This is a genomic window from Tateyamaria omphalii (genome assembly GCF_019802125.1).
Classification (GTDB): domain Bacteria; phylum Pseudomonadota; class Alphaproteobacteria; order Rhodobacterales; family Rhodobacteraceae; genus Tateyamaria; species Tateyamaria omphalii_B.
The window spans coordinates 1-57,671 of sequence record NZ_JAHVHT010000008.1 but is presented as its reverse complement, the minus strand read 5'-3'; the positions used below and the strand labels follow the sequence as shown (position 1 = coordinate 57,671).

Annotated in this window: 43 protein-coding genes (1 of these 43 running past the window's edge); 28 read left to right on the top strand and 15 right to left on the bottom strand. The window is 64.0% G+C overall.

From position 1 onward, the window contains the following. The 3 genes in view from KUV51_RS21310 to KUV51_RS21300 are tightly spaced (at most 5 nt apart) and all read left to right on the top strand, a layout consistent with a single transcriptional unit that may run on beyond the window. A protein-coding gene (locus KUV51_RS21310) for a glycosyltransferase (protein WP_261385992.1) crosses the window boundary here: on the top strand, nt 1–754 show its final stretch. The gene continues 1,721 nt to the left of window position 1, outside the view; only the last 754 of its 2,475 coding nucleotides appear in the window; the start codon falls outside the window, past its left edge; its stop codon occupies nt 752–754. After that, nucleotides 751–1,482, top strand: coding sequence for a CatB-related O-acetyltransferase (locus KUV51_RS22315; RefSeq protein ID WP_222523478.1), 732 nt, complete (start codon nt 751–753; stop codon nt 1,480–1,482). Before KUV51_RS21310 ends, KUV51_RS22315 begins: the two co-directional genes overlap by 4 nt. Nucleotides 1,483–1,487: 5 nt before the next feature. Further along, nucleotides 1,488–2,243 (top strand): sulfotransferase family 2 domain-containing protein, encoded by a 756-nt coding sequence (locus KUV51_RS21300; RefSeq protein WP_222523477.1) that lies wholly within the window; start codon nt 1,488–1,490, stop codon nt 2,241–2,243. On the opposite strand, the gene KUV51_RS21295 is transcribed toward KUV51_RS21300, so the two are convergent. Beyond that, on the bottom strand, nt 2,240–3,142 hold the full coding sequence (locus KUV51_RS21295; protein ID WP_222523476.1) for a glycosyltransferase: 903 nt from the start codon (nt 3,140–3,142) through the stop codon (nt 2,240–2,242). The genes KUV51_RS21300 and KUV51_RS21295 overlap by 4 nt on opposite strands. Nucleotides 3,143–3,282: 140 nt before the next feature. Here KUV51_RS21295 and KUV51_RS21290 point away from each other — a divergent pair, with 140 nt between their 5' ends. From KUV51_RS21290 to KUV51_RS21255, 8 genes are all read left to right on the top strand, one after another. After that, entirely contained in the window at nt 3,283–4,722 is a 1,440-nt protein-coding gene (locus tag KUV51_RS21290) for a capsule biosynthesis protein (RefSeq protein ID WP_315898859.1), read from the top strand. Between the two features lie 10 nt (nt 4,723–4,732). Continuing rightward, nucleotides 4,733–5,392: an ABC transporter ATP-binding protein gene (locus KUV51_RS21285; RefSeq protein WP_222523475.1), complete on the top strand. Its 660-nt coding sequence runs from the start codon at nt 4,733–4,735 to the stop codon at nt 5,390–5,392. 38 nt (nt 5,393–5,430) lie between these two features. Continuing rightward, on the top strand, nt 5,431–6,336 hold the full coding sequence (locus KUV51_RS21280) for a sulfotransferase (RefSeq protein ID WP_222523474.1): 906 nt from the start codon (nt 5,431–5,433) through the stop codon (nt 6,334–6,336). Between the two features lie 293 nt (nt 6,337–6,629). After that, nucleotides 6,630–9,206 carry a hypothetical protein gene (locus KUV51_RS21275; RefSeq protein ID WP_222523473.1) on the top strand — a complete coding sequence of 859 codons (2,577 nt, stop codon included), beginning with the start codon at nt 6,630–6,632 and terminating at the stop codon, nt 9,204–9,206. Beyond that, nucleotides 9,203–12,637, top strand: coding sequence for a glycosyltransferase (locus KUV51_RS21270; RefSeq protein WP_222523472.1), 3,435 nt, complete (start codon nt 9,203–9,205; stop codon nt 12,635–12,637). The genes KUV51_RS21275 and KUV51_RS21270 overlap by 4 nt, the downstream gene beginning before the upstream one ends. A 65-nt stretch (nt 12,638–12,702) precedes the next feature. Further along, the gene (locus KUV51_RS21265; protein WP_222523471.1) at nt 12,703–13,698 is read left to right on the top strand and encodes a hypothetical protein; all 996 of its coding nucleotides are present in this window, start codon (nt 12,703–12,705) and stop codon (nt 13,696–13,698) included. Nucleotides 13,699–13,941: 243 nt separating this feature from the next. Next, a complete protein-coding gene (locus tag KUV51_RS21260) occupies nt 13,942–14,244 on the top strand; it encodes an HU family DNA-binding protein (protein WP_222523470.1) in 303 nt (100 codons plus the stop codon). Nucleotides 14,245–14,265: 21 nt separating this feature from the next. Continuing rightward, the gene (locus KUV51_RS21255) at nt 14,266–15,156 is read left to right on the top strand and encodes a hypothetical protein (protein WP_222523469.1); all 891 of its coding nucleotides are present in this window, start codon (nt 14,266–14,268) and stop codon (nt 15,154–15,156) included. Nucleotides 15,157–15,230: 74 nt separating this feature from the next. Here KUV51_RS21255 and KUV51_RS21250 read toward each other — a convergent pair whose 3' ends face one another. Genes KUV51_RS21250 through KUV51_RS21240 form a run of 3 tightly spaced genes read right to left on the bottom strand, consistent with a single transcriptional unit; the run spans nt 15,231 to nt 18,454 of the window. Next, complete coding sequence (locus KUV51_RS21250; protein ID WP_222523468.1) at nt 15,231–16,073, bottom strand: sulfotransferase; 843 nt, start codon at nt 16,071–16,073, stop codon at nt 15,231–15,233. Between the two features lie 2 nt (nt 16,074–16,075). Further along, nucleotides 16,076–17,089: an NAD-dependent epimerase/dehydratase family protein gene (locus tag KUV51_RS21245; RefSeq protein WP_222523467.1), complete on the bottom strand. Its 1,014-nt coding sequence runs from the start codon at nt 17,087–17,089 to the stop codon at nt 16,076–16,078. Nucleotides 17,090–17,128: 39 nt separating this feature from the next. After that, nucleotides 17,129–18,454, bottom strand: coding sequence for a UDP-glucose dehydrogenase family protein (locus tag KUV51_RS21240; RefSeq protein WP_222523466.1), 1,326 nt, complete (start codon nt 18,452–18,454; stop codon nt 17,129–17,131). 265 nt (nt 18,455–18,719) lie between these two features. On the opposite strand from KUV51_RS21240, the gene KUV51_RS21235 reads away from it, so the two are divergent. The 8 genes from KUV51_RS21235 to KUV51_RS21200 all read left to right on the top strand — a co-directional run bounded on the left by KUV51_RS21235 (nt 18,720) and on the right by KUV51_RS21200 (nt 30,416). Then, a complete protein-coding gene (locus tag KUV51_RS21235; RefSeq protein ID WP_222523465.1) occupies nt 18,720–20,405 on the top strand; it encodes a calcium-binding protein in 1,686 nt (561 codons plus the stop codon). 123 nt (nt 20,406–20,528) lie between these two features. Further along, nucleotides 20,529–22,490, top strand: coding sequence for a calcium-binding protein (locus KUV51_RS21230; protein WP_222523464.1), 1,962 nt, complete (start codon nt 20,529–20,531; stop codon nt 22,488–22,490). 45 nt (nt 22,491–22,535) lie between these two features. Continuing rightward, nucleotides 22,536–24,308 (top strand): calcium-binding protein, encoded by a 1,773-nt coding sequence (locus KUV51_RS21225; RefSeq protein WP_222523463.1) that lies wholly within the window; start codon nt 22,536–22,538, stop codon nt 24,306–24,308. Nucleotides 24,309–24,583: 275 nt separating this feature from the next. After that, nucleotides 24,584–26,374 (top strand): calcium-binding protein, encoded by a 1,791-nt coding sequence (locus KUV51_RS21220; protein WP_222523462.1) that lies wholly within the window; start codon nt 24,584–24,586, stop codon nt 26,372–26,374. Nucleotides 26,375–26,443: 69 nt separating this feature from the next. Further along, a complete protein-coding gene (locus KUV51_RS21215; RefSeq protein ID WP_222523461.1) occupies nt 26,444–27,277 on the top strand; it encodes an ABC transporter permease in 834 nt (277 codons plus the stop codon). 77 nt (nt 27,278–27,354) lie between these two features. Beyond that, nucleotides 27,355–28,320, top strand: coding sequence for a hypothetical protein (locus tag KUV51_RS21210; RefSeq protein ID WP_222523460.1), 966 nt, complete (start codon nt 27,355–27,357; stop codon nt 28,318–28,320). Then, entirely contained in the window at nt 28,317–29,366 is a 1,050-nt protein-coding gene (locus tag KUV51_RS21205; protein ID WP_222523459.1) for a hypothetical protein, read from the top strand. Before KUV51_RS21210 ends, KUV51_RS21205 begins: the two co-directional genes overlap by 4 nt. A 12-nt stretch (nt 29,367–29,378) precedes the next feature. Next, nucleotides 29,379–30,416 carry a hypothetical protein gene (locus KUV51_RS21200; RefSeq protein ID WP_222523458.1) on the top strand — a complete coding sequence of 346 codons (1,038 nt, stop codon included), beginning with the start codon at nt 29,379–29,381 and terminating at the stop codon, nt 30,414–30,416. On the opposite strand, the gene KUV51_RS21195 is transcribed toward KUV51_RS21200, so the two are convergent. Beyond that, on the bottom strand, nt 30,411–33,026 hold the full coding sequence (locus KUV51_RS21195; RefSeq protein WP_261385991.1) for a calcium-binding protein: 2,616 nt from the start codon (nt 33,024–33,026) through the stop codon (nt 30,411–30,413). The genes KUV51_RS21200 and KUV51_RS21195 overlap by 6 nt on opposite strands. A gap of 242 nt (nt 33,027–33,268) precedes the next feature. On the opposite strand from KUV51_RS21195, the gene KUV51_RS21190 reads away from it, so the two are divergent. From KUV51_RS21190 to KUV51_RS21180, 3 genes are read left to right on the top strand one after another with little or no spacing between them, the layout of a single operon-like run. Further along, nucleotides 33,269–33,661 carry a hypothetical protein gene (locus KUV51_RS21190; RefSeq protein WP_222523457.1) on the top strand — a complete coding sequence of 131 codons (393 nt, stop codon included), beginning with the start codon at nt 33,269–33,271 and terminating at the stop codon, nt 33,659–33,661. A gap of 33 nt (nt 33,662–33,694) precedes the next feature. Next, nucleotides 33,695–36,253, top strand: a complete 2,559-nt coding sequence (locus KUV51_RS21185) for a M10 family metallopeptidase (RefSeq protein WP_222523456.1) — start codon at nt 33,695–33,697, stop codon at nt 36,251–36,253. A gap of 5 nt (nt 36,254–36,258) precedes the next feature. Beyond that, on the top strand, nt 36,259–37,593 hold the full coding sequence (locus tag KUV51_RS21180; RefSeq protein WP_222523455.1) for a calcium-binding protein: 1,335 nt from the start codon (nt 36,259–36,261) through the stop codon (nt 37,591–37,593). Nucleotides 37,594–37,599: 6 nt separating this feature from the next. Here the strand turns inward: KUV51_RS21180 and KUV51_RS21175 are convergent, their stop codons facing one another. The 3 genes from KUV51_RS21175 to KUV51_RS21165 all read right to left on the bottom strand — a co-directional run bounded on the left by KUV51_RS21175 (nt 37,600) and on the right by KUV51_RS21165 (nt 41,746). Continuing rightward, the gene (locus KUV51_RS21175; protein WP_222523454.1) at nt 37,600–39,006 is read right to left on the bottom strand and encodes a DUF2793 domain-containing protein; all 1,407 of its coding nucleotides are present in this window, start codon (nt 39,004–39,006) and stop codon (nt 37,600–37,602) included. A 390-nt stretch (nt 39,007–39,396) separates the two neighbouring features. Beyond that, nucleotides 39,397–40,356: a ParB/RepB/Spo0J family partition protein gene (locus KUV51_RS21170; protein ID WP_222523453.1), complete on the bottom strand. Its 960-nt coding sequence runs from the start codon at nt 40,354–40,356 to the stop codon at nt 39,397–39,399. Nucleotides 40,357–40,360: 4 nt separating this feature from the next. Further along, complete coding sequence (locus KUV51_RS21165) at nt 40,361–41,746, bottom strand: AAA family ATPase (RefSeq protein ID WP_222523452.1); 1,386 nt, start codon at nt 41,744–41,746, stop codon at nt 40,361–40,363. A gap of 439 nt (nt 41,747–42,185) precedes the next feature. On the opposite strand from KUV51_RS21165, the gene KUV51_RS21160 reads away from it, so the two are divergent. The 6 genes from KUV51_RS21160 to KUV51_RS21135 all read left to right on the top strand — a co-directional run bounded on the left by KUV51_RS21160 (nt 42,186) and on the right by KUV51_RS21135 (nt 47,547). Further along, complete coding sequence (locus KUV51_RS21160; RefSeq protein WP_222523451.1) at nt 42,186–43,190, top strand: replication initiator protein A; 1,005 nt, start codon at nt 42,186–42,188, stop codon at nt 43,188–43,190. Between the two features lie 138 nt (nt 43,191–43,328). Then, on the top strand, nt 43,329–43,889 hold the full coding sequence (gene rfbC / locus KUV51_RS21155; RefSeq protein WP_222523450.1) for a dTDP-4-dehydrorhamnose 3,5-epimerase: 561 nt from the start codon (nt 43,329–43,331) through the stop codon (nt 43,887–43,889). A 3-nt stretch (nt 43,890–43,892) separates the two neighbouring features. After that, nucleotides 43,893–44,936 (top strand): dTDP-glucose 4,6-dehydratase, encoded by a 1,044-nt coding sequence (gene rfbB / locus KUV51_RS21150; protein WP_222523449.1) that lies wholly within the window; start codon nt 43,893–43,895, stop codon nt 44,934–44,936. Between the two features lie 54 nt (nt 44,937–44,990). Continuing rightward, the gene (rfbD, locus tag KUV51_RS21145) at nt 44,991–45,848 is read left to right on the top strand and encodes a dTDP-4-dehydrorhamnose reductase (protein WP_222523495.1); all 858 of its coding nucleotides are present in this window, start codon (nt 44,991–44,993) and stop codon (nt 45,846–45,848) included. Beyond that, on the top strand, nt 45,845–46,717 hold the full coding sequence (gene rfbA, locus KUV51_RS21140; protein WP_222523448.1) for a glucose-1-phosphate thymidylyltransferase RfbA: 873 nt from the start codon (nt 45,845–45,847) through the stop codon (nt 46,715–46,717). The genes rfbD and rfbA overlap by 4 nt, the downstream gene beginning before the upstream one ends. Then, complete coding sequence (locus KUV51_RS21135) at nt 46,717–47,547, top strand: sulfotransferase family protein (RefSeq protein WP_222523447.1); 831 nt, start codon at nt 46,717–46,719, stop codon at nt 47,545–47,547. Before rfbA ends, KUV51_RS21135 begins: the two co-directional genes overlap by 1 nt. Before the next feature lie 51 nt (nt 47,548–47,598). Here KUV51_RS21135 and KUV51_RS21130 read toward each other — a convergent pair whose 3' ends face one another. From KUV51_RS21130 to KUV51_RS21100, 7 genes are all read right to left on the bottom strand, one after another. After that, entirely contained in the window at nt 47,599–50,175 is a 2,577-nt protein-coding gene (locus KUV51_RS21130; RefSeq protein WP_222523446.1) for a choice-of-anchor L domain-containing protein, read from the bottom strand. An 82-nt stretch (nt 50,176–50,257) separates the two neighbouring features. Further along, nucleotides 50,258–50,686, bottom strand: a complete 429-nt coding sequence (locus tag KUV51_RS21125) for a hypothetical protein (protein WP_222523445.1) — start codon at nt 50,684–50,686, stop codon at nt 50,258–50,260. 101 nt (nt 50,687–50,787) lie between these two features. After that, entirely contained in the window at nt 50,788–52,209 is a 1,422-nt protein-coding gene (locus KUV51_RS21120; RefSeq protein WP_222523444.1) for a mannose-1-phosphate guanylyltransferase/mannose-6-phosphate isomerase, read from the bottom strand. Nucleotides 52,210–52,360: 151 nt separating this feature from the next. After that, the gene (locus tag KUV51_RS21115; protein WP_222523443.1) at nt 52,361–53,590 is read right to left on the bottom strand and encodes a type II secretion system F family protein; all 1,230 of its coding nucleotides are present in this window, start codon (nt 53,588–53,590) and stop codon (nt 52,361–52,363) included. Next, nucleotides 53,587–55,107 (bottom strand): GspE/PulE family protein, encoded by a 1,521-nt coding sequence (locus tag KUV51_RS21110; RefSeq protein ID WP_222523442.1) that lies wholly within the window; start codon nt 55,105–55,107, stop codon nt 53,587–53,589. Before KUV51_RS21110 ends, KUV51_RS21115 begins: the two co-directional genes overlap by 4 nt. Continuing rightward, nucleotides 55,046–57,007 (bottom strand): type II secretion system secretin GspD, encoded by a 1,962-nt coding sequence (gspD, locus tag KUV51_RS21105; RefSeq protein WP_222523441.1) that lies wholly within the window; start codon nt 57,005–57,007, stop codon nt 55,046–55,048. Before gspD ends, KUV51_RS21110 begins: the two co-directional genes overlap by 62 nt. A 127-nt stretch (nt 57,008–57,134) precedes the next feature. Then, the coding region (locus KUV51_RS21100; protein WP_410001090.1) for a hypothetical protein at nt 57,135–57,671 on the bottom strand (537 nt) is incomplete at its 5' end.

Below are 57,671 nucleotides of genomic sequence, written 5' to 3'. Positions count from 1 at the left end.
GATCTCGCCGTCCTACACCCTGCTGGGACAGGATGGGCTGTATCATGGCACCCCGGTGCCCGGAGGCGCTGCGGCCGATCCGGCGCACAGCCAGCGCATGGCCGATGGCAAGATCTGCACTCTCGGGGAATGGCAGGCCCGCTGGGGTGCAGTGGTGGATGTGGCGGAGCGGCTCGTGGTCTTTTCCAATGACAGCGCCGACCATGTGCGCACCGCCTATCCGCAGGCGGAAGATCGCATCGCGGTAATCCCGCACCGCCTTCTGGCAGAGGTGCCGGACCTGTCGGACCGGGCGGCAGCGGGTGCAGACACACGGCATGTCGTGGCCGTGCTGGGCAATATCGGCTATCAGAAAGGGGCGGCCCTGCTCGAGGATCTGGCCCGCGCGCTGCACCGGCACGACACCGGGCTGGTGGTGCTGGGCAATGTCGATCCGGCCCATATGCCGCCCTCCGATCTGGTGACCGTGCACGGAGATTACGCACTGGCGGATCTGGCCACACTTGTCGACCGCTACGGGATCACGGATTGGCTGATCCCGTCGATCTGGCCGGAAACCTTTTCCTATACCACCCATGAAGCGCTGGCGACGGGCCTACCCGTTCATGCCTTCGAAATCGGCGCACAAGGCGGCGCAGTCGGAAAAGCGCCGAACGGTCACGTGGTGCCCTTTGCACCGGATCAAAATCTGGTAGAGGGTCTGTCGCAGCATTTCAGAACGCATTTTGACAGATCGGACATGCCAACCACATGAAACCACATTCCGTTTCTCTGCGCGCGCTCAAGTCGCGCGGCATCGAGGTCCTGAACCGGGGAGGGACGTCCGTCACCCTGCCCCACCATACCGTGCTTGAAGCCCCCGGCAGCCTCAAATGGACGCAATACGAGCATTCCATCGAACTGGGCGCCTTTTCCTACCAGGTGTCGGGCTACTGCTTTGCCGCGCGCATCGGGCGCTATTGCTCGATGGGCGAGAACATCCAGATCGGGCGCCAGAACCATCCCACCACCTGGGTGTCGACCAGCCCGGCCTTCTATATCGGGGACGCGCTGTTCAATCTCGACAAGGGATTTGCCGGCGGGGCCGAGTATCACGACTACAAGTTCAAATATGAGGGCCCGGCCACCAGGGCCAAGATCACCACGATCGGCAATGATGTATGGATCGGCCACGGGGCCTATATCGGCGCGGGTGTGACCATCGGCGACGGTGCCATCGTGGCGGCCCATGCGGTTGTGACACGTGACGTGCCCCCTTATGCCGTCGTGGCGGGCAATCCGGCCGTCATCAAGAAGATGCGCGTGCCTGCCAAGCTGATCTCGCCCCTGCTGCGCTGCCGCTGGTGGCGCTACGCGCCGTGGCAAATGGCTCATCTGGACCCGTCGAACACGACCAAGTTCGTGCATGGGGTCAACGAGATGGTCAAGCAGGGTGTCGAGGAATTCGCCTTTGACAAGATCGATCTGCGCGAGGGGATGTGACGCCCATGTCGGCGCGGACAATCGTTTTCCTGCACATCCCGAAGACCGCAGGGCAGACTGTGCACACCGAGCTAACCCGCGTGATCGGCGAGGACCGGACCAGCCCCGTGCGCGTGCACACGCAGGCCGGGCCCGAAGACCAGTTCCCACCGGGATACAGGCTCTATTCGGGGCATCTGGACTGGACGACACTCGAAACACTGCCCGAGGACCGCTTCACCTTTTCGGTGCTGCGCGATCCGCGTGAACGCATCGCCTCCTTCTATTTCTACCTGCTGAAGAAGGCGGAAGGGACGGATGCAGAGGCCCTGCAGCGCCCCGAACACACCGGTATGCGCACCATCCTCGAGCGCTCGGCGGATGACTACTTCTTCGGCGGTGACGCCCGCTGGCGCACGTTCATCCGCGATCACTACGACAACTTCTATTGCACATATTTCGCCACCCGGAAGATGCGGGGCTGGTCCAGGATCTCGAAGTTGACGAAATCCGAACTGATGGCCCGGGCCCGGGCCGGAGCGGAGGCGGTCGATGCCTTCTATGGCATGGATGGGCTTGCGGCGCTCGAGGCGGATCTGCACAGCGTGCTGGGCGCCCCGGTGCATCTGGTCAATACCCGGGTGAACGAGGGGCCGAAGGACATGGGTGCACAGCGATGGCCCGCACTGGCGGCACGGCTCGAACGGGATGACAGCTTGCGGCGGCTGGAGCGGATGGCGGCCCTTGACGCCAAGCTGATGCGCCACCTTTCCGTGGCTTAAAGCCGGCCGAGAGCCGCCAGGCCGCGCAACGCCATATCGCCCCCGCGGCTTTGCCGGTAAAGGCCCAGGGCCTGCGGGCTGCCCTGCCCCTCTGCACGCCAGCGCCGCACTGCGTCACACAGCACCGCGGCTTCGGGTGTGAGCCGCTCGACCTGCGCCAGGGCGGCCAGATTGCGGTCGATCCATCCTGCATAGGTGCCATCCCACAGCATTGCCGCCCGCGCCAGCCGCCGCCGCCCGCCGGCGCCCAGCAGATTGCCCCCGTGCTGGCGGTAAAGCAGGCCCGGTTCGTCATCATGCAGGATCGGCATCCCCGTGCCCGTGGCCACCAGGTAGACCCACCAGTCATGAAAGGGGACATCCGCGCGCCGGGCCGCGTCGAGCGTGGCGCGCAACCGGTCCGTGGCCCCGGGCGTCAGCACCAGCGTATTGCCCCCCAACACGTTCTGTACCAGCGCATTGCCGAAACCCAGGGGACGGGGATGGCGCGGTGACGGGCCCAGCACGGTGCCCGCGGCGTCCGTATGCATCGAACGGCTGGCATAAAGCGCATCGGGCGGCGCGGGGCGCAACCATTCTGCCGCGCGCGCCAGCTTGTGCGGCAACCACACATCGTCCTGATCGGCAAAGGCGACCCACTGTCCCGCCATCTCGGGCCGGGCCAGCTGCCAAAGGAAATGCGCCGCCGCCCCCTGCCCCGGTCCGGCCACAGGCGGGGCCACCCGGTCAGGATGCGCGGCGGCAAAATCCGCCAGCAGGGCGCGGGTATCGTCCGTCGACCCGTCATCGCTGGCCCACAACCGCCAATCGACATGGGTCTGGTTCACGAAAGACTGAAGCTGCCTGCCCAGATAGGCGGCACCATTCCGCGTACACAACAGGATATTGAGCGTGGGCACGCGCGAGGTCCAATCTGGATACTGGCAGTTTGCGCAACCGTTATGTAGAACTGAGCCGAGTTTATCAATTTATCACATAAGGTTCGCCCCCCGTGACCCGCTCCGGCCCTTCCTCCCCCCGATCCCGGCCCCGGTCCTTCGTGGCCAAGACAGATACCCAGCCCGATGCCGAGACCGCAGCGGACCCCGCGGTCTCGGCATCCAAAGAGACCGTGAAGCCGACTGCACCCGAGACCGACACGCCTGCCGCAAAGGACGCGGCCGCCCCCGTCAGCATGGAGGAACGCAAGGCGCAGAAGATCCGCGAACGCCAGGAGGCCATCGCCGAGGTCGAAGCCGCGCGCGCTGCCAAGTTGGCCACACTGGTCAAAGACGTGGAAAAACTGGACGAGGACGACCCGATCGACCCGCAGGAGGCAGACGCTGCCAAGCCCGCCGTCGCCCCCCCGGCAGAGCCAGAACAGGTGCGGGGCCGTCACGTGGCCGTGGTCGTCAGCTTCCTGATCTTCGTGGTGGGCACCATTGCACTGTCGGCCTGGTACCTGTGGGAACGCGCCGCCGACCGCTATGTGTCGGAGGCCGGCTTTTCGGTGCGCACCGAGGAAATCGGATCGGCGATCGAACTTCTGGGCGGGGTGGCCGAATTGTCGGGCTCATCCTCATCCGACACCGACATCCTGTACAAGTTCATCCAGAGCCAGGAGTTGGTGCGCACCGTCGACGCCGCACTGGATCTGCGCATGCTGTGGGCCAAGGGCGACCCGGACGTCGACCCGATCTTCACCTACCATGCCCCCGGATCGATCGAGGATCTGACAGATTACTGGCGGCGCATGGTCAAGGTCTACAATGACAGCGGCACCGGGCTGATCGATCTCGAGGTGCAGGCCTTTACCCCCGAGGACGCCCAGGCCATCGCGCAGATGATCTATGACGAGAGTTCGCTCATGATCAACCGGCTGTCGGCCATCGCACGCGAGGACGCCACCCGCTATGCCCGCGAGGAACTGGAAACCGCGGTGGAGCGGCTCAAGACCGCGCGCGAGGCAGTGACCCGGTTCCGCAACGTGAACCAGATCGTGTCACCGGATTCGACCCTTCAGATCCAGACGGGCCTGCTGTCGTCCCTGGAACAGCAACTGGCCCAGGCCCTGATCGATGCCGACATCCTGCGCCAGACCACCACCAATGACAGCGATCCGCGCCTGCAGCAGGCAGAGCGTCGCCGCAATGTGATCGAAGAGCGCATCCGGGAAGAGCGCAACAAGCTGGGGCTGGGCGCCGACGAGAACGGCGACAACCACACGGCCTTTGTCAACCTGGTGGGCGAGTTCGAGCGCCTGTCGGTGGACCGGGAATTTGCCGAGCAATCCTATACTGCCGCCTTGGCCGCTTTTGACGCGGCCGTTGCGGAATCGCGCCGCCAGAGCCGTTATATCGCGGCACATGTGCAACCGACCCTGGCCGAAACGGCCGTGCGCCCGGACCGGATGGGCACGCTGGGACTGGTGACCCTGTTCAGCTTCCTGATCTGGTCCATCGTGGTGCTGATCGGCTATTCGCTGCGGGACCGCCGCTGAGGATCTGCCGATGATCGTGCTGCGCAACCTGACCAAGGTCTACCGCCTGCATGGCCGCCGCAAGGTGGTGATGGACCGCGTGAACGCGGTCTTTCCCACCAATGTGTCCGTGGGACTGCTGGGCCGCAACGGCGCGGGCAAATCGACCCTGCTCAAGATGATCGCGGGCACCTCCGACGTCACGTCGGGCGAGATCCTGAGCGATGGCAACATCTCGTTTCCGGTGGGGTTTTCCGGGTCGTTTCACCCCGACATGACGGGTGCGCAGAACACCCGCTTCGTTGCCCGTATCTACGGGGTGAATACGCAATCCCTGAGCGACTACGTGCAGGACTTTGCCGAGCTGGGAACGCATTTCCACCTGCCGATCCGGTCCTATTCCTCGGGTATGCGGTCGCGACTGGCCTTTGGCGTATCCATGGGTTTGAGCTTTGACACCTACCTGATCGACGAGATCACTGCCGTGGGCGACGCCACCTTCAAACGCAAGAGCCGGGCGGTGTTTCTCGACCGGATGGAGCGGTCGGGCTCGGTCTTCGTCAGCCACTCGATCGGGATGCTGCGCGAGATGTGCCAGGCCGGGGCCGTTCTGGAGGACGGCGTGCTGCACTATTACGACGACATCGAAGACGCCATCAAACACCACGCCTACAACATGCGTGTGCAATGATGCGACTGCACCCCTCTTTCTTCCGGACCAAAACCGCCATGCCCAAACGCGCTGCCCGCTTTCCCGACACAGCCACGATGGTCTTTTGCATCGGCGCGCAGAAGGCCGGGACGACCTGGCTTTATGAAGCGTTGCGCGCCAGCCCGCAGGTGCATTTCTGCCGCAACAAGGAATTGCATTACTTTGACGTGATGGCGGGCCGCGCCGACCTGGCCATTGCCAACCGGGTCAAGATGGCCGCCGCCCTTGCAAACAAGCTGACCGCGAAAACGGGGCCGGGCAACGCCAAGGTGCTCAAGCAATTGCGCGAGGTCACGGATCTTCTGACGATCTATACCGGAGAGCCAGGCGATCACGACCCTTATCTGCGCTACCTTCTGCGCGGCTATCGCGCCCAGCCGGTGGTCTGCGATATCACCCCGGCCTATGCCATCCTGGATGCGCCGCATTTTGCCGACATGGCCAGCATCGGCACTGCGAAATTCCTGTTCCTGCTGCGCGATCCGGTGGATCGGATGTGGTCGCAGATCCGCATGGCGGAGGCGGTGGAACATCCCGACGTGCCCAAGGGCGACGCCTTTGATGCGGCCTGTGCGGCGCGGGCAAAGATGCTGATCGAGGCCGGGCGCCTGCCCCGGATTGAACGTGCGGATTATGAGCGCACGATCAGAGCGCTGGAAAAAGTCATCCCCCGCGACCGCATCAAATACGTCTTCTACGAAGACTTGTTCGCACCCGAGACCCTGGACGACATATGCGGCTTTCTGGACATCGACGCCATTCAAGCCGATGGCGCAAGGCGCAGCAATCCCGGGCGGGATGCCGCGATCCCCGATGACATCCGTCACGGCTTTGAACGCGCCTTTGCCAGGCAATACAAATTCGTACGGAAGCGCTTCGGCGATCGGGTGCCCACAGCGTGGCACAGCGCCCAGCGTGCATAACTTTTAACCCCCTCGTGAGCGGATTGCCGCGCTGCAGCATCGCAACGTGCCGCAGAAGGCCGATTTCTGCCCAAAAAAGGGGCGTGCCTACATGGATGTCGCCTGATTGGCAGCACGAAAGATGCAGAAAATCTGCATCAACCTTCTGATTTTGAAAGATTTTTATGCATATACCTGCCTGCGGCCACCAGATGGCTCGTATTTTGGGCGCACCTTGCACTTTGGCGCGCGCTTGACTAGTGGTCCCCGCATAGTTTGAGCGATTATACCGGTCTCCTTTAGAATACGAGGACATGATGGCATCTGGCCCAAAGACCTCTCATGCCGCCCCGTCCCGGACTGCGTCCCGGACCGCGTTGATCGTTCTGGGCATGCACCGATCCGGGACCAGCCTGCTGACCCGTGTGCTGAGTCTGATGGGCGCGGACCTGCCCGAAACCCTGATCGGACCCAGCCCGAACAATCCAACCGGATACTGGGAATCGCGGGCCCTGCGGGATTTCAATGATCGGCTTCTGGCGCTGACCGGGTCACGATGGGACGACTGGCGCGCCCTGCCCGACGGCTGGGAACGCTCGCCCAAAGTGGCAGAATTCGCGGAAGAAGCCGCAAGCCTGCTCGACACGGAATTCGGCACGTCACGGTTTCTCGTGCTCAAGGACCCCCGGGTGTCACGCCTGATGCCCTTCTGGGAGATGGTGCTTGAGACCGCCGGATTGACGCCCCGCCCGCTTCTGGCCCTGCGCAACCCGATCGAGGTCGCCGCCTCGCTGAAAGCGCGCAATGACTTTGCACCCGAACTGTCCCACCTTCTGTGGTTGCGCTATATGCTCGAGGCCGAGCGCGCGACACGCGGACAGGCCCGTGTGGTCATCAGTTACGACGGCATGATGCAGAACTGGGCCGGCGCGATGGACCGGGTGACCAAGGGGCTCGACCTGGTCTGGCCCCGTGGGCAGGCACAGGTCAGCACGGAAGTGGGCAGGCTGATCTCGCCCGACCACCGCCACCATGTCAGCGACGAGTCCCAGCTTGACAGCCCGCTGGTGTCGGACTGGTTGCGCGACGCCTACGGCATCTTCGAACACTGGGCCACCAAGCAGGAGCGCAAGGCCGATCACGCGCGCCTGGATGCGATCCGTGCCGATCTCGATGCGTCGGTCGCGGTCTTTGCCCCCTTGGTCGATGGGATGCGCGACACCCAGACCGAGCTGACCAAGCGCATCGGCGTCATTCAGGACAACCAGGCCCGCATCAAGGAGCTGGCCAAGGAACGCCGCGAGGCAGAAGCAGCCTTGATCAAGGCGCAGCACGACGCGGAAGCGGCCGTGGCCGAGGCCCGGCGCATGGCGCAGGCGCAGCTCGCCGACAGTCAAAGCAGCGCCGCAACCGCCCTGACCGAAGCGCAGCGGGCGGCAGCCAAGGCGCGCTCCGAAGCAGACGCCGCCCGGATGGAAAGCGCGAAGGAACGCAGGCTCAAGGAACAGGCCACGGCACAGCTCGACGCGCATATGGAGGCCCAGACCCAGGCCCAGGCCGAGGCAGCCACCCTGCAGACCCGCGTCATGCAGAAGCTGCAACAAGAGATCGAGATCGAAGCCGCCCGCGCCGATGCCGCCGAGGAGGACTTCAAGGCCCGCCTGCAGGCCCGTACCAAGGCCCAGACCAAGACCCTGCGCGCCAGGCTCGACGCCCAGAACACCGAGCTCGAAACCGCACGCGCCGCCCTGACCGAGCAGGAGGATGCGCTGATCGCCCTGCAGGCCGACAGCGCGGAAAAGGCCGCCCATCTGTCCGCGCTGCAGAACAGCGCCATGGACCGCGACATGGTCATCGCCGAGCAGGAGGCCGCGCTGGACACCGCCCGGGCCAGCCTCGCCGAACGGGATGTGACCCTGGCCGAGCAAGACGCCCATATGGCTGAACAGGCGACACAGCTCACCGAGCAGACCGCGCGCCTGGCAGAACAGGAAACCCATGTCACCACTCTTCAGGAGGCCCTCTCAGCCGCCGAGAGTGCATACCGCACCCAGGCAGACAGCCTGGCAGAAACCCAAAGCGCGCTGGCCCAGAAGGACGCGGAACTGACCGACACACGGCGCGCCCTGAACCAAGCGGAATCCACGCAGCAGGAGGCCGACCAGCACGCCCAGACCCTGAGCCGCATCAACAAGAGCCTCAAACGCGAAGCCGATCTGGAACATGCCCATGTCCAGAGCCTGACACGCGAAAATGTGGCGTTGCAGAAATCCGCAAACGAAGCCCAGGCGACCATCGCCCGCCTGCGCGCCTCGCATGAGGCCGAGATGGGCGCGCTCAAGGCGCAGCTGGCCCAGGCCACCGCCCATACCGAAACGCGCCATTCCGAACTGGCGCAGCTGACCAACCTGCTGATGCAGACAGAAACGCAGACCCGACAGGCCCAGGCCGAGCGCGACGCCGCTCAAAAGACCCTGACTGCCATGCAGGAAGTGGCGGAAGAGACCGAGAAACGCCTCACCGAGGCGGCAGATGCCGCGGCCAAGGCGACGATGGACGTGGCAACGCTGCGCGCCGGGCAAGCTGACCTGGCCGCCGTCTTCGCCCTGCTTCAACCCTATCGCCATGTCCGGTTCTGGCGCCGCAACAGCGGCCAGTTGCGCCGCCAGATGGATGCCGTCCGCCGTTCGGGGCTGTTCGATGCCGACTGGTATCTGCACTCCAATCCCGACGTCGCCGAAACCGGGATGGATCCGTTGACCCATTTCATCCTCTACGGTCTGGCCGAAGGCCGGGCACCGCGGGAACCAAAGGCACCCCAGCCCCCCGTGGCCAAGGCCGAAGGCACAGAACCAGCCCCCTCCACCGACAGCACGGGAGCGCCGCAATGACCCTCCGCACCAAACCCGTGCCGCTGACCCCGGCCACCACGCCCGAAGACATTGACGTGATCCGTGGATCGGACCTGTTCGATCCGGTCTGGTACCTGACGGAATACCCGGATGTCGCCCTGCTCAAGATCGACCCGGTCCAGCACTACCTCTGGCTGGGCGCACGGCTGGGCCGTAATCCCTCGCCCTCCTTTGACGGGATGAGCTACCTGGCTGCGAACACGGACGTGGCGGAAGCAGGCGTGAACCCGCTCTTGCACTACCTGCGCTCGGGCAAGGCCGAAGGCCGCTGGGTCATCCCAACCGCCCAGCAACTGAACGCCGCCCTGATGCCCAACGGTGTGGCCCCCGGCCCGAAAGCCAAGCCTACGATGAACTGGGTGATGAACCCCGACAATGTCGGCTGGGCCTATGGCAACAATGCCAAGATGCTGGCCAAGCAACTGCCCGAGTTCGAACACATCATCGACGGCCACGACGTCGAGACGGACGTGGCGCTCTATTTCGACATCAAGATCTTCAAGATGCGCGGCCGGTCGGCCCGGCGCAACATCCTGCGGGTCGGCGGACCACGCCCCGTGGCGCTGACCTATGGCGACGATCACGACAAGCTGCGCAAGGACGTGGCCGTATTCGACGGCATCATTGTGCTGAACCAGCACCTTTACGACATCTTTGCGCCCCTGCACCCCAATGTGCACCTGATCCCCAATGCGCTGGATCTGGGTGAGTGGCATCCCGATCCCGTACCGGCGGCCGAACGCCCCTTCACCGTGGGCTTTGCCGGCAACCTGTCGACCACGAAAGAGGCCCATATCAAGGGTTTCCGCTTCGTGAACGAGGCCTGCGAGAAGATGGGCCTGCCCCTGGTCAAGCTGAGCAAGGGCAAGGAGCAGATCGCGCGCGAGGACATGAAGGAAAAGTTCTACGGCGCCATCGACTGCCTGATCCACCCGGTTGCACCGGGCAAGGAAGGCTGTTCGAACGTGGTGATGGAGGCCCTGTCGATGGGCGTGCCGGTCCTGACCACCAAGGCCGCCGGTTTCCACGCCGAAAAGATCAAGGATGGCGACGGTATCCTCTATATCGAGCGCGACACCAAGAAGCTGATCACACGCATCAAGAAGCTGCGTGACGACCCGGCGCTGCAGACCCGCATGCGGCGCGAGGCGGTGGGGTTTGCCCAAGCCCATCACGACGTGACCCGCACCGCGCGCGACTATTACAAGGTGCTGGCCCTGCCGGAGATGGAGCGTGACAGCTGCCCGCGCGTGGCCTTTGTCCCGTTCTGGGAACCGGCAGCCAACTTCGCCTCCTCCCGCCTGCGCTGCGCGCAACCGGCCGAGCTTCTGGCCGACAGCAACGCCATGCAGGCCACGTTGCAGGGGCTTGGCCCCGACACCGAGATTGCGGTGGTCTCGCAGCTGGCCTCGGACGCCACCATGCAGATCCTGCGCGACAACCCGCAGATCGCGCTGATCTACGATGTCTGCGACCGCTATTTCGAGGATGACCGCAAGGTCGGCGGGGTCCACGCCAAGACCCGCTTTTTCGAACTGGCCGAGCGCGCCGACATCATCGTCGCGTCGACCATCGCGCTGAAAAAGGCGATCGTGAAGCTGGGGCTGCAAAAGGCCGTCACCTACCTGCCCGACGGCATCGACTACCGTGACGACCGCGACGCATCGCTGACCAAGCCCAAGAAATCCGTGCTGTGGTACGGCAATCCCGGGCGCAGCAATTTCGACAGCGCCCGCTGGATGATCGACCACGTGATGAAGAAGACCAAGCGCGGCATGAAGCTGATCTCGCGCAAGCGGTCCTTCAACCATATCGCCAAGACCGAGGATCCGTCCTTTGCCCCTTATGTCGATATCTGTACCGACTGGGCCTATGACACATTCGTCGCGGAAATGCGGAAATGTTCGGTCTGTGTGCTGAGCCACGGGGCCGAGGAACAATCGAAAAGCCCCAACCGCCTGATCACCGCCATCGCCAATGGCGTGCCCGCGATCGTGGCCACTGCACCCGCCTGCGCGGTTCTGCTGCAGGCCGGGGGCATGGGCTGGGCCGTGGTACAGGACGAGGCGGGCCTGGACGCGGCACTGAAACGTCTGGACGACCCCGAAACCCGGGCCGAATACATGCGCGCCATGCAGCGCGTGATCGAGGACCGCTTCGGCGATGTGGCGATCCGCAACAAGTACGAGGCCCTGGTGCGCACCTGTGTGCCAAAGCGCCGCGCACCTGTCGGTGCCCCGCCCCGCAGGGTCATGTTCGTGTCGCACAACCTGAATGTGGGCGAAGGCGCTCCCACCAGCCTGATGCAGACCGTGCTGGGGCTGAAGAAGGCCTATAACATCACCCCCACCATCTTTGCCGTGATCGACGGGGCGCTGCGCAAGACCTATGAAGACGCCGGAATCGAGGTCATCGTGCCCGAACTGGGCGTCACCAGCCGACTGGCGACCAAGATCATTTCGCGCACCTACGAAGACATGGCCGAGGCTTTCCGCACCGCACTCAAGGAATATGACATCGACCTGACCGTGGCCAACACCGCCACGAGCCTGTGGTTCGCCAGCATCTCGGAAAGCGCGGGCGTGCCGGCCGTGTCGATGATCCGCGAAAGCTCGGACGAGCATGTGGCCTTCGACTTCGGCCCCGAGCCGGTGATGGAGACCTGCCGCGCGGGCCTGGCCCAGGGGCGCAGCACCATCTTCGTGTCCGACCACACCCGCAAGCTGTGGCAGGGCAGCCATGACATCCCCGATGCACGGCTGATCCCCAACGGGATCGACCTGTCGCATTTCGATACCGTGCGCCAGATGGACAAGGCCCCGCTGCGCAAGAAACTGGGCATTCCCGCCGGTGGCGTGATGATGGTCTGTGTCGGCTCGGTCAACGCGCGCAAATCGCAGCGCGACATCGTCGAAGCCGTCGCGGGCCTGCCGAAGAAGGTTCAGGCCAAGATGCGGCTGGTGCTGGTGGGGGCCAAGCCCTCGGCCTATCTGGACGATCTCAAGGCCCGCATCGCCGAACTGGGCGAGGATCTCGCGAACCGCATCCACATCATCGGCGAGACCGATAACGTGGCCCTGTGGTATCGTGCCGCAGACATGTTCGTCTTTGCCTCGCACAATGAAAGCTATCCACGTGTCATCGTCGAAGCGATGTCCTTCGGCCTGCCCGTGGTATCGTCGGCCGTCTTTGGCACGCAAGAACAAGTGGTTGATGGGGAAAGCGGGCTGCTCTTTCCCATTGGCGACATAGACAGCATGCGGTCATGCCTGCGCTGGATGCTGGAAAACCCGCAGGACCGCGCGCGGTTCGGAGAGCAGGCAGAAACCCGATTCTGGGAACTTCTCACTTATTGGGAGATGGTTCATAATTACGCCGTGATCATTGCAAATACGGCACGGCAAAGTTAACGGTACAACCCGGCGTAGACACACTCGTTTACGCCGCGCCAAAAAGAGAAGATGACCTGAACGTTATGAAGACGCTGTACCTGCATATCGGGCTGCAAAAGACAGGCACGTCCACCGTCCAGATGCATTTCATGCATCCCAAGGGGCCATTTCAGGCCGCGGGTATCGATTGCCTGCCGCAGGCCATTGCCCCCAATCAGGCTCACCACAATGCCGCCTGGGACGTGGGCAAGCACAAACGCTTCCGTCCGGATCTGCCCGGCTTTTCGGATCTGGTCGACGCGGCCCGCGCCTCGACCTCTGACCGGATTTTCGTAAGTTCCGAAGACTTCAGCCTGATCTCGGCCGCGCAGGTGCGCGAGGTGGCCGCCGGGCTCAGTGACTTCGACGTGCGCCCGATCCTGTGCCTGCGCAACCAGCTGACCTGGTCGGAATCGATCTTTGCCCAGGCCTGCAAACGCGGTTACGTCAAACCTTTCGGCACCTTCGTCAAAACGCTCAGCAAGAACGGGCGTACCAATTTCGAAGGGATCTATTCCGCATGGGCCGATGTCTTCGGCCACGACAAGATGCATGTGCTGATCTACGAAGATCACGCCGACATCAGCGACGCCTTTGCCGCACTGATGGGGGTCGAGGTCGAAGCCCGCCCAGCCCGCAAGAACCAGTCCCTGAACGAACGTTTCGTCAAGGCCAGCCAGACCGTGACACAGCGCTGCATGGATGGCGAACTGACCTATAACGGGCAGACCCTGCCCCCCGAGGCCCTGAACGACGTGTCCAAGGTGATGTTGGCCGTGGGCACGCATCATCCGCAATTCACCGGCAGCCCCGTCTTCCTCAAGCGCGACAAGGCACAGACCTATCTGGACCGCTTTGGCGACATGAATGCAAAGATCGCAAAGCACGTCGCCCTGCCGGACAGCTACTTCACGGTGCCCGAAAGCCGCCGCAATCCCCGCAAGTATTACGAGCTGGATGTCGACTTTCTGGTGGAGTGCATTTTTGAATCCGAAGCCACCGAAAAACTGCGCACTGACATCCGGGCGGGATACGCCTGACCAGAAATGCGCGGCATCTATTCCGATGCAGCAAGGGCGGTGAAGGAGCAGCCAAGACCGAAGTGCGGGACCCTGCTGATACAATCAGCGACCCTTGGCGAAGCGCAGCCAGCGCGCGCCTCAAACATGGATTAAATTTGCGAAAGACCCCCCTTATTGGTACAATTTATTTGGCACTGAACCCCATGTTCAGAGCGCTATCCGCGCGCCCAAGGGCGCGTTCCGCAACATAGGAGAAGCGGTATGAAACTCAATGAATTAGCAGATGTCGTTGCCGAAGATACCAAGATGTCAAAGCGTGACGCACGTCGGTTTGCAAATAGTCTTTTTGTCAAAATCCGCGAGACGGCCCTGTCCGGTGAAAAGGTCGCGATCAGCGGCTTGGGCAGCTTCGTGCTGACCGAACGCGAAGCCACGCAACGCCAGGCCGCAGATGGCTCGACCAAGGATATCGCGCCAGCACGATATGTCAGCTTCCGCCCGAGCCGCAGCGCAACGGGCCGCAAAAGAAAAGCGGATACCGCTGAAGCCAGCACGACCGCCTAAACCAAACCAGGAGTGATCCACGTGTCATCTCGATCCGCGGCGACACCGCCGCTGCATCACACGCTTATTCTCGGCGCGGCCAAGAGCGGAACAACAGCACTGTTCTATGCCATCCAGAAGTCCATGGAGCAGGCATCCGGCAGCCCCGTTAAGGGGCTGTTCGAACCGCGCGACATGGATGCGTTCAAATCCTATTTCGAAACAACGCAAGACCCTGCGCGCCTGTGCAAAGCCCTGCTCGGACCCGTAACCCGGAGAATGACGGACGCCCTGGATGAGTTTGACCGCAAGATCATCATCTTCCGGGATCCGCGCGACAATGTCGTCAGCCGGTTGCTGTTCAACCCACCCCGCCTGCTGGACAAGTCCGGTCCGGAAAAGAACCAGGCTTTCCTGGATCTGATCAAGCAAAAGGAAGAGGCACCGGACAGTATCTCCGTGCTCGGCATTCTGCGCGAGGTGGGCAAGCTTACGGATCGCAGCGATCTTCCCGATATCTACCGCAAGAACGCCATCATCCCGGCGGTCGTCAAACGCAAGTGGGACGATGCGTTCTTCATGTTCTCTTACGAAGATCTGCTGACCCAGTCCTTTGGCGCGCTTGGCGACTATCTGGGTCTGGACATGACGTCGGAATTCGAAGTCGCGGACAAGCACGAATACGTGTCCCGTTCCAAAGGGTCGGGCGAATGGAAGGCGTGGTTCCACGAAGAGGACGTCGCCTATTTCGCCAATGAGGTGGCCGACGATTACCGGCTGCTCGGTTTCGATCCGGCGGAAACACCCGATGCAGCGCCCTCCATCGACCCTGCCACGGCAAGCGAATATGTCGTCAAGCAGATCAAGCGTCACGAGGAAAAGCGTGCAATGAAGCGCCGCAAGCGCATGGAACAGCAAGAAGCGGCATCCTGACACGCAAGACGCCGGACCCGCCACGGGCGGTCCGGCGTCTTGTCATGCAACATCACGACCTGTTGGGCGCCGGGTCAGGTTATCCCGTATTGCGCGCCCCAGTGCAGGGCGGGTCCACCAAAAAGCTGCGCGCAGTCGCGCAGCTCCGCACCGAACAGCGCGCGCAACTCCGCCTTGATCCCGTCTGACTGTTCCAGGCGCAGGCGCCCCGCCTTCACGTTCTCATCCGCATGAGCATCCATCGGCAGGCCCGGACGCCCGCCCAGATGGGTGACGATCTCGTCTCGCAACGCAACGGGGCGTGTCAGGACATCATCGAAGAAGAACACCTTGACGTCGAAGTGCTGCGACCAGCGCCGGTAGCTGGCCGCCGGAAAGGAGGCCCCGGCCCATGCAGGCCGCGCCAGTTGCGCGCGCAGTGCATCCGGTGTGCGCAAAGCCGCGTCCGCAACCTTGCCCTTGTTGGCCCCATCATTCAGCGCCGACCAGACCCGCGCCACCGGGTCGCGCACCAACATCAGCACCGGAATATCGCCCAGGTCCGCACGGATCTGCGCGATCTGATCGTCGGACAGGCTGGCATAGAACGGGGTGATGTCACCGCTGAGCCGGCCATCGGTAAAGGAGAACAGGTCACGATAGACCGACACCGGATGATCCCGGCGGCGCTCCAGCGCCATGAACATATCGGTAAAGGACTGATCGGCGGCGGAAAACGTCCCCGCGGCCAGCCATTCGGCGCGTTTGGCCATCAGCCCGGCCTTCTTGCCCGCCGATGGAAAGGGACGCCCGAAAAACTGCAGTTCCTTGCGCGGCAGCATGCAGAAGTCCGGATGCCCCCGCAGCCGGTGATAAAGCCAGTGGGTGCCCGATTTCTGCATCCCGATGCAGAGGAAATCAGGCCCCGGCTCAGACATACTCAGACGCCGTAATAGTCGCGATACCAGGCCACGAAATTGGCCACGCCGTCGTGGACAGAGGTCTGCGGCCCGTACCCCGTCAGGGTATTGAGCAGCGTGCCGTCGGCCCAGGTGGCCGGCACGTCACCGGGCTGCATTTCCATGAAGTTCTTTTTGGCTTCCTGCCCCAGGGCGGCCTCGATCGCCTCGATAAAGGCCATGAGCTGCACCGGTTCGGAATTGCCGATATTGACCACGCGGTAAGGTGCCACGGGCGACAGACTGTCCCCTTCCGGCACCGTCTCGCCTGGCCCGGGGCGCACGGGTGCTGCGTCGATCAGCATCGCGATGCCCGACACCAGGTCGTCGATATAGGTGAAGTCCCGGCGCATGTCGCCGTGATTGTAGACGTCGATGGCATCGCCGTTCAGGATCGCCTTGGTGAACTTGAAGAGCGCCATGTCGGGCCGTCCCCAGGGACCGTAAACGGTAAAGAAGCGGAACATGGTGATCGGCAGATCATAAAGATGGGCATAGGAATGGCCCATCGCCTCGTTCGCCTTCTTCGTGGCCGCATAGAACGACATCTGGCTGTCGGCCTTGTGCGTCTCGGCATAGGGCATCTCGGTATTGGCCCCATAGACGGACGAGGTCGACGCCATCAGCAGATGGCTGCAGGGGTTGGCCCGCACGGCCTCCAGCAGGTTGAAAGTGCCGATCAGGTTGGCTTCGACATACGAGCGCGGATTGTCGATGGAATACCGCACGCCCGCTTGCGCGGCGAGGTGCACGATCACATCCGGCTTCTCGGCGGTGATCAGGTCCATCAGCACGCCATCGGCCTCAAGCCGTTCATTGACCGCGCGAAAGGCGCTGTTCTGCAGCAGCATCTGCTGGCGGCGTTCCTTGAGTGCCACCTCGTAATAATCGGTCATGGCGTCAAAGCCGATGACCTCGTAGCCATCGGCCAGAAGGCGTTTGGACAGATGATAACCGATGAAGCCAGCGGCTCCGGTGATAAGGGCCTTGGGCATGGGGCAGCTCCGTCTATGTCAGGGGGATGAGGGGGGCGATCAGGCCGCCACCCCCTCGCGCCCGCGCCCGATCGAGGCATAGGCGGTAAAGCCTGCCTTGGCCGCGTCCGTCTCGGAATAGATGTTGCGCAGATCGGCCATGGCCGGTGTGGTCATGGCACCCGCGATGCGGCCCAGATCCAGCGCACGGAACTCGTTCCACTCGGTCAGAAGCACCACGAGATCAGCACCCGCCGTCGCGGCATAGGCATCCTCGGTCCATTCCACGCCGGGCAGCAGGGCCTCGCCCTCGCGGCGGCCTTCAGGGTCGGTCACGCGCACGGTGGCGCCACCGCCCACGAGGGCAGGCACGATGGTCAGGCTGGGCGCATCGCGCATGTCATCGGTGTTGGGCTTGAAGGTCACGCCAAGCACGGCAACGGTCTTGCCGTTGAAGGATCCACCACACAGATCGAGCAGCTTGTCGACCATGCGGCGCTTGACCTCCTCGTTGATCTTGATGACGGCCTCGGTGATCTGCATGGGCACGGCATGTTCCTGGCCGATACGGGCCAACGCCTTGGTATCCTTGGGGAAACACGATCCGCCATAGCCGGGACCGGCATGCAGGAACTTGTTGCCGATCCGGCCATCCAGACCGATACCGCGCGACACTTCCTTGACGTTGGCGCCGGTCTTTTCACACAGCGCCGCGATCTCGTTGATGAAGGTGATCTTGGCGGCCAGAAACGCGTTGGCCGCGTATTTGATCATCTCCGCACTTTCCAGATCTGTGGTCACGATGGGGAAGTCACGCAGATAGAGCGGACGGTAGATGTCGGACATCACCTTGGCCGCGCGTTCGCTTTCCACGCCCACGACCACACGGTCGGGCTTCATGAAGTCATCAATGGCCGCCCCTTCACGCAGGAACTCGGGGTTCGAGGCGACGTCGAACTCAAGGTTCGGGTTCGCTTCGGCCACGACCTCGGCCACCTTGGCGTTGGTGCCCACGGGCACGGTCGATTTGGTGACGACGACGATATAATCCTTGGCCGTGGTCGCGATCTCGGCCGCGGCGGCCATCACGTAGGTCAGGTCGGCATGGCCGTCACCCCGGCGCGTCGGCGTGCCCACGGCGATGAACACCGCCTCGGCCCCGTCCAGCGCCTTGTCCAGATCGAGGGTGAAGGACAGACGCCCCGCTTCCACGTTGCGCGCCATCAGCACATCGAGACCCGGCTCAAAGATCGGCACTTCGCCCCGCTCAAGCTTTTCGATCTTGGAGGCGTCCTTGTCGACGCACACCACATCATGGCCGAAATCGGAGAAACACACTCCAGACACCAGGCCCACATAGCCCGTGCCGATCACTGCAATCTTCATGCTTAAAAAGCTCCTTGGCTTAAAACTGCCGCCGTTTTGTGCAGAAATCTCCGGACACGCAAGGCCGTTAAACGTGTCATGTCAGGATGCCGCGCGTAAACCCGCCAACCTGTGCGTGTATCGGCCCAAGTTTTGGGCAGGAATTCCGGACCAGCGCGCCAAAACGCTTGTGTGGTAAAGAGGTGGCACACAATACTCACGGCAGACCGGCGCTTATTTTGTCGGCACATTTTTTCATCAATGAATTCCAAGGGAGGGATTTCCAATGACATCCACAACCGTAAGCGGCCTGCGCACAAGCACCGTCACCCTGATCGGCAATGAAGAAGCGAACGTGACCCAGAACGGCGCGATCTCGCAGCTTGCGGGTCCGGGGATCGACGTCACGGCCACCGGGTTAACTGGTGTTGCCATCAACAACAGCGGATCAATCTTCGGCAATAACGATGCCATCCGGGCCTCGGGCCACGGCACTGAAGTGGTCAACACTGGCACCATCACCGCGCGCCAGACCGTCATCATCTTCAGTGACCAAACCGCAGGCGGGACCGGCAACACCGTCATCAACAGCGGTACGATCTCGGGGCTCGGCGCAGGTGCAGATGGTATCCTGTCGCAATCTTCAGGAATGGAAATCATCAATTCGGGCCAGATCCTGACCTCAGGCGACAACGCCATCCAGATCTTCAACAATGTCGCTGGCGCAGGCAGCAACCTTATCGTGAACTCCGGCACCATTGCGACGACTGGCAGCGGCACCGGATCCTCTGCTCTGGTCATCAACACCGATTCCGAAGTGGACATCATCACCAACACCGGCACCATCATCGGAGGGATCGGAACCCGGGGAGCAGACGACGACCTAATCAACAGCGGCGACATCACCGGCAATATCGACATGGGCTCAGGCGAGGACGTGCTGGTCAATTCCGGCTTCATCGAAGGGTCGGTCCTGCTGGGCAATGACAATGACACGTTCGACGGGCGCGGCGGCACCGTGACCGGGTCGGTGATCGGCGGAGGCGGCGACGACCTGTACCAGATCAGCGATGGCAGCGTCATCCTGTTCGAAACCATGGGCGCGGGCACCGACACGGTGCAGTCCGAGGCGAGCTATACCCTGGCCCAGAACATCGAGATGCTGACCCTGCTGGGCGCCGAAGACATCAATGGCGCGGGCAACGGCCTCGACAACACCATCACCGGCAATGACGGCGCCAACCTGCTGCAGGGCCGCGTCGGCGATGACACCATCCTGGGCGGCGGCGGCGACGACACCATCGGGGGTGGCGCCAACCGCGACAGCCTCGAGGGCGGAGAGGGCGACGACTACATCAATGGCGGCGCCCAGAACGACACCATCCGCGGCGACGAGGGCAACGACACCCTGCGTGGCGGTCTGAACAACGACGTCGCCTCGGGCGGTGACGGTGATGACAACATCGCAGGGGGCGCGGGCAACGACACGCTGGCGGGCAATGACGGCGACGACGCCCTGTTCGGCCAGGGTGGCAACGACGTGTTCAACGGCGGCGATGGCGAGGATTACATCCATGGCGGTGCCGGTCTGGATGTTCTGAGCGGGGGCAATGGCGATGACACGCTGGTGGGCGGTGCAGGCTCAGACACGCTCACCGGCGGCAATGGCGAGGATGTGTTCGAGTTCCAGAACTTTGCCCAAAGCCGGACCACAGGCGGCCAGTTCGACACGATCACCGACTTCCAGATCGGCAGCGACCTGATCGACCTGACGGCCCTGGTGGAAGGCACGATCAACTTCCAGGGCCTGGGCGCGGTGTCGGCCAATGGCGAAGCCGAGCTGGTGATCCGCGAACCGGGCGGTGGGCCGGACTCGGTCGTCTTTGTCGACGTGAACGGCGACGGGACCCAGGATTTCCGGATCAACGTCACCGGCGTGACGGGCCTCAGCGAAACCGACTTCCTGCTTTGACAACTGCTCCGTCCATCCCCCCTGTTCGGGGGGATGGATTATGACCTTACTATTTGAAAGCATTCAATAATGTTTGAAAGGCGGTCTGCCGCCCAAATCTTGTAGACCAAAGGCATAAATCCCATGACCACGACACTCATCTCATCCGACATCCTGAACGGCACCACCAACATCACCGGCTTTGACGAGGTCGTGGTCGCCCCGGGCGTCCTGGTCTTCGAGGACGGCGCACACGCGTTCGACATGTCCGGCAGCGACCGCACCACGCTGACCAATTACGGCACGATCATCAGCGGGGCCGCCTCCTCGACCATCGATGTCAATTCCGACGCGGCGATCATCCTCAACCACGGCACGATCAGCAACGTGTCCACGACCAGCGTCGTGACGGCACTCTTCGATCTGTCGGGCGGCAATTCCCAATTTGCCAGCGCAGAGGAGCTGATCTTCATCAACCACGGCACGATGGAGGCGCTGAACGACTTTTTCCATGACGACGACCCAAACGGCGCCTTCGACCTGATCATCGAAAACACCGGCCTGATGCAGGCCGATCGTGACAGGACCTTTACCTCGAACTCTCCCGATCTCGACGATGTGCGGGTCAACAATTCCGGCACGATGATCGGCGGGTTCTTTGGCGTAAACGGGAACCGCACGGCCTTTGTCGAGAATTCCGGCACCATCGAGATGCGGGATATCTTCCTGGGTGCCGACAACGGGGGCATCCTGCTCAATTCCGGCACGATCACCCTCAGAAGCGCGTTCGACAACTCGGTCGGAGACATTAACGGAGACGACGCAGCCGATGAGATCACCAATTCCGGGGCGATCTACGGAAACCTGCGTCTTGGTCTTGGGGATGACGAAGTCACCAATCTCAGCTTGATTGATGGGTTTATGGTCCTCAGCGATGGTAACGACACGGTCACCAACAGCGGTGACATCACCAGCGGCGTCAATCTGGGTGACGATGCGGACATGCTGATCAACAGCGGCACGATCATGGACGGTGTGTTCAACCCCAACAGCATTGACGGCAACGACACCATCTACAACACCGGCCACATCGGGGGCGATGTCACCCTCGGGGCAGGCAACGACCTGATCGACACGCGCGGCGGCACCATCGCTGGCGAAGTGAGCGGCGGGTTCGGCAATGACTCGTTCTATATCGACGACAGCTCCATCGACCTTGATGAAACCTTCACCGGCGGCACCGACCATGTGTTCAGCGAGGCTGACACCTATTCGCTGCAGGTGCATTTCGAAAACCTGACCCTGCTGGGGGGTGAGGATATCAACGGCTTCGGCAACAACGGGGCCAATTTCATGGCCGGCAACACCGGCGACAACCTGATCCAGGGGTTTTTCGGCGAGGACACGATCAGCGGCAATTTCGGCGACGACACGCTTGGCGGCGGGTTCAGCGATGACAGCCTGGATGGCGGTGGCGGCAACGACTTTGTCCAGGGCGGACAGGGCAACGACACCGTGGGCGGCAACCTGGGCGACGACACCCTGCGTGGCGCGGCGGGCAATGATCTGCTCCTTGGTGGCGACGGCGATGACAACATGGCCGGGGGCCTGAACAACGACACCTTGCTGGGCAACGATGGCGATGATGCCATGTTCGGCCAGGGCGGCAACGATGCCTTCAACGGCGGCGAGGGTGAAGATTACCTCCACGGCGGCGCGGGCCGCGACACGCTGACCGGTGCCAATGGCGATGACACGCTGGTGGGTGGCGCCGGGTCCGACGAGCTGACGGGCGGCAATGGCGAGGATGTCTTCGAGTTCCAGAGCTTTGCCCAGAGCCGTCCCACGGGGGGCAATTTCGACACGATCACCGACTTCCAGATCGGCAGCGACCTCATTGACCTGCGCGCCCTGGTGCCGGGTCAGATCAACTTCCAGGGCCTTGGGGCAGTATCCGCCAACGGCGCGGCCGAACTGGTGATCCGCGAGCCGGGCGGTGGCCCGAACTCGGTCGTGTTCGTCGATGTGAACGGCGACGGCACGCAGGATTTCCGGATCAACCTGACCGGCGTGACGGGACTGTCAGAGACGGATTTCCTGCTGTGACCCCCTCCCCCATCCATCCCTTTCACATCTGTAAAGGAGCCTGACATGGCAGCGGAATTCATCATAACCGATCAGACATCAACCTATTCAATCGACAGCACGGACGAGGTGTTTCTGACCACCGGGACGGAAATCAGAACATCCGACGCGTTCACCTTTAGTGCCAATGTCGACGGCAGCATCAACGGAATTTACGGGCTGTACCTGGCAGGCGATATCTTTGCCGGGGATGACGTTTTTTCCCAAACGTTCACAGCCACCGAAACCAGCACGGATACTGTTGACCTGTTTGTCTCGGTTGCTGAAACGTCAACCATCCTCGCGGCCGGGGACGGGTTTGTCGCGGCCGCACTGGATGCGGACTTGTCAGACACCGCTTTCACCTTCGCCAATGCAGGGCACATAACGACGGGTGAGGCGGCGATTTTTGCGGACGAGTTCGACACCATGATCATCACGAATTCAGGGACAATCACCGGGCTTGGCACGACCACCCAGGCTTTGCTGGACGATCTGTCAGGGACCGTCACCGTCCTGAACACCGGACTGATCGAGTATCTGAACACATCCACAGCGAATGGTGTTTTCTTTTCGGACGCCGTACTGCTCGACGTGACAAACACCGGCACAATCGCCGCAAGCAACGGAATTGCGTTCGAAACCTTTGTGGGCTCCCATGTCTTCAACCTGAACAATTCCGGCACCATTCGGGGTGACATCGACAGCGACAACGCAACCACCATCCAGAACACATATCTGATCGAGGGTGACGTGATCCTGGGCGGCGCTGACGACGCGGTTTCAAACACCGGCATGATCATCGGTGACGTGAATTTATCGTCCGGCGACGACGTCTTTGACGGGCGCGGGGGCACCGTGACCGGCACGGTCGATGGCGGCTCGAATGACGACACCTACATCATCGACGACGCCACCATCGACATCGTGGACGGCAGCGGCACCGACACGGTGCAGTCCGAGGTCAGCTACACCCTTGCCCTCAACATCGAAGCGCTGGAGCTTCTGGGCGCCGAAGACATCAACGGCGCGGGCAATGGCCTCGACAACACCATCACCGGCAACGACGGCGCCAACCTGATCCAGGGCCGCTTTGGCGACGATACGATCACCGGCGGCGGCGGCGATGACACCATCGGCGGCGGTGCGGATGTCGATTCCATCGACGCAGGCGAAGGCGACGACTACGCCAATGGCGGCGCAGGCGCCGACACGGTCAACGGCGATGCAGGCAACGACACCTTGCGCGGTGGGCTAAACAACGACGTGGTCACCGGCGGCGACGGCGACGACAACATCGCAGGCGGGCTCGGCAACGACACGATGACCGGCAATGACGGCGATGACGTGCTGTTCGGCCAGGGCGGCAACGACGTGTTCAACGGCGGCGAGGGCGAGGATTACATCCACGGCGGCGCCGGTGTGGACGCCCTGACCGGGGCCAATGGCGACGACACGCTGGTGGGCGGCGCGGGCGCCGACACGCTGACAGGCGGCAATGGCGAGGATGTCTTCCTGTTCCAGAACTTTGCCCAAAGCCGGGTGGGCGACGTGGACACGATCACGGATTTCGAGATCGGCACCGACCTGATCGACCTGACGGCACTTGTGCCGGGGCAGATCGCGTTCGGGGGCACCGGGGCAGCCTCGGCCAATGGCGCGGCCGAACTGATCATCCGCGAACCGGGCGGCGGACCGGACTCGGTCGTGTTCGTCGATGTGAACGGCGACGGGACACAGGATTTCCGCCTGGAACTGACCGGCGTGACAGGGCTCAGCGAGACCGATTTCCTGTTGTGACGGCCTGACACGCATCAGGGCCTTAACCCTCTGAAATAAAAACAGGAAAGGAGAATTCAAAAGCTGACGAAACCATGACAAGAGACAGTCTTCCCGACTGGCTCCGTTCCATATCTGCGACCTGAGGGGGTGAACCATGACACCACCGATAAAAAGCCTTGAGCCCTCAGGCATCAGAGACTGCATCACGACATTTTTCGACATGCAGCCGGTTTTGAGCTATAAAGGAAGCACTTCATTTTTTTGACTGACATTTTTTACCAAGGATATATCCAATGCCTGATTTCTTACGCACGTTTATTAGCTCGACCGCAGAAACGCTTGATGGCAGCCAGTCCGGTTTGATCAGCGCAAACGGTGGGTTCTACATTGACGGTAGCGACGCCATCACAGCGACCACCGGCACCAACTGGCTGACCAACGACGGCTATATCTACGCATTTGACGGTGGCTTTTCCGCCCTTGATCTGAATGGGACCGTCTTCGAAATGCTGAACGGCGAAGATGGCATCATCACCGCCGAAAACCCGACGTCGGGAACCATTGATGCCGACCTTTCCACTGTGCTGGATGTGGTCAATCACGGTCTGATCCATTCGTCAAACGGCGACGCGATCAGTTTCAACGATTCCGATGGCAGTGCCAACTTCATCCTGACCAATACGGGATCCATCACGGCAAATGGTGCTGAGACGATCGATAGCGAAGTCGGCACAGGCTATCACTATGTGTTCAACAGCGGGCTGATCGAGTCCCGGAACCAGGTCATCGAACTGTCGGGCGACCTGGGTGCATCTACCTTTAACACGATCACCAACACCGGCCTGATCCACTCTGCCGAGTCCACCGGGATCGGGCTTACGCTTGGCAATTTAGGGTCGGCTTATATTTCGAACTCGGGTGAAATCAGCGCGCACAGCCTTGCGATCTTTTCGAGCAGTGTGCGCACCACCGACGTGAGTGTGCACAACACCGGGATGATCGAAAGCCGGACCGGCACGGGTGCCATTGATCTGGGAAGTGGTGAGGATCTTGTCCTCAATGAAGGCACGATCCTGGGGAATGTCGAACTGGGGAGCGCAGCGGACATTTTCGACGGACGCGGCGGAACGGTAAGCGGTACGGTGGCCGGCGAGTCGGGCGATGATCTCTATATCATCGACGACGGGTCCATCGAGTTGGTCGAGACCATGGGCAACGGGACCGACACCGTCGAAAGCGAAGCAAGCTACACCCTCGCCCAGGAGATCGAGGTGCTGACCCTGCTCGGCTCCGAAGACATCAACGGCGCGGGCAACGGCCTCGACAACACCATCACCGGCAATGACGGCGCCAACCTGCTGCAGGGCCGCGTCGGCAACGACACCATCCTGGGCGGCGGCGGCGACGACACCATCGGGGGTGGCGCCAACCGCGACAGCCTCGAGGGCGGAGAGGGCGACGACTACATCAATGGCGGCGCCCGGAACGACACTATTCGCGGTGATGAGGGCAACGACACCTTGCGCGGCGGTCTGGACAATGACGTGGTGTCGGGCGGCGACGGAGACGACAACATCGCAGGTGGTCTGGGCAACGATACCTTGACCGGCAATGATGGCGACGACGTGCTGTTCGGCCAGGGTGGCAATGACGTGTTCAACGGCGGCGACGGCGAGGATTACATCCACGGCGGTGCAGGAAACGACACCTTGTCCGGTGCCAATGGCGACGACACATTGGTCGGTGGCGGCGGAGCCGACACGCTGACGGGCGGCAATGGTGAGGACGTGTTCTTGTTCGAGAACTTCGCCCAGAGCCGCACCACCGGCGGTAATTTTGACACGATCACCGACTTCCAGATCGGCTCGGACCTGATTGATCTGACGGCGCTGGTGGAAGGCACGATCAACTTCCAGGGCCTTGGCGCGGTATCAGCCAATGGCGAAGCCGAGCTGGTGATCCGCGAACCGGGCGGTGGGCCGGATTCCGTTGTGCTGGTCGACGTGAACGGCGACGGCACCCAGGATTTTCGGATCAACATCACCGGCGTCACCGGGCTGTCGGAAACCGATTTCCTGCTCTGACGCAAGCCATCGCCAATCCAAGCAAGAGGGGCTGGCCCGCGCCAGCCCCCACGTGATAGGCACGGGCGCATGACGGATGCGTCCTCCTCCTCTGCCCCACCGACAAAGGGCAAGCAATTGCGCGCGGTGAACCGGGGTAAACGGTTTGCCATGCCACGGACCATTTCGGCTCTGATCCTGCGCGAGATGGGCGGAACCTATGGCCGCTCGCCAGGGGGATATCTATGGGCCCTGGCGGAACCGCTTCTGGGTATCGCGCTTTTGTCGGCGATCTTCTCCATCGGCTTCCGGAGCCCGCGTTTGGGAGAGAATTTCCCGATCTTCTATGCCACCGGGGTGCTGCCCTTCTTCCTGTTCAACGACGTCAGCTCAAAAACGGCGCAGGCGGTGAACTATTCCAGACAGCTTCTGGCCTATCCACGGGTGACGCTGATCGATGCGGTGCTGGCGCGCTACATCCTGGCCCTGCTGACACAACTGCTGATCAGCTACGTGCTGCTCACAGGCATCCTGTGGGCGTTTGAGACCCGCACCACGCTCGAGGTGGACCGGGTCCTGATGGCCTATTCCATGGCCGCGGCCCTGGGGCTGGGCGTCGGCATCCTCAACTGTTTCCTGATGTCGATGTTCCAGGTCTGGCAGAGGGCCTATAACATCATGACGCGACCGCTCCTGCTCGTGTCGGGGGTGATCTTCATCTACGAATCCATTCCCGATCCATATCAAAGCTGGCTGTGGTGGAACCCGCTCATGCACGTGACCGGAGAGCTGCGCGGCGCCTTCTACAAAAGTTACGAAGCCGCCTATGTCACACCGGCCTATGTGTTCGGGTTTGCCGCGATCTCGGGGGCTGTGGGGCTGCTGTTTTTGTGGCGTTACTACCGGGACATCATGGAGCTGTAAGCTGCACCGTTGTGGTCCGCCAGACGGTGTGAAATACACTCGGTCCAATTCCGACTGACCAAAAGGCATTTTCAGCCGTGACCAAGCCGCACCTGGACGATGGCCACCCCGATATCTTCGTCACCGACGACCGCATGATGGTCCTGACCGGGGGTGACCACTCCGTTCTGGACTACTGCCAGGGCCGCGCCGCGCCCGGACCCGACGATATCGCCCGCTTCTTCAAGGCCATCGACCAGCGCACCGCCTGGGCCACCCGGCGCGGCATCCCCTATGGCTACTGGGTCTTTCCCGACAAGGTGATCGCACTCGGCCCGAAACTGGCGCGGCTCGGTCCCGTGGCATCGCTCTTCGAGACGCATTACCGCGGTGCCCCGGCCTGGAAAGACAACCTGCCCGTGCACTATCCGCTGGATCTGGTGGCAGACCAGGGCGATGCCTTTCCCCGCACCGACACGCATTATTCGAACCGCGGCCTGGTCACGCTGACCAGTGCCATTCTCGACAGCCTGACCCCGGGCCAGGGCGCGGCCTTCCGGACGGCGGCCGACAGCGCCCGCTGGGGCGAAAAGAAGCTGGCGGGCGACCTGGGCGTGAAGTTCGAGCCCCCCGTGCGCGAACGGGTCGAGGTGCTGCGCCTGCCGATCGAGGCCTCGGTGCTCAACAACGGGCTGTCGCGCAACAACGGGGTGATGTCGCTGGTCGAGTGCCCGCAGGCCCAGACCGACAAGACCCTGCTGATCTTCGGCGACAGCTTTTTCCGGCAGATGCTGCCGCTCCTGGCCTGGCAATTCCGGCGCATCGTGTTCTGCCGCACCCAGTTCTTCCACTATGAACTGGTCGAGGCCGTGGCCCCCGACGTGATCCTGCAAGGCACGGCCGAACGCTACCTGGCGGGCTATGCCGGCGATGCCGGACGGCCGCATTTCCTGAGCTACCCGTTCATCCGCGACAATCCGATGACACCGCACAAGGGCTTTGGTGCCCGCTTTGCCGCCTGGTTCGACCAGAGCAAGCTGACCATGGGAGTACCCGATCCATGACCGCCCCACGCCTGATCCTGCATGTCGGAGACCGCAAGACCGGCACCACCACGATCCAGCACGTGCTGGATGCCCGCGCCCGCGATCCGGAAGCCCACGGAGGCACCTTCGGCGTGCATTACCCGCTGGCAGGCCGCAAGGTTCCGCAGCGCATCACCCATGTGAACCTCACGCACGAGTTGCTGGACGACAAGCGCTTTGCCCCCGACCTGGGCGGCTGGGCCGATCTCGCCGCCGAGCTCGAGGCCGCACAGCCTCCCCTCACCGTGATCTCCAGCGAAGGGTTCGAAAGCGTCCCCCCCGCCGTCGTGGCCGAGGCGCTGGACAAATATGTGCCCGCAGGGACCGAGATCACGCTCGTCGCCTATATCCGGCCCCATGTGGACCGGATCGTGGCCAGCTACGCCCAGAACGTGAAGACGGGCAAATATGTGCGTCGGCTCGACACGTTTGCGCGCCGGTCGATGCGCGGACGGCTGGGCGCGCTGCACAAGCGGGCCGCGGCCTGGAAGGACGTGTTTGGCGACCGCTACCATGTGCGGCCCTACGCGCGCGATCTGCTGATGGACCGCGACGTGGTGGCCGATTTCCTGGTGGGCCAGGTCGGGCTTGATCCGGCCGTGATGCAGAACCTGCCGCCCATCCCGGACGAAAACCCGACCCCTGGCGTACAGGTGCTGGAACTGATCCGGGAGCTGACCCGGACCATGACCAAGGGCGGCCGCGACCTGCCCACGGGCGCCGACCATCGGGTGCTGGCACCGCTGCGCGCCACGCTGATGGAGCTTTACCCGAACGACCCCAAGCTGCGCCTGTCACCCGACCTGGTCGACGCCTGCATCGAGACCTGCATGGAAGACGCCCAGGCCATGGACCGCGATTTCATGGACGGCCAACCCATCTTCGAGGGGGCCTTGCGCCGTTCGGCCGAGCAGGCCCGCGCCGCCACGACCCCTGATCCGATGGCGGACCATGACGTGGCCCTGCATGCCGCCTATGCCACAGCGATGGCCACGCTTCTGCGCGTGCGGCTCGACCCGACATAGGGGCAAGGGCCCATGACCCGCACCTGCCACCTGCATATCGGCACGACCAAGACGGGCAGCACCTCAATCCAACGGACCTATCAGGACCTCGATGACGGGCGCACGCGCTACCTCCAATTGCGCATCCCCAATCACAGCCGGGTGCTGACGGCGCTCTATGCCCCCGACGACGCGGCGCGGGCCGATGCGCTCCGGCTGGCCAAGCTGACACCGGCCAAGGCCGCGCAATGGCGGACATCCATGCAGGCCCAGATCGCGGATCATCCCGACAGTGATCTGGTGATCTCGGGCGAGGGGCTGAGCAAATGGGCCGACGCGCGCATGGTGGCAGCACTGGCCGACGATCTTGCCGCCTTCGACAATGTCCACGTGCTGGCCTATCTGCGCGCGCCGGGCTCCTGGATGGCCAGCTCCTTTCAGCAGCAATTGCGCAATGCCGCCCTGCCCTTCGATCTTGATGCGTTGTTTCCCCTGTACAGAGACTGGTTTCAGCCCTGGGAGGATGTGTTCGGCGCCGATGCCGTGACCCTCGTGCCCTTTGATCCCACGGGCTTTCCAAATGGCGATGTGGTGGCGGATTTCGCCGCGCGCTGCGGCCTGCCCGCGCCGGATCGCCCCCTGCCCCGTGAAAAACCGGCCCTGCCGGCCGAAGCGGTCGCGGTGCTTTATGCCCACCGTATGGCGCGCGGCACGCCACCGCTGGCGGACCGCAGCGATGCGCTGGTCAACCGGGCCGTGGTCGACGGGCTGCGCAGCCTCGGACAGACGCGCTTTGCCATCGATCCTGCGGCCCTGGCCCCCGTTGCCGCCCGCCATGACGACCAGATCAGCTGGGCACAGGCACGGATGGGGCCGTTTCCGCCCGTATCAGAGCCTGTTTCGCCCACATTCGGCACGGCAGCGGATCTGCAGGCCTTTGCCACTGCACAGATCCCCGGCCTGCACGACATGCTGCGCAACATGGGCGTGCGCCATGCGTTGCCCGATGATGCGATAGAACTGGTCGATACTGCCTATGCGCAAGCACGGGCGACCCTTCCGGGATCATAGAAAGTCCAGATCGCCGTTCAGCACGTTCAGGCTCTCGACCCCGGTCAGGGTCAGGCGGTTGCCTTCGCCGAAATCCAGCAGCAGATCCCCATCCACGACCTCGGCGAACTGGGTCAACCCATTCACGGTCATGGTTTCACCACCCCACAGGGCACGGTCCAGCACCAACGTATCGATATTGTTCTGGAAGTCCGCGATCTCGTCATCGCCGCCGGTGAAGATGAACGTATCGGCCCCGATCCCGCCAAAGAGGTAATCGTCGCCCCCACCCCCATCGAGCGTGTCATGACCCGCATTGCCCGCCAGCGTGTCGTTGCCACCATCACCCATCAGGCTGTCGGCGCCGTTGTTGCCGTTCAGCCGGTCATTGCCCGACCCGCCGATCAGCGTGTCATGGTTGATGCCCCCGTTGAGCGTGTCGTTGTTGTGGCCCCCGTTCAGCACATCGGCACCCGCGTTGCCGTCCAGCCGGTCATTGCCCGCATTGCCACGCAGATCATCGCTGCCCGCGCTGCCCGAGAGCAGATCATTGCCGTTTCCGCCCGACAGCGTATCGGCGTTCAGGCCCCCGTTCAGGGTGTCATTGCCATTGTCGCCATACAGCAGGTCGGCCCCGTTATTGCCCACCAGGAGATCGTCGCCATCGCCGCCTCCGGCCACGTCGAAACCATCGCCGCCCCAGATGCTGTCATTGCCGCCGGTGCCGCTGATGGTGTCGAAGCCGGTCCCGCCCCACAGGCTGTCATCGCCCGCACCACCGGTCAGCACGTCATTGCCCGCGTTGCCGCGCACGGCATCGTCACCGTCGCCCCCATCCAGAGTGTCGTCACCGCCCATGCCGGACAGATCGTCATCCTGGCTCAGACCGCGCAACGTGTCGTTGCCGGTGTCGCCCACCAGCGTATCGGAGGCATCGGTGCCTGTCAGATTCTTCGGCGGCGCGGGGCCGGGATCAGGATCAGGCACCGGATCGGGATCAGGGTCGGGATCGGGTCCGGGGTCAGGATCTGGGTCGGGCACAGGATCTGGGTCGGGATCAGGTCCCGGATCGGGGTCCGGGTCCTCCGCCCCGTTGGACGGCAATGTCCACTCCGGCAGAAACCGCGATTGGCCGACCACATCCAGCGCCAGGATGTCCTGGGCCGTGAGAGGGGCACCATCGATCGTGCGGATCACCAGCTCTTCATCGCCAAAACGAATGAGGATGCCATCGCTGCGGCTCGAAAACGTAAGCTGGCTGGCATAGCGCAAGAGCGGCCAGTCCGACAGATCCAGACGGTCCTCGGTGATGTCGAAATCCTGGATGATATCGCGGTCCCCGTCCCCGGTCAGGACAAAGACATCGGCCCCCGCCCCACCCCACAGCGTGTCGGTGCCCGCCCCATCGATGATCACGTCGTCGCCCGCCTGCCCGCGCAACTGGTCGTTGCCCGCCCCGCCATCGATCAGATCGGCCCCGGCCCCGCCGCTCAGGTTCTGCGCGCCGTTGCCGCCGGTGATCGGGGCCGCCATGGCGCCAATATCGACCCTGAACAAGGTCAAACCGGCCTCGTTTGCGGAACTGACGGCCAGGTGCAGATGGCCACCAACCACCGTCAGGTTCAGGGCCGAAACGGCATCCAGCGTGGTGTCGACCGCATCGGCCACGGTGCCCATGTGGCGCAGGGTGCCTCCGGGCATCATCTCGAACAGGGTCACGCCATCGTCACTGCCCGCCACGGCCACATAGGAGCGGCCGCCATGGGTGACGGTCTCGATCACATGGGCCCCGGCAAAGCGGGTACCCAGCGTGTCCATCACATGATCGGTCAGGGTCAGGCTGCCATTGCCCGACACGGCTGCCACGCTCAGCGAACCGCTGCCCGCCGCACCCAGGATGGCATAGACCTGCCCCCCCACGGTGACGCTTTCCACGATGCTGGCCCCGCCAATGCCGACGCCGTCAGCAGCGGCAATCCGGTCGACCTCGACCGCGACGCCGGAGCTGTTCAGCCTGTAGGAGATCAGGGCATTGTCGCTGCCCGAGGCCGCCAGCAGAAAGGGCGTGCCGCCCACCTGCACATGGGTGAGCGCAGTCAGGCCCACGGCGCCCGTATCGCCGTTGCCCCCATCGCGCACGGTGTTGACGGTGCCATTCGCGTTCACACGCCAGATGCCGATCTCGTCGCTGCCCCGGTCGATGGTGTAGACATAGCTCTGCCCGTTCACGGTGACGCCGGTGCTGTCCAGCAACGTCGCAGGCATGGCCGCACCCGTGACGGCGGATGGGGACGACATCCCGCCCGCGGCACTCAGCTCGACCCGGTAAAGGCCCGTATTGTTCACCCCCGTGACCAGCAGGTCCTGCCCCCCTGCCCCGTCGGACATAACGGCGAGGCTGTTGACGGTGCCGGCCTGCGCCCCACCGGGCAGGGTCTGGGTGTCGATCTGGCTCAGGCTGCCATTGCCATTGATGCGATAGGCCACAAGATCACCGCCGCCGAAGCGGGCGACAGTATACAGAACCGGCCCGTTATTCGTCTCTAAAACGGCCATATCGGTGATCCCGGTCAGGAACATGTTGTTCCCGTCCGGCACCGTCGCCACATGTTCGAACGCAGCCCGCGCCATGAAACCCACCACTCGTTACTCGACGGCAGAGATGGCAGGCCCACATGGGCAAACCGCGGGGGCTTTGTGGCGGGGCCAAGGACATTGGGCACAAATTGAGCCGAGTTGTTCCGGTTGCGGCAGGAGACGGTTAAGCATGACCGTCCCGGCAAGGTGTCAGAGGGAAAGGCGCGGCATCATTCCCGGTGCCCTTGCCGCCCCGCCTGCGCTAGACCGGGAGCATGATGACACGGCGGATATTCATGAAACTGGCGTTCACGGGACTGACCCTCGCGACCCCGCTCTGGTCCACGGCAGCCACCGGGATGGGCGCGCGCGCTGCGGCAGATATCGGGGTCCGCTGCACGGGCGCAGGCGATGCCGCGCTGCACATGGCCCTCTGCGACCGGCTGCGCACGGAACTGGCCCTGCGCCTGCCCGCCCGTCGCGTGTCGAACGGTCCGGGGACCACAACCGTCACCCTGCATCTGGACCAGGCCACCGACACGGCCCTGATCGGTCACCTTGCGTGGGCAGGACAGCAGACCGGCACCGGCCCCAGTGTGACCGCAGGCACACGGGACAGCACAATCACGTCGCGTCAGTACGACATGTTGATCTCCGCCCTTTTGAAGATCACGGACTTACCCTTATAAACTGCACAAAATCCAAAAAACGGATCCGTATCCATGTGTACCATTTGTTCTGCGACGCAAACCTTCGACCCACAGCGACATGAGACCGGATCCAAGGACCCGCTATCCTCGGATTTCTTTGAAATCGGGGCCGTGACTGATGGCAATTCCACCATCAACGCCACCATCACCGAAGGGCTCGACGCCCCCGGCGATCTGAGCACGCCCTATCTCATCAGTGCAGGCGACACGTTCATCGGCAACCTGAACAGCGATTTCGACTTCATCGGGCTGAACGTGGTGCAGGGCGAAACCTACGAGGTGGCGCTGACAGGCAACGGATCGAACCCGATCAACGACCCGTATGCAGGATTGCTGAACGACAACAATATCGTTCTGGTCGAAAACGACGATGGCGGCCCGGGGCTGTCATCGCTCTTTGTCTGGACAGCGACCTATACCGGGGTCGCCTATCTGGTGGCCGACACCTATTCGAGCACGGAAACCGGCGGCTACGCGCTCAGCGTCTCCACCACGACCCCGCCCCCACCACCGCCCACCGGCACCTATGACGAAATGGCCGACTACCTGACCGACGGGCACTGGCAGGAAACCGGCGAAAGCCGCCACGTGTTCTTTGACGCGGCCACATCGTCCAGCAACGTGATCACCGTCGACATCACCAGCCTGAACGCGGCGGGCCAGCAACTGGCACGCTGGGCGTTCGAAGCCTGGGAAATGGTGATCGACGTCGACTTCGTCGAAGTCACCTTCGGCGAGGATCTCGAATTCATCGACAGCGACAGCGGGGCCTATTCCAGCTACACCGCATCGGGCGGGATCACGACCAGCTCGGTCGTGAACGTCTCGACCGCGTGGCTGAACCAGTACGGCACCACGCTCGACAGCTACAGCTTCTCCACCTACATCCACGAGATCGGGCACGCGCTGGGGCTCGGCCACCAGGGCGGCTACAACGGTTCGGCCACCTATCCCAACGACGCCACCTTCGCCAATGACAGCCTGCAGCTGTCGATCATGTCCTATTTCACGAACAGCGAGAACCCGACCACCAATGCCAGCGATGCCGAGAACCTGACCACCCAGCTGGTCGACATCCTGGCGGCACAGAACCTCTATGGCGCAGCCGAAGGCGGTGTCACGGCGGGCGACACCACCTATGGCCGGAACAGTTCACTGGGCAACTATCTCGACCTGTTCTTCAACGCCGCCGCAAACGGCGCCACCAACGCCAACTACCAGGGCGGTGCGGTGGCCATCACGATCTTCGACGAGGACGGCATCGACCTTGTCGACCTGGGCTATGACAACAGCAACCAGGTCATCGACCTGAACCCCGGCACCTTCTCGAATGTGGGCGGGCTGGTCGGCAATATCGGCATCGCGCTCGGCACCGAGCTCGAGAACCTGATCACCGGCAACGGCAACGACCTGATCACCACCAATGCCGCCGACAACGACGTGCAGGCAGGCGGCGGCAACGACACCGTGAACGCCTCCGAAGGCGATGACACGCTGAACGGTGGTGCAGGCACCGACCGTCTGGTCTTTGATTTCAACTTTGCCCAGATCACCAGCGGATCGGTCGTGGGCGCGCTGGCCACGCTCACCGGCGCCTTCGGCACCGTGCTGGCCGACGCGTTCGAGATCTTCGAATTTGCCGATCAGAGCTTCAGCCTGAACCAGTTGGCGGCCAACGTGCCCTCGGAACCACCGGTGCCGGGCGACAACATTGACGGCACGCCCGAGGATGACGGCGCACTCACCGGCACGGTCGGTGACGACACGATCTCGGGCTTCGGCGGCAGCGACAATATCGACGCGGGCGACGGCAACGACATCGTGCTGGGCGGCATCGGCTTCGACACGGTCGAGGGCGGCGACGGCAATGACAGCATCACCGGGGCCGACGGCTACGACACCCTTTCGGGCGGCGCGGGCAACGACACGCTCGAGGGCAACAACGGCTTTGACCTCCTGAACGGGGGCGCGGGCAACGACCTGCTCAATGGCGGGCTGGGCCTCGATACGCTGAACGGCGATGGCGGCAATGACACGCTCAACGGCCAGTCCGGGTTCGACACGCTGGATGGCGGCGCGGGCGCAGACCTGCTCAACGGCAATGCAGGCGCCGACAGCATCCTGGGCGGGTCGGGCAACGACACGCTCAACGGGGGCATCAACAACGACACGCTCTCGGGCGGTGCCAATGACGACCGGCTGAATGGCGGCAACGGGCGCGACAGCCTGATGGGCGATGGCGGCGATGATGTGCTGCGCGGCAATGCCGGATCCGACACGCTGGCGGGCGGAGACGGAAACGACATCCTGAACGGCGGGATCGGCGCCGACACGTTCATCTACACCGGTGGCAACGACATCATCCAGGACTTCCAGAACAACGTGGACACGCTGATCGTGGATCAGGCGCTGTTGGGCGGTACCGACCCGGACGACATCGACCTGAGCGATTTTGTCACCGTGGTGAACGGCAACCTGGTGGTGACACTCGACATCAACACGAGCCTGCAGATCAACGGCTACACCAGCGCCACACCCCTGCTCGACGATTTCACGTTTGAGTTTGTCTAAGGCGGATGCGCAGCCTTTCCAGCATATGGGCCCCTCTCCTTCAGGGGTGGTGGTTCCCGACGGCCTCTTCACTGTCGGCAGAGGGGATCACGCTGGTCGGCAGTGGCGACGGTGACACCCTGGTGGGCACCACGGGCGATGACTGGCTCTTTGGTGGCGATGGCAATGATACCATTCGGGCCGGAGACGGCGCAGACAGGGTCATCGGCGGGCTTGGCTTCGACAGCATCGACGGCGAAGACGGCAACGACAGCCTGACGGGCAGCAACGGGTTCGACACGCTGATGGGCGGCGCGGGCCGGGATACGATCTTTGGCGGCAGCGGGGCGGACCTGCTGTCGGGCGGCACCGGGAACGATGTGCTGAGCGGCGGGCTGGGCGGCGATGTCCTGCGCGGCGACGATGGCGACGATTCCGCAATCGGCCTCGATGGGGCCGATACGCTCTTTGGCGGAGGCGGCAATGACACGCTCAGCGGAGGCAACGGCTTTGATGCGCTGGCCGGCGGGACAGGGAACGACCTCCTCATCGGGGGCCTGGGACGCGACAGCCTGAACGGCCAGACGGGGGCGGACACGCTGAACGGAGGAGCGGGCAATGACAGCCTGCAGGGCGGCGACGACAATGACGACCTGAACGGAGATGCCGGGGCCGACGACCTGCAAGGCGACGCCGGAAACGACCGGCTGAACGGCGGGATCGGCAATGACACGCTGGAGGGCGGGACAGGCGACGACACCCTGAACGGCAACAACGGCAGCGATATGCTGTATGGCGGCGACGGAGACGACCAGCTCAAGGGCAATGCCGGCAATGACCGCCTGTTCGGTCAGGATGGCAACGACACGCTGGATGGCGGGATCGGCGCAGATCACCTGTCGGGCGGGACCGGGAACGATCTGCTGCTCGGCGGCGGCGCCGGCGACACGCTCAACGGCAATGCGGGCGACGACACCCTGATGGGCGACGGGGGCGATGACCAGCTCTTTGGCGGGACCGGCGTGGATCGTCTCACTGGCGGTGCGGGGGCCGATACGTTCATCTATTCCGGCAGCTTTACCGGCTCGTCCAGCGAAACCGCCTATGAATCCACGATCACCGATTTCGAACCGGGCGTGGACACCATCGTGCTCAGCCAGGTCTTTCTCAGTGGCAACGGCGTGTCGGGGGACGATCCCGCCCTCTTCGGGTTCAACGGAACGGCCCAGATCCAGAACGGCAACCTCGTGCTTGTCTTTGACACGACAAGCACGCTCACGCTTCTGGGGATCACGGATTACAACACCATCCTCGATGACATCATCGTGGATGATATCGACCCCTTCGCCTTCGAATTCTAAGCCCGCTCAGTCGTAGCGCCCGCCGCTGTCGGCGGTGCCCGCCACGTCGCCGGGAAAGTAACTCGCGCCACCCCCGTTTGTGGTGACAACGGCATTGTCCGATACCAGGTAACGGCGGCCCGTGGCCGTGCCCGCGAATGTCAGGGCCGTCATCTGGGCCACGCTGCAACGTGCGCAGATGATGAAGGACGACGCGAAATGCGGAGCACCCGTCAGGGTCACGGTCTGCGACCGCATCCGGGCCGAGCCGCCCTCGGTCAGCTTCACGAAATACTTGGCATTGTCCGAGATGCTGCACGGCCCCTCCAGGACCAGCGTGCCATTCTCGATCGCGCTCAGATGGCCACCGGCGCTTGCGAAATCGACCTGGTCCAGCGCCACCGTGCCGCGGTCTGATGCCGCGACCGTGGGCCGCCCGCCGCTGGTGTTCTGCAAGCGCATACCGCGCAGGGCGACAATGCCGCCCGAAACCTCGAACACCTCGTCATCGCCCGCCATCACCACCTGCTCCGGGGCGCTCGTGTTGCCCTCGATCACCAGGCGGGGGGCGCCGATCACCGGCATATCCAGCACCATCGGCGTGCCAAAGGCATAGGTGCCATCCGCCAGCTTGATGGTCACCACATGCCCGCCCGCATCGATGGCGCGCGTCGCGGCAACAGCCCGCGCCAGGCTGGCAAAGGCCCCGGCCCCCGCCGACAGCCCGTCACCGGCATCATCGCCTTGCGCGGGGTCCACGTAATAGGTGCGGGGGCCGGACAGCATCTCGCGCCAGGCCGACTGGCCAAGGCTCACGGCACCGGTGGCGGCATCGATACGCAACGCCTCCGACCACGCGGCCCCATCTGCGCTGACCTTGATGGAAAAATCGTCATTGCCGGCCAGTCCCATCTCGGCCCGGCCCGAAAACCCGGTCTGGAACAGCAGGCTTGCGGTGTCGGTCTCCGCCGCCTTGTTGATCTTGAGCTGGTGGCCCGCACCGGCGTGGTTCAGCAGCACCGCATCCGAGGCCACGGACAGGCGGTTGAAGCTGTCGGATGTCGCATTGATGCCCAGGCTGTCCACGGCAGAAATATCCCGCGCCTGCCAGTCCGCGCCGTCAAAGACGACCTGCGTGCCCTGCCCGGTCACATAGGCCGTCCAGCCCGTTTGAGGCGCGATGAACACCCATGCATTGCCGTCCAGCACCGCGATCTCGGTGTCGTGTCCGGCCCAGGGCCCCTGCCCCGGTGCGGCGACGATATACCGGTCCCCTGCCTGCGCTCCCGCCGGCGGCAGCGACAGGTCACGGTCGGTGACCACAAGCTGCACCAGCGTGTCCAGCACCCGCAGCGCCTCGTTATGGGTGACATGTTTCTGGGCTTGCGAGGGCTGGATATAGGGCAGCCCAAGGATCAGCGAGGTATCGGTCATGGCAAAGCGGCTCCCGTGTCGTGTCGGCGCATGTGACGAACGGGGACGCTATGGGAAAGCGGTTAACCAAGTCTTGGACCACCGTGCGGTGCCTCAAAACCTTTCGCATGCGAAAGGTTTAGGACCCATACTCACAAACCGCGCCCCACTGGTTTGACAGATTTTTTCTCTGACAACGCGCATCTGCGCCGGAAGAGTGGTTCTCTTTCAAGCAGATGTAAGGCTGCTCAGAGAAAAAATCTGTCAAACCAGTGGGGCGCCCATTTTACGGCATCAGTGCGGCTTGGTGTCCTTGCCCGTAGAACCACTACGGTCTTCGGCCTCCAAACAACCCTGATTTTGCAAAATGGGCGCCAGTGGCGCGCGGTTTGTGAGTATGGGTCCTAGAGCTCAGCGGTAGCGCGCCTTGAGATGGGATTCGAGCCGGGCGATGAACTTTTCCGTCACGCCGGTGCCCTCCAGCACGATGCGCCCGGGCTTGGCCTCGATATGCACACCGCGCACGATTTCGGGCGGTTTAGACACTGTTTTCGGGTCCGGTTTCAGCGCCTTGGTCAACAGTGCCGCCTCCGCCGCAGGCGTTTCGGGCGGGGTATGGACCAGCGTGTTGTAAATGCGCTTTTCCAGATCCTCGTCCTCGGCCATCGCCTTGACCACAGACAGGCCCAGCCGCTCGGTGATCTGGGCGGGAAAGCACAGCACCTCGTCAAAGGCCTCGACCAACGCCATGAAGGATTTGATCTTGGACCGTTTCGAAAAGCTGACCCCGGCATAGAGGCTCTGCAACGCCTCCTTGGCCGTGGGAAAGACCCCGAACGTGACCGCCTTATGCGCGATGCGCGCGCGCTCATAGTAGGACAGCCCTGCGCGTATCTCGTTCTCCTCGATCATCGCCACGTATGTCGCGGCACGATCTGCTGGCTGCCGGATCAGGGCCTGCACGGTGGCAAAGCGATCATCCTTGGTTTCGGCAAACAGATGCGCCAGCGCCGCCATGCGCCGCGCGCCCGAGATCAGGCCATAGGTGCCGCCGCCCAGATCCACCACCTCGATCGGGGTCTGCTGGCCCCGGCGGCGCAGGCTGTCGGTCAGGGCGGCCATGTCCTCCTCGCCCATCTCGATCCGGTCGCGGATCAGATAGGCGCGGTCGACGGCCTCAAGGGACAGTTGCATCACCAGCCGCCCGTCCTTTTGCGCCCCCTCCAACTCGGCCCGAACAGAGTCAAAGGCCGCCGCCGTCGCGGCGTCGCCTGCAATGCTCGCAATGGGCGGGCGGGCGCCCGAGGGGGCAGGGGTCGCATCACCGGTGCCGATCCCCACCGCCGGGCTCAGTCTCTTGCGCTTGGCCATCTGCTCATTCCCCCTTGTTTGTCTCTAGTTCTTCGCGCCGCCACACACCCACAAGCAGCCGTTTGAACGCGGCATAGGTCTGATCGAACGTGTCGCGCCCCCGCACGTAAGTTTCGCGGTTGAAGTCGCGGTAATCGGCCTCGTAGATGCCATTCACCTGCTCACCCGCCTGCCCGATCAGGGCCGTGAAATCCTGCCGATGCGGCGACAGGGCCTGACCCAGATAGGCCTGCATGAGCGCGCCCAGCTCGGCCTGCTGGCTCGCATCATAGCGCGTCAGGACCGCCCGCACCGCATCCCACTCAAAGGACAGTCCCGCCCGGCCCAACGCCCGGGCGGCCATGTTCTCGGCCTCTTCGATGCTGGCAAAGGTCGAATGCAACATGTCAAAGAACCGGCCCGTACTGTCGAACTCCAGAAACGACGCGCCCAATGGGACCAGCAGAATGTCGGCCGCACTCAGCCCGTTGATGGTCAGATAGCCGAGCGCCGGGGGCGTATCGAGGAAGACAAGGTCATAATCGTCCAGCACCCCGTCGGCCGCCAGCGTGTCCGCCAGCGCATCCCACAGCTTCCACGACCGCCCCTGCATCCGCCAGACGGGGATCTGGAACTCGGCCCAGTAGAGGTTCAGCTGCGCGCCCAGCAGGTCGATATTGGGCCAGTGCGTCTTTTGCACCAGATCCTGCGCCCGCACTCCCATCGCCTCGCTCAGCGTATCATCCAGCGGCACAGGGTCCTCGCCCCGCGCCAGCCGTGCCTGGTTCTCGGCCTGCATATGGGTGCCGTAATGGCGCGCCAGCAGCGGAAAGACGGTCTGCCATTCATCAGCCACCATGCCGCCAAAGATCGAGGTCATGGATCCCTGGCTGTCCAGATCAATCACCAGCACCTTGTAGCCATCAAGGGCCGCCGACATCGCCAGATGCGCCGCCGTGCTGGTCTTGCCCACCCCGCCCTTGAAATTGGCCACGGCGACCATCTTGGCGGCCAATCCTTCGGGCCGATAGGGGCGGTATTCCTTTGCCTTCGATCCCGCCTCGCTGAAGAACGCCCGCAGGCGCAGCACTTCGTCGAGGGTGAACCACTTGGCCCCGCCTGCGGTCTCGGACGTGCCCTGGGGCAGGTCGGTGTTCTGGCGCAGCACGCGGCGGAAATGGGCAGGGGCCACGGGGATCAGGTAGCGGGTGATCTCCCAGGTGGAAAACAGGCGCAGGGTCCGTCCGCCACTTTCGTTCAGCCCGCGACTTGCCAGATCGGTCCGACCCCGCGCACAGGCTTCGGCGAGCGCTGCGAACCCCGCCACATCGGTGGCGTCGCCCAGACCGGCCAGCGCCTGATCGGGATCGATATTGAAATAGGGGGGCAGGGGGGGCGCTTCGCTGCTCATGCCTGATATGCCTTCATGTTATGCTTTTTGCCCAGCATACCCGAAAACCTGTGACATGGAATGTTTTTGAGGAGATGCGGCGGCTTTTCTCTCCATTTTCTAAGGAAAAAGGCCATCTGCGCCTGCACATTTGCCCGCTCAAGCGCCCATTTATCCAGTTAATTGGTGTTATTATATGTTAAGGGTCTGTGCGCCTTTCAAAAAACACTGTGCTCTGAATGGCTTGCTGTCAAATTCCAGAGAGCAGGTGACTCTGAAACCACGACAAAGCGACTCTGCTCCCCCGAAAGACCGACTCCGAACCCCCGATGCGGACCACCGCCATGATGGACGCAGCCTGTGGATAACTTTAGGGTGGGCGTCAACGAAACCACGAACCCGATTCTTCGATAAAACCACCGGCGCCAAGACCGGGGTAGGGGATCACGAGGGCAGGCATATGGCAGTGACATCCCATGCAGGGGGGCTTCTCCCCGACCATCACCCCACAGGCGATTTCTTTCTGTGCGACATCTTCGACGCGCCGCCCAAGGACGATCTGGGCAGCATGGAACATCCGATGTTTTCGCTGTCGACCCGGCCCGACCGGCGCATCCTGTCCTACACCCACAATGGCACCCAGATCACGGTAACCCCTTCGGTCCGGGGCCGCGCCACGATCCATGACAAGGACATCCTGATCTACTGCATCAGCCAGCTCATGGCGGCGTTGAATGCGGGGCGCGACATCACCCGCGTCCTGCACCTGCGGGCCCATGACCTGATGGTGGCGACCAATCGCGAAACCTCGGGTGACGGCTACGCCCGTCTGCGCGAGGCGTTCGAGCGGCTCGCAGGCACCCGCATCACCACCAACCTGGAAACCGGGGGCGAAGAGGTCACGACCGGTTTCGGCCTGATCGAAAGCTGGCAGATCGTGCGCCGCTCGCGCGGGGGGCGGATGGTGTCGGTGGCCGTCACCCTGTCCGAATGGCTCTACCGTGCGGTGCTGTCAAAATCGGTTTTGACCCTGAACAGAGACTACTTTCGCCTGCGCAAGCCGCTGGAACGGCGGGTCTATGAGCTTGCCCGCAAGCATTGTGGACGTCAGCGTGACTGGCGCGTCAGTGTCGAGACGCTGCTCAAGAAATCCGGCTCGGCAAGTCCACGGCGCGTGTTCCGCAAGATGCTGCGCGACATGATCGCCGCCGACCACCTGCCCGACTACCACATGGCCGAAGACCCCGGCGACATGATCCGCTTCACCCTGCGCGATGGCGCCATGGTCAGCGCCCCGCCCCCCGACCTTGCCCCCGACACGCTGGATGCGGCCCGCGCGCTGGTCCCCGGCGCGGATGTCTATGCGCTGCAGGCCGAATGGCACGCCATGTGGCGGGCGAGCGGAAGTCCGCGCCTGACAGCGCCGGACAAGGCCTTCCTGGGCTGGCTGCGCAAGCGGGGGTAGGACCCCACCCCCGGGGCTGCCGCGCATTTGGGCAGCGCCCTGCCTGCGGCATCCCGCGACCGGGGCCCGTGGTGGACAGGGCAGGGGTCGCTTGTTAAGCACCGCGTAATTTTAGACGCGTGATTAAGGACGACATTCATGCAGATCGAACAAACGCCGTTGTCCGGTGTGGTCATCATCACTCCGGCGCGGTTCGGCGATGCGCGCGGGTTCTTTTCCGAAAGCTACAGCGCCAAGGCGCTGGCCGAAAACGGCATCGATATCCCCTTTGTCCAGGACAACCATTCCCTGTCGAGCGCGGTCGGCACGATCCGCGGCCTGCATTTCCAGGCCCCGCCCCACGCCCAGGACAAGCTGGTGCGCTGCGGCAAGGGCGCGCTCTTTGACGTGGCCGTCGACATCCGCCGCGGCTCCCCCACATACGGCCAGTGGTTCGGCGCGGAACTCAGCTTTGAGAACGGCAAGCAGCTTCTGGTGCCCGCGGGCTTCGCCCACGGCTTTGTCACCCTGCAGCCCGACACCGAGATCATCTATAAATGTTCCGACTATTACGCCCGCGAGACCGAGGGCGCGATCCGTTGGGACGATCCGCAGATCGGCATCGACTGGGGCGGCGTCAGTGAGCCCATCCTGTCCGACAAGGACGCGGTGGCCCCGCTGCTCGCCGATCTCGACACGCCATTCACATACGAAGGATAAGCGATGAAACTTCTGGTCACAGGGGGCGCGGGCTTTATCGGCTCGGCCGTGGTGCGACAGGCCGTGGGGCAGGGGCACGAGGTCGTCAATCTTGATGCACTGACCTATGCGGCCTGCCTCGACAACGTGGCATCGGTCGCCTCGTCCAACCTCTACAGCTTTGAAGAGGCCGACATTTGCGACTGGGATGCGATGGTGCGCATCTTTGACACGCACCAGCCTGATGCGGTCATGCACCTGGCGGCTGAAAGCCACGTGGACCGCTCTATCGACGGCCCGGGCGCATTCGTGCAGACCAACGTGACCGGCACCTACACCCTGCTCGAAGCGGCCCGCCGCTACTGGCAAGGGCGAGACAAGTTCGACGGCTTCCGTTTCCACCACATTTCCACGGACGAGGTATTCGGAAGCTTGGGTGCGACCGGTCAGTTCACGGAATCCACGCCTTATGACCCGCGCAGCCCCTATTCGGCCTCCAAGGCCGCCAGCGACCACCTGGTGCGCGCCTGGGGTGAGACCTATGGCCTGCCCATCGTGCTGACCAACTGCTCGAACAATTACGGCCCCTTCCACTTCCCCGAAAAGCTGATCCCGGTGATCATCATCAACGCGCTGGCCGGACAGCCGCTGCCGATCTACGGAGACGGCTCCAACGTGCGCGATTGGCTCTATGTCGAGGATCACGCCGACGCGCTTCTGACCGTGCTGCAAAAGGGGCAGCTTGGCCGCAGCTACAATATCGGGGGCGAGAACGAGCGCACCAATCTCGAACTGGTGCAGACGCTTTGCGCCATTCTTGATGACAAGCGCCCGCGCGCCGATGGTAAATCCTATGCCGACCAGATCACCTTTGTCACCGACCGGCCCGGCCACGATGCGCGCTATGCGATCGATCCGACCCGGATGCAGACCGAACTGGGCTGGCGCCCGTCCGTCACGGTGGAAGAGGGGCTGGCCCTGACCGTGGAGTGGTATCTGGACAACGAAAGCTGGTGGCGGGCCCTGCAGGACCGCGAAGGCGTCGGCCAGCGCCTGGGCACCGGCTGATCCCCAAACCTTTCGCATGCGAAAGGTTTTGAACAGAGACGCGAAAGGACGATGATGGACATTCTGGTCTTTGGACACAGCGGACAGGTGGCAACCGAACTGCGCGCACGAAGCGGGCAGGGGGTGCAGATCACCGCACTGGATCGCGCCGCCGCCGACCTGACCGACCCCGCCGCCTGCGCGCAGGTCATCGCGGATCACAAGCCGGACGCGGTCATCAACGCCGCCGCCTATACCGCCGTGGACAAGGCCGAAGAGGACGAGACCACCGCCCACGCCATCAACGCCGATGCCCCCGCCGCCATGGCGCGGGCCTGCGCCGATCTGGGCATCCCCTTCGTCACCATCTCGACCGACTACGTGTTCTCGGGCGACGGCACCGACCCCTGGCAACCCAGCGATCCCACGGGACCACAGGGCGCTTATGGGCGCACGAAGCTCGCGGGCGAGCAGGCCGTGCAGGCCGCAGGCGGCACATCCGCCATCCTGCGCACGTCCTGGGTCGTGTCGGCGCACGGCGGCAACTTCGTCAAGACGATGCTGCGGCTCGGGGCCGAACGTGATGCGCTGACCATCGTGGCCGACCAGATCGGCGGACCCACCGGTGCGGCCGAGATTGCCGAGGCCTGCCTGACCATCGCCAAGGCGCTGAAAGCCGATCCGGCCAAGGCGGGCATCTACCATTTCTCGGGCGGCCCCGACACAAGCTGGGCCGATTTCGCGCGCGAGATCTTTGCGCAAGCGGGCCTGACCTGTGACGTCACCGACATCCCCTCGTCGGACTATCCCACGCCTGCCACGCGGCCGCTGAATTCGCGCATGGACTGCAGCGCCACAACCACCGCATTCGGTATCCCGCGCCCTGACTGGCGCGCGAGCCTCAAGGATATTTTGAAGGATTTGAACACATGACACAGCGCAAGGGCATTATCCTCGCAGGCGGCTCCGGCACGCGGCTCTACCCGATCACCGTTTCGGTCTCGAAACAGCTTCTGCCGGTCTATGACAAGCCGATGATCTACTATCCGCTCAGCGTGCTGATGCTGGCGGGCATCAACGAGATCGCGGTGATCACCACGCCGCAGGACCAGGACCAGTTCATGCGCGCGCTTGGCGATGGCAGCCAGTGGGGCGTGTCGCTGACCTATATCGTGCAGCCCAGCCCCGACGGGCTGGCGCAGGCCTATCTGCTGGCCGAGGATTTCCTCGCCGGCGCGCCGTCGGCCATGGTGCTGGGCGACAACATCTTCTTTGGTCATGGGTTGCCCGAACTGCTGGCCGAGGCCGACGCGCAAGAGACCGGTGGCACCGTCTTTGGCTACCGGGTGGCCGATCCCGAACGCTATGGCGTCGTCGATTTCGATGCCGAGGGCAACGCCCGCCAGATCATCGAAAAGCCTGAAGTGCCGCCGTCGAACTACGCGGTCACGGGGCTCTATTTCCTGGATGGCGATGCGCCTGATCGCGCCCGCAAGGTGACCCCGTCGGATCGGGGCGAGCTGGAGATCACCACCCTGCTCGAAGGCTACCTGCACGAAGGGATGCTGAAGGTGAAGCAGATGGGCCGTGGCTATGCCTGGTTCGACACCGGCACCCATGCCAGCCTTCTGGATGCGGGCAATTTCGTGCGGACCCTGCAATCGCGCCAGGGTCTGCAGACGGGCAGCCCGGACGAGATCGCCTTTGACCAGGGCTGGATCGACCGGGCCGGGCTGGAAGAGCGCGGCAAGCTCTTTGCCAAGAACGATTACGGTGCCTACCTGCTGAGCCTGCTGAAATAGTGGCACCCGGCGGGGCAGGGCAGGGGTCAGAACGGGAGGACGACAAGCGCCTCGGGTTTTTCGTGGTGGGCGCCCAGAAGGCGGGCACCACGGCGCTGTTTGCCAAGCTGACCTTGCACCCCGGCATCGCCGCCCCGGCCCGCAAGGAACTGCATTTCTTCGACAAGAACCGCACCGACTGGACGCGCCCCGAATACAGCGCCCTGCACACCCATTTCGAGGGCGCGGACCCTGCGCTGCTCTGGGGTGAGGCGACGCCGATCTACATGTTCTGGCCAGACGCGATGGCGCGGCTGGCCGCCTACAATCCCGCCGCCCGGCTGATCGTGATGCTGCGCCACCCGGTCTACCGGGCGGTGTCGCACTGGAAGATGTCGCGCTATCGCGGACATGATCCGCTGTCTTTCGAGGCGGCCATTGCCCCGGACAGCGCCGCCCTGCGCCCAGCCGTCAAACCGGTCGAGGCGCTGCGCAAGTTCACTTACGTGGAACGGGGGTTCTACGCCCCGCAGATCACCCGGATGCTGGACCTCTTTCCCCGCGATCAGGTGCTGTTTCTGCGGATGGAGGACCTGGCCTGCAGAGAGGCTGCCACCCTGGCCCGCACCTTTGACTTTCTGGGTCTGCCGGATCACCCGATGCCCGCCGAGATGCAGGGTGCGCGCATCGTGCCCGTGCCCTCGGGGGATGCCGAAGAGATGCCGCCGCGCGCGGTGCTGGAGCGGCTGGCGCAGGGCTATCACGACGATATCCGCGCCACCGCCACGCTGACCGGGCTGGACCTGTCGGACTGGCTTGACCCGCACTATCGCGAGCCTGGGCTGACATGAAAAAGGGGCGCCGGTTATGGGCGCCCCTTTCCTTTGCAGTTGTCTGACGGATCAGAGCGGGATCTCGTCTCCGACAAAGATGATATCGTCGAGCAGCAGGCTCGCATCGGTGATGTTGTTGATGCGGATCGAGTTTTCCGCATCCAGCACCGCCACCAGGTTGCCGTTGACCACGTCGAAGGCGTCGATGATTTCCTGATCCGTCGGGATGCCGTCGAAGAACACGGTCGAGATCTCGATCGTGTCGATGTCGTTCTGGAAGTCGAGGATCACGTCATTGCCGGGGCTGATGATGAAGGTGTCGGCGCCGATGCCACCCACCAGGATGTCATTGCCGTTCTGACCGTCCAGACGATCCGACCCGGCATTGCCGCGGATGACGTCATTGCCGTCGCCGCCCAGCACGGTGTCGCCACCGTTGTTGCCGTTCAGATCGTCATTGCCGTCACCACCGTCGATGAAGTCGAAGCCGACGCCGCCATTTGCGGTGTCTTCGCCCGCGCCGCCGAGCAGCGTGTCGGAGCCGAAGTTGCCGTTCAGGTCATCGTCGCCCGTGCCGCCATCCAGCGTGTCCTGGCCTTCCTGACCAAAGAGCGAGTCGTTGCCGCTGTCGCCCATGATCAGGTCGAAGTTGATGCCGCCGATCAGGAAGTCATCACCCGACCCGCCCGAGATCTCGTCGGCCCCGGCATTGCCGTTGATGGTGTCGTTGTCGGCCCCGCCGTTCAGCGTGTCGAAGCCGTTGTTGCCCAGGATCGAGTCGTCGCCCGAGCCGCCATCGGCCACGTCGGCGCCGATGCCCGCGGTGATCTCGTCAATGCCGTCATTGCCCAGAAGCGTGTCATTGCCCGCCAGGCCAAAGATGTCGTCATTGCCGCCCAGACCCAGGATGTTGTCATCGAGCGAGGTGCCGGTGAGGTTGTCGGCCCCGTCGGTGGCTTCAAGCTCGGTCGCGTCGGTGACGGTGGCGGTGACGTCCGAGACAGGGGTGATGTCGCCATCCTCGTCCACGGTGCCGAAGGTCAGGTTGGCGCCATTGCTGTCGCCCGACCCGTCGCCGATCAGCCCGAGGTCGATGCCCAGCAGGCTCAGCATGCCCTGGAAGCCCAGGGCCTCGAAATCGACATTGGTGACGGTGCCATCGGACAGGACGCTGTCATAGCCGCCGCCGGGCACGCTTTCGCCGAAGATCGCCACATGGTCACCGCCCAGCGTCGGCAGCACGAAGCCTGCGCCGCTGTCGGTGATGTTGCCAAGGGGCACGGTGGACAGGATCAGGTTGCCCCCGTCCTCGTCCGGGACGAACAGGACGGCTACCGCATTGTAGATCGTCACCTCCGGGGCCACCGAGAAGTTGAAGAAGTTCAGGAACGCATCGAAGAAGCTTTCGCTTTCGATCAGTGGCGCGGCCCCGTCGAGGCCCACATTGCGCACCAGTTCCTCGAAACTGTTCTGGGTGCCGCCCGGATCCAGCGGCGTGACCACGCCGTCGACGATTTCGGCCAGGGGCTGGTCTTCGTCGTCGATGCCGGTCGCGTCGGGATCGGCAAAGGGATACATCAGCGCATCCTCGTCATCCACATGGCGCAGTCCCAGCAGGTGCCCGGCCTCGTGTGCGATCACCTGCACAAGCTGCGCGATGTCGCCCGGATCGGTGCCGATCTCGCCCGACAGCACGAAGGCGTCGTCATTGAGGTCGGTGTTGCCGTAGTCGATCTGGCTGGCCAGCCCGAAGAGGTTGGCAGGCGCGCCCAGATCCGCCGGCAGGTCCGAGACCGAGCCGCCCACATGCACGGTCGAGAAGTCGCCGCTTTCCGGTTCCTCGCCCACGAACTCGATGTTGAAGTCTTCGTAGATGGCGTTGACCGCATCCAGCACCTGTTGCCGCTCGGCAGCCGACAGGCCCGAGCCGGGCAGGTCGATCGAGAAGCTGTAGACGAGGTTGCCCTCTTCGTCTTCGATCACATAGGGAATGTTGACCGAGCCTGCGTCGAATTGCAGGAACACGATCTGCGGGGTGGACAGGGTGAAGTCGCCGATGAAGGCGGCACTGTCATAGATGCCGTCGCCCACGTCGCCGATGCTCATCACCAGTTCGACCTGCGATCCGGCCTCGACCTCGGTCGTGATCTGCAGGGGCGGGGTCTGGCCGTCAAAGAACGTGCCCACGGGCGTCAGCGTGTCCGAGAAGAAGTCGTTGTTGACCGAGATCGGGTTGCCATTGGTGTCAATCGCCACCTCGGTGCCGTTCACGGTGACCGAGAAGAAGTCGTTGAACTGCGAGCCCACGAATTCGGGGAATTCTTCCGAGAAGAAGGAGAACGAGAAGGAAAAGCTGGTGAACCCTTCGGGCACGGTGAAGGAAAAGGACACGGTGACCGTGTCGTCGGCCACGCCGGAGGTGCCGATATCGGTGCCCTGGTTGCCGGCCGTGTTGGGCTGGGTGATGTTGCCGGCGATGCCGCTCGACAGCACCAGATAGGCGGGTGAAATCTCGGTCGAGAAGCCGGCAAGCGAGCTGTCGGACAGCACCAGCATGTCGGTCGAGCCGGTGACGGACACGGTCGCGTCTGACGGCAATCCGATCAGCCCGGGCAGGCTGGGAAGATCAACGGGAATAAGGGCCATGGGGTGTACCTCCTTGAAATGGTTTTTGGTTTTTTGATCCGGGTGTGTTCCCCGGGTTTGGTGTTGAAAAGCGGTGTGCGGCCTACCAGGCGCCGCGCAAATGGGTCTTGGTGCAATCGGTCAGGGTCGGGTGCCGGTCGAGCGGCACGGAAATGTTCAGGGTGGAGCGGGGCGCCATGGGGGCGGCCAGCGTCATGGTGTAATCGGGGGGCGAGGGCAGGCGGGCCCTGTTGCCCTCGGCCGTGCCAGGGGCGCTCAGCAGCAGCGTAAGCCGCTGCGCCCCGTCCGCACCGGTACAGGTGGCGCGCAGGTAGATGCCGTTGAATGTCGTGTTGCGGGTGGGGTTCTGCAGGCGCAGGCCCAGAAGCGGGGGTGGTCCCGGCTCGAGCATCGTGGCGCGCACCTGCGGTCCGGCAAAGGAGGAGGCTGGGGTTCTACCCGGGCCTGGATCGGTTGCGGGAGACATCGTGGGGGCCAGCACGGCAAGGGCCGTAAAGAGGGGCAGGAACATCTTAAAAAACGCGCGATTCGACCAAAATACGAAAATGTATGGTCAAACCTTAACACAAGGGTTCGGAAATCGGGTGCAGAAATAAACGCACCCGGATGGTGTCAGCTGCGGGCGTAAATATCCTCGTAGCGCACGATGTCGTCCTCGCCCAGATAGGCGCCGGTCTGGACCTCGATCAGGGTGATGGGCAGCTTGCCCGGGTTTTCCAGCCGGTGCCGGGCGCCCACGGGCACATAGATGGACTGGTTTTCGCTGACCAGTTGCACGTCGTCCCCGACCGTGACGCGGGCGGTGCCTTGCACCACGACCCAATGTTCGGCGCGGTGGTGGTGGCTTTGCAGGCTGAGCGTGCCGCCGGGGTGGACGCGGATGCGTTTGACCTGGAAGCGGTCGCCCGCGACCAGCACCTCGTACCAGCCCCAGGGGCGGTGGGTGCGGCGCTGTTCGGTGGCCTGGGGGATGTCGCGGGCCTTGAGCTCGGCCACGGCGGCGCGCACGTCCTGCGCCCGCGCCCGGTCGGCCACGAGCACCGCATCGTCCGTCGCCACGGCGACGATGCCCGCCAGCCCCAGCCCCACCAGTTCGACCCCATCGCTTTCGCTGCGCAGAAGCGTGTCGGTGCAGTCGATGGCCGTGGTCGGCCCCGCCGCCACATTGCCCCGGTCGTCCGGCGCGGCGCTGCGCCAGACCGCGTCCCAGTCGCCCAGGTCAGACCAGTCCCCGGCAAAGGGCATCACCACCAGGTTGGCGCTGTGTTCCATGATCGCGTAGTCGATCGAGATATCCTGGATCCCATCCCAGGGTTCGGGCGCTATGCGGGTAAAGCCCAGATCCGGTGTGGCCCCGTCAAGCGCGGCGCTCACTGCATCAAGCATCGCGGGTGCATGGGCGGCATAGGCGGCGCGCAGGGTCGCAACGGAAGCCAGGAACAGGCCCGCATTCCACAGGAACGACCCGGCCTCGACCATGGTGCGGGCGGCCTCTGCATCCGGTTTCTCCACGAAGCGGGTGAGCGGTTGGGGCGTGGCGGCGCCTGCGTCCGTGCCGGGGGGCAGTTCGAGATAGCCATAGGCGGTCTCTGGCCCCGTCGGCGTGATGCCGAAGGTCACGATCTGCCCGTCCCGTGCGGCGGGGGCGGCGGCGTGGATGGCGGTGCGAAACGCCTCTGCATCCGCGATCAGGTGGTCGGAGGGGGCCACCAGCATCAGGGCCTCGGGATCCGTGCGCTCCAGCCACAGGGCGGCGGCCAGCACTGCGGCGGCGGTGTTGCGGGGGGCAGGTTCGATCAGCACGGCACCGGCCACCTGTTCGACCTGTGCGAGCTGTTCTGTGACGGTGAAGCGGAAGTCCTCGCCCGTGACCACCAGGGGGGGCGCAAAGCCCGGCCCCGACAGCCGTCGGGCCGCGTCCTGGAACAGGCTGTTATCGCCACTGAGCCGGGTGAACTGCTTGGGGTAAGAGCGGCGCGACAGCGGCCACAGCCGCGTTCCGGACCCGCCACACAGAAGGATGGGGTGTATCATGGGGCAGGCTGCCTCTGTCTGCTCGCACGCCGCGGAATGTCCGGCCGGATCACTATAGCAAGGCGTGGGATGGGGTCACCCCCTGTGGAATGCGCACGCGAGCCGATTAATATGTATTATGTAAATTGTTAGCGAAGAGCCTGGCCCATGCTCACGGGCTGACCACCGCCTGCAGGTCGAAGATCGGCAACAGAACCGCCAGCACGATCACGAGGACAAAGCCGCCGACCACCATCATCAGCAGGGGCTCCAGCAGGGCCGCGATGCGCTTGCGTTCCGTGTTGAGCCCGTTTTCCACCAGCACCGCTGCCCGTTCGGTCATGCGCGCAAGCCGGACCGAGGCTTCGCCCGCGCTGATCAATTGCCGCGCCACGGGCGGGATGATCGAGAGCCGGTCAAGCGCGCGGGACAGGGTTTCGCCCTGCCGGATCGCCGCCCCCACCGCATCGGCCTGCGCGCGGAGTATGGGGATGTCGAGCACCTGTGCCGCGTTTTCCGCGGCCGACAGCACCGATTGGCGGCTGCCCAGCACCAGCGCCAGCGTGCGCAGGTATTGTACCGCCGCCGAGACCCGCATGAGCCGTCCCACCATCGGCAGGCGCAAGAGCATCGTGTCGCGCCGCTGGCGCAGGTGCGGCACCAGGGCTGTCACCACACCGCCTGCCACGAGGGCGGCCAGCACCGCGCCGATGGGAACCGCGTTGTCGCGGATCCAGTCGCTGATCGCCAGCACGACCCGGGTGATGTCGGGCAGCGGGCGGCCTGACAGTTCGAACATGGCCACGATCTCGGGCGCGACGCTGACCATCAGGATGGCGCAAACGAGGAACGACACGGCGGCCACGAAGGCCGGGTAGATGAGCGCGCTGGCGATCTCGGCCCGGCTGGTGCTGCGGGTTTCGAGATGGTCGGCCAGTTCGGAAAACACCGCGTCCAGATCGCCCGCGGTTTCGCCTGCACGGACGGAGGCGATGTAATAGGGCGCAAAGCCGCTGCCGCTGTCCGACAGCGCCTCGGACAAAGGTGCGCCGTCCATCAGGGCCGCGCGTGCGCCTGCGGCCACCGCGTCGAGAGCCGGGTGGCCCCCTTCGCGCACCGCTTCAAGGGCGGCTTCAGCGGGCAGTTCGGCGGCCAGAAGCACAGCCATCTGCCGGGTGAAGACCACCTGCAAATCGGGCGTCAGCCGCGTCTTGCGCTGGCGCAGCCGCCGCCACAGGCCCGTGCTGCCCGCCGCCGGGGCGCGGTCCTGCAGCACGAGTTCAGAGACGAACAGCCCCTTTTGCCGCAATTGGCCGGAGGCATGGGTTTCGGTCTCGGCAATGATGGTGCCGCTGCGCTTCTTGCCGCCCTCGGTAAAGGCGGTGTAGCCGTAGGCGTTCACGCCACGTCCCCCACCACGCGGAGGGTTTCGGCCAGCGTCGTCTCGCCCGCCGCCACCTGGCGCAGGCCCTGCCCGATCAGGGTCTCGCCCACATCGAGGGCGATGGCGGCCAGCTCGGTCTCGTTCGCGCCATTGTCGATGGCGGTGCGCAGGCGTTCACCGATCTCGATCATCTCGAAGATGCCGACGCGGCCCGCATAGCCCGCGCCGTTGCAGGTCTCGCACCCCACAGCGTCATGGATCTGGTCCGGTACCGGCACGCCGTGGCGGTCGAACAGCGCGCGGTCGGCGGCTTCGGGCGCGCGGGCGCTGCGGCAGGCAGGACAAAGCCGCCGCAAGAGCCGCTGCGCGATCACCCCGCGCAGGGTGGCGGCGATCAGGAAGTCATCGAGGCCCAGATCGCGCAGCCGCACCACCGCGCCCACCGAGCCGTTGGCGTGGAGTGACGAGAACACCAGGTGCCCGGTCAGGGCCGCCTGGGCCGCGACGCTGGCGGTTTCGCCATCCCGCACCTCGCCCACGAGGATCACGTCGGGGTCCTGGCGCAGCGTGGCCCGCAGCCCGGCGGCGAATGTCATCCCGATCTCGGCGTTGATCTGGCTTTGGCTGATGCCGGGCAGGTCGTATTCGATGGGGTCCTCGACCGTGACGATGTTGCGTTCGTCGCGGTTGGCCAGTTGCAGCAGGGAATAGAGCGTCGTCGTCTTGCCCGCCCCCGTGGGGCCGGTGGCGAGGATGATGCCGTTGGGCATGGCCGACATGCGGTTCAAGAGCGCGATCTGATCCGGTGACAGGCCCAGCTGGTCGAGCGGGCGCACCCCGGCGGAGCGGTCGAGGATCCGCAAGACCACCCGTTCGCCGTAATTGCCCGGCAGCGACGACACCCGTGTGTCGATCATGCGCCCGCCGATCGACAGCGGGATGCGCCCGTCCTGTGGCAGCCGTGTTTCGGCGATGTCGAGCGCCGCCATGACCTTGAGCCGCGAGATGATCCGTTTGACCGGCACGTCGTTGCGCACCATGACGGGTTGCAGGAACCCGTCGATGCGCTGGCGCACGCGCAGCCCGCCCTCGAACGGCTCGACATGCAGGTCCGATGCGCCCGATTGCACCGCGCGGCGCAGAAGCTGGTTCACAAGCTGGATCACCGGGGCCTCGTCCACGTCCTCGAGCAGGTCGCGCTGGCCGGGGGCCATGCCGCCCTCTTCCAGATCGAAGGTCACGCCCCCTGCCCCGCTGTCATCCGTGTCGGTGCCGTCGCGGTAGATGCGCGCGAGGGCCGCGTCGAAGGTGGTCTGGTCGGCGCGTTCGACCGCAGGCGCCGCATGGGCCCCGAGCCGTCGCTGCGCCTCGCGCAGGCCCGCCGCTGAAAAGCCGGGCCCCAGGATCAGCCGCCCGTCCTCGGCCAGCACCTGGTGGTCGCGGGCAAAGGCGAAGGGCAGTCTGGTCGCCAGCCTAGTTGCTGCCGAAGCGGAGGCGGCTGGGGAGCGGGGGGAGCTTGCGTTGCTGGGCGACATCGTCGACGAATCCGGCGTCAAAGGGTTGGTTCAGGTCGGCCCCGTCAAAGGGCAGGCCCACCTGCGGTGTGCGCGGGTAAGTCTGGTCGTCCGCCGGTGCGATGGCAAGGCTGGCCGACTTGGCCTTGCGCGCCAGCTCCCGGGTCAGGGTCCGCGCCTCGCGTTCGGAATGCACCACGCGGGGCCGCAACATGATCAGGAGCACGCGCTGGTTCTTGGTGGCGTTCTTGCCCCGAAAGAGCCCGCCCACGAGCGGCAGCTTGCTGAGCCCCGGCACCGCCTGGCTGACCGATCCCGAGCCGTTTTCCAGCAGGCCGCCCAACATGATCACATTGCCGTCGCGCACCAGCACATTGGTGGTCAGCGCGCGCCGCGCCGTGATCTCGCCCCCGGTCGAGGCGGTGGCGTTGGTCAGGTTCGACACTTCCTGTTCGATGGACATCTTGACCGTGTCATCGGCATTGATCTGCGGCGTGACCGTCAGCGTCAGGCCCACATCCTGCCGTTCGATGGTCTGGAACGGGTTGTCGGGCAGCGCGTCGTCGCCCACGGTCGAGAACGACCCGGTGACAAAGGGCACGTTCTGGGCCACCACGATCTCGGCCTCTTCGTTGTTGAGCGTCATGATCGAGGGGGTCGACAGGAGCCGGGTCGAGTTGCTGCGCGTGATGGCCGAGATCAGGCCCACGATCCCGTCATCGCCACTGCGGGCCGATACGCCGATGCTGCCGCCGCTGCCGGGCGAGGCGATGCCGTTGTCGTCATTGAGGACCGAGGACACGAGGTTTGTCAGGCTGGGCCGCCCGTCGAGCGCCAGTTCGACCCCGCCGATGATCGCATCGTTCAGGATCGCACCGAACTGGGCTGACAGGTCCGAAAACCCGTCCACGGACATCTCGAAAATGACCGCCTCGACCAGCACCTGTGCCGGACGGCGGTCGAGGAAATGCACCATCTCGGCAATGTCGCCCAGCCGTTCGGAGGGGGCGGTGATCAGAAGCGTGTTGGTCTTGTCATCCGGCACGATGCGGATCGGGGTGGAGCCTGCGCCCTCGTCCCCGGTCTGGTTGGTGATGGCGCGCAGCACCACGTCGGCCAGTTCCGTGGCGTCGGCATAGTTGAGCTCGATCGCGCGCGACGAGATGTTGTTGCGCTGGGTGTCGAGCCGTCCGGCCAGAACGCGCAGCTGCTGGCGCAGATCGTCGCTGCCCGACACCAGGATCGCGTTGGACCGGCGGTCGACCGATACGGCGGCGTCATCGGGCACGATGCCCATGGACTGGATCACGTCCAGCACGTCGGCGGCCTGGGCGTTGCGCAGGCGGATCATCTCGATGGGCCGGGCGGCGGGCACGTCGATGCGCGCGATCAGGTCCACGATGCGGGCGTGGTTCTTGGTCCGGTCCGACAGGATCAGGAGGTTCGAGCGGGGCACGGGCGTGAGGATCGCCTCGGCCGGCAGGAGCGGGCGCACCACCTCGACCACCTCGGTCAGCGGCACGTGCTGGATCTCGATCACGCGGGTCTGGAAATCGCCCACGCCCCCCGGTGGGACGTTGCCCGACTGCTCGCGCGCGATGTTCATCGGCACGATGCGGTCCGCCCCGGTGCCCGAGATCAGCGTCAGCCGGTTCAGCTCCAGCACGCTGAGGAACACCTCGTACAGCTCGGCAGGCGACAGGTCCTCGGGGGCAAGCACGGTGACGGTGCCCCGCACCCCTTCGTCCAGCAGGAAGTTGCGGCCCGTTGCCTCGGACACGATTTCCACGAAGCTGCGCAGATCGGCGTCGCGCAGATCCAGCGCCACCTGCGCCTGGGCCGGGGACGCCGGAAGCGATGCCTGCACGGCACCCAGCAAGAGCGCGACAAGAGCCGCGCGCAGCGTTGAAAAGGGGGTCATGTTCTGCTCTGCCCTGTTTTTTTGGGCAGTTTACTCGATTTTTCGCGAGGCGTCAGTGTCTTTGATCGATCGGAGCGGATTGTGAACGGGTGTGGCCCAGTTGATTCACTATGCAGTCACTGCAGGATCACTCGGGGTAGCCCATCAGTTCCAGGTCCTCCGCCCCGGTGTCGACCCAGATGCCCGATCCGTCGATGCGTGCGATGACCATGCCGTCGGCCAGCATGTCGCCCCTGCGCAGGATCATCTGGCCCGTGGGGTGGGACACGAGGCCCCAGACCGCATCACCTGCCCGTACGGTGCCCTTGAGCGTGTAGCCCAGCGATGACAGCGGCGGGCGGGGCGGTGCCGGGGGCTGCGGTTCCTCGGCCACCGGGGCCACCACGGGGGTGGGCGGCGGCGCGGGGGGCGCAGGCGGCTGCGGCTCGCCGAAGAGCGCGGGCCAGATCACGGGCTGTGCCGCGCTGGCGCGTGGAACCGCTGCCGCGACCGGCGCAGGCGGTTCGGCTGTCTCGATGTTGCCGGGTGTCGTGGCAGCCAGCGCCTGGGTCAGCTCCATCCCCGCCAGGACGATGGCGCCCAGCATGAGTGCGGTCAGAACTGTGGAGACGATGCGCATTTTCAACGGTGAGAGCCCCATATGGGCCGGTCTTGTGGACGGAAT

What these genes read in the sequence shown, in the direction of transcription:
- KUV51_RS21125 (WP_222523445.1), bottom strand. Translation starts at nt 50,686, where the DNA reads ATGTTCCTGCCCCTCTTTACGGCCCTTGCCGTGCTGGCCCCCACGATG.
- KUV51_RS21270 (WP_222523472.1), top strand. Translation starts at nt 9,203, where the DNA reads ATGACCCTCCGCACCAAACCCGTGCCGCTGACCCCGGCCACCACGCCC.
- gspD (WP_222523441.1), bottom strand. Translation starts at nt 57,007, where the DNA reads ATGACCCCCTTTTCAACGCTGCGCGCGGCTCTTGTCGCGCTCTTGCTG.
- KUV51_RS21110 (WP_222523442.1), bottom strand. Translation starts at nt 55,107, where the DNA reads ATGTCGCCCAGCAACGCAAGCTCCCCCCGCTCCCCAGCCGCCTCCGCT.
- KUV51_RS21235 (WP_222523465.1), top strand. Translation starts at nt 18,720, where the DNA reads ATGACATCCACAACCGTAAGCGGCCTGCGCACAAGCACCGTCACCCTG.
- KUV51_RS22315 (WP_222523478.1), top strand. Translation starts at nt 751, where the DNA reads ATGAAACCACATTCCGTTTCTCTGCGCGCGCTCAAGTCGCGCGGCATC.
- rfbB (WP_222523449.1), top strand. Translation starts at nt 43,893, where the DNA reads ATGAAACTTCTGGTCACAGGGGGCGCGGGCTTTATCGGCTCGGCCGTG.
- KUV51_RS21130 (WP_222523446.1), bottom strand. Translation starts at nt 50,175, where the DNA reads ATGGCCCTTATTCCCGTTGATCTTCCCAGCCTGCCCGGGCTGATCGGA.
- KUV51_RS21160 (WP_222523451.1), top strand. Translation starts at nt 42,186, where the DNA reads ATGGCAGTGACATCCCATGCAGGGGGGCTTCTCCCCGACCATCACCCC.
- rfbA (WP_222523448.1), top strand. Translation starts at nt 45,845, where the DNA reads ATGACACAGCGCAAGGGCATTATCCTCGCAGGCGGCTCCGGCACGCGG.
- KUV51_RS21280 (WP_222523474.1), top strand. Translation starts at nt 5,431, where the DNA reads ATGCCCAAACGCGCTGCCCGCTTTCCCGACACAGCCACGATGGTCTTT.
- KUV51_RS21300 (WP_222523477.1), top strand. Translation starts at nt 1,488, where the DNA reads ATGTCGGCGCGGACAATCGTTTTCCTGCACATCCCGAAGACCGCAGGG.
- KUV51_RS21260 (WP_222523470.1), top strand. Translation starts at nt 13,942, where the DNA reads ATGAAACTCAATGAATTAGCAGATGTCGTTGCCGAAGATACCAAGATG.
- KUV51_RS21265 (WP_222523471.1), top strand. Translation starts at nt 12,703, where the DNA reads ATGAAGACGCTGTACCTGCATATCGGGCTGCAAAAGACAGGCACGTCC.
- KUV51_RS21185 (WP_222523456.1), top strand. Translation starts at nt 33,695, where the DNA reads ATGTGTACCATTTGTTCTGCGACGCAAACCTTCGACCCACAGCGACAT.
- rfbD (WP_222523495.1), top strand. Translation starts at nt 44,991, where the DNA reads ATGGACATTCTGGTCTTTGGACACAGCGGACAGGTGGCAACCGAACTG.
- KUV51_RS21275 (WP_222523473.1), top strand. Translation starts at nt 6,630, where the DNA reads ATGATGGCATCTGGCCCAAAGACCTCTCATGCCGCCCCGTCCCGGACT.
- KUV51_RS21230 (WP_222523464.1), top strand. Translation starts at nt 20,529, where the DNA reads ATGACCACGACACTCATCTCATCCGACATCCTGAACGGCACCACCAAC.
- KUV51_RS21175 (WP_222523454.1), bottom strand. Translation starts at nt 39,006, where the DNA reads ATGACCGATACCTCGCTGATCCTTGGGCTGCCCTATATCCAGCCCTCG.
- KUV51_RS21240 (WP_222523466.1), bottom strand. Translation starts at nt 18,454, where the DNA reads ATGAAGATTGCAGTGATCGGCACGGGCTATGTGGGCCTGGTGTCTGGA.
- KUV51_RS21170 (WP_222523453.1), bottom strand. Translation starts at nt 40,356, where the DNA reads ATGGCCAAGCGCAAGAGACTGAGCCCGGCGGTGGGGATCGGCACCGGT.
- KUV51_RS21195 (WP_261385991.1), bottom strand. Translation starts at nt 33,026, where the DNA reads ATGGCGCGGGCTGCGTTCGAACATGTGGCGACGGTGCCGGACGGGAAC.
- KUV51_RS21120 (WP_222523444.1), bottom strand. Translation starts at nt 52,209, where the DNA reads ATGATACACCCCATCCTTCTGTGTGGCGGGTCCGGAACGCGGCTGTGG.
- KUV51_RS21190 (WP_222523457.1), top strand. Translation starts at nt 33,269, where the DNA reads ATGAAACTGGCGTTCACGGGACTGACCCTCGCGACCCCGCTCTGGTCC.
- KUV51_RS21165 (WP_222523452.1), bottom strand. Translation starts at nt 41,746, where the DNA reads ATGAGCAGCGAAGCGCCCCCCCTGCCCCCCTATTTCAATATCGATCCC.
- KUV51_RS21225 (WP_222523463.1), top strand. Translation starts at nt 22,536, where the DNA reads ATGGCAGCGGAATTCATCATAACCGATCAGACATCAACCTATTCAATC.
- rfbC (WP_222523450.1), top strand. Translation starts at nt 43,329, where the DNA reads ATGCAGATCGAACAAACGCCGTTGTCCGGTGTGGTCATCATCACTCCG.
- KUV51_RS21180 (WP_222523455.1), top strand. Translation starts at nt 36,259, where the DNA reads ATGCGCAGCCTTTCCAGCATATGGGCCCCTCTCCTTCAGGGGTGGTGG.
- KUV51_RS21200 (WP_222523458.1), top strand. Translation starts at nt 29,379, where the DNA reads ATGACCCGCACCTGCCACCTGCATATCGGCACGACCAAGACGGGCAGC.
- KUV51_RS21250 (WP_222523468.1), bottom strand. Translation starts at nt 16,073, where the DNA reads ATGTCTGAGCCGGGGCCTGATTTCCTCTGCATCGGGATGCAGAAATCG.
- KUV51_RS21220 (WP_222523462.1), top strand. Translation starts at nt 24,584, where the DNA reads ATGCCTGATTTCTTACGCACGTTTATTAGCTCGACCGCAGAAACGCTT.
- KUV51_RS21245 (WP_222523467.1), bottom strand. Translation starts at nt 17,089, where the DNA reads ATGCCCAAGGCCCTTATCACCGGAGCCGCTGGCTTCATCGGTTATCAT.
- KUV51_RS21215 (WP_222523461.1), top strand. Translation starts at nt 26,444, where the DNA reads ATGACGGATGCGTCCTCCTCCTCTGCCCCACCGACAAAGGGCAAGCAA.
- KUV51_RS21285 (WP_222523475.1), top strand. Translation starts at nt 4,733, where the DNA reads ATGATCGTGCTGCGCAACCTGACCAAGGTCTACCGCCTGCATGGCCGC.
- KUV51_RS21205 (WP_222523459.1), top strand. Translation starts at nt 28,317, where the DNA reads ATGACCGCCCCACGCCTGATCCTGCATGTCGGAGACCGCAAGACCGGC.